General features: G+C 69.1%; 61 protein-coding genes (1 of these 61 running past the window's edge). 18 read left to right on the top strand and 43 right to left on the bottom strand.

Going from position 1 to position 53417, the window contains the following annotated elements; genetic code table 11:
- Positions 1–412 carry the 3' portion of a peptide-methionine (S)-S-oxide reductase MsrA gene (msrA, locus tag A2790_RS14395; RefSeq protein ID WP_293392984.1) on the top strand. The gene continues 101 nt to the left of window position 1, outside the view, so 412 of the gene's 513 nt are visible here — the last part of the coding sequence; its start codon lies beyond the left edge, outside the window; its stop codon occupies positions 410–412.
- A gap of 2 nt (positions 413–414) precedes the next feature.
- Here msrA and A2790_RS14390 read toward each other — a convergent pair whose 3' ends face one another.
- Together A2790_RS14390 and A2790_RS14385 are read right to left on the bottom strand one after the other, a co-directional pair.
- Positions 415–1188, bottom strand: a complete 774-nt coding sequence (locus A2790_RS14390; protein ID WP_293392981.1) for an SDR family NAD(P)-dependent oxidoreductase — start codon at positions 1186–1188, stop codon at positions 415–417.
- A 248-nt stretch (positions 1189–1436) separates the two neighbouring features.
- On the bottom strand, positions 1437–2207 hold the full coding sequence (locus A2790_RS14385) for an alpha/beta hydrolase (protein ID WP_293392978.1): 771 nt from the start codon (positions 2205–2207) through the stop codon (positions 1437–1439).
- A gap of 526 nt (positions 2208–2733) precedes the next feature.
- Between A2790_RS14385 and A2790_RS14380 the strand changes: the two genes are divergently transcribed.
- The gene (locus A2790_RS14380) at positions 2734–3495 is read left to right on the top strand and encodes a DUF2243 domain-containing protein (RefSeq protein ID WP_293392975.1); all 762 of its coding nucleotides are present in this window, start codon (positions 2734–2736) and stop codon (positions 3493–3495) included.
- Positions 3495–4172: a DsbA family protein gene (locus A2790_RS14375; RefSeq protein WP_293392973.1), complete on the top strand. Its 678-nt coding sequence runs from the start codon at positions 3495–3497 to the stop codon at positions 4170–4172. Before A2790_RS14380 ends, A2790_RS14375 begins: the two co-directional genes overlap by 1 nt.
- On the opposite strand, the gene A2790_RS14370 is transcribed toward A2790_RS14375, so the two are convergent.
- From A2790_RS14370 to A2790_RS14345, 6 genes are read right to left on the bottom strand one after another with little or no spacing between them, the layout of a single operon-like run.
- Entirely contained in the window at positions 4169–5035 is an 867-nt protein-coding gene (locus tag A2790_RS14370) for a methyltransferase domain-containing protein (protein WP_293392970.1), read from the bottom strand. The genes A2790_RS14375 and A2790_RS14370 overlap by 4 nt on opposite strands.
- Positions 5036–5093: 58 nt before the next feature.
- The gene (locus tag A2790_RS14365; RefSeq protein ID WP_293392967.1) at positions 5094–6350 is read right to left on the bottom strand and encodes an FAD/NAD(P)-binding oxidoreductase; all 1257 of its coding nucleotides are present in this window, start codon (positions 6348–6350) and stop codon (positions 5094–5096) included.
- Positions 6340–6810, bottom strand: coding sequence for a DUF6691 family protein (locus tag A2790_RS14360; RefSeq protein ID WP_293392964.1), 471 nt, complete (start codon positions 6808–6810; stop codon positions 6340–6342). The genes A2790_RS14365 and A2790_RS14360 overlap by 11 nt, the downstream gene beginning before the upstream one ends.
- A gap of 1 nt (position 6811) precedes the next feature.
- Positions 6812–7246: a YeeE/YedE thiosulfate transporter family protein gene (locus A2790_RS14355; protein ID WP_293392961.1), complete on the bottom strand. Its 435-nt coding sequence runs from the start codon at positions 7244–7246 to the stop codon at positions 6812–6814.
- A 5-nt stretch (positions 7247–7251) separates the two neighbouring features.
- On the bottom strand, positions 7252–7575 hold the full coding sequence (locus A2790_RS14350; protein ID WP_293392958.1) for a rhodanese-like domain-containing protein: 324 nt from the start codon (positions 7573–7575) through the stop codon (positions 7252–7254).
- Positions 7575–7937, bottom strand: a complete 363-nt coding sequence (locus A2790_RS14345) for a metalloregulator ArsR/SmtB family transcription factor (RefSeq protein ID WP_293392955.1) — start codon at positions 7935–7937, stop codon at positions 7575–7577. The genes A2790_RS14350 and A2790_RS14345 overlap by 1 nt, the downstream gene beginning before the upstream one ends.
- 75 nt (positions 7938–8012) lie before the next feature.
- Here A2790_RS14345 and A2790_RS14340 point away from each other — a divergent pair, with 75 nt between their 5' ends.
- The 6 genes from A2790_RS14340 to A2790_RS14315 are packed head-to-tail and all read left to right on the top strand — an operon-like array spanning position 8013 to position 13955.
- Entirely contained in the window at positions 8013–8924 is a 912-nt protein-coding gene (locus A2790_RS14340; protein ID WP_293392952.1) for an MBL fold metallo-hydrolase, read from the top strand.
- A 12-nt stretch (positions 8925–8936) separates the two neighbouring features.
- On the top strand, positions 8937–10697 hold the full coding sequence (sulP, locus tag A2790_RS14335) for a sulfate permease (protein ID WP_293392949.1): 1761 nt from the start codon (positions 8937–8939) through the stop codon (positions 10695–10697).
- A complete protein-coding gene (locus A2790_RS14330; protein WP_293392946.1) occupies positions 10694–11464 on the top strand; it encodes an MBL fold metallo-hydrolase in 771 nt (256 codons plus the stop codon). The genes sulP and A2790_RS14330 overlap by 4 nt, the downstream gene beginning before the upstream one ends.
- A gap of 42 nt (positions 11465–11506) precedes the next feature.
- Positions 11507–12037: a DsrE family protein gene (locus A2790_RS14325; RefSeq protein ID WP_293392943.1), complete on the top strand. Its 531-nt coding sequence runs from the start codon at positions 11507–11509 to the stop codon at positions 12035–12037.
- Positions 12037–13335, top strand: a complete 1299-nt coding sequence (locus tag A2790_RS14320; protein ID WP_293392940.1) for an alpha/beta fold hydrolase — start codon at positions 12037–12039, stop codon at positions 13333–13335. The genes A2790_RS14325 and A2790_RS14320 overlap by 1 nt, the downstream gene beginning before the upstream one ends.
- The gene (locus A2790_RS14315) at positions 13332–13955 is read left to right on the top strand and encodes a class I SAM-dependent methyltransferase (protein ID WP_293392937.1); all 624 of its coding nucleotides are present in this window, start codon (positions 13332–13334) and stop codon (positions 13953–13955) included. Before A2790_RS14320 ends, A2790_RS14315 begins: the two co-directional genes overlap by 4 nt.
- Before the next feature lie 55 nt (positions 13956–14010).
- Here A2790_RS14315 and A2790_RS14310 read toward each other — a convergent pair whose 3' ends face one another.
- Complete coding sequence (locus A2790_RS14310; RefSeq protein ID WP_293392934.1) at positions 14011–15321, bottom strand: sensor histidine kinase; 1311 nt, start codon at positions 15319–15321, stop codon at positions 14011–14013.
- 17 nt (positions 15322–15338) lie between these two features.
- Positions 15339–16004 (bottom strand): response regulator transcription factor, encoded by a 666-nt coding sequence (locus tag A2790_RS14305; RefSeq protein WP_293392931.1) that lies wholly within the window; start codon positions 16002–16004, stop codon positions 15339–15341.
- Between the two features lie 100 nt (positions 16005–16104).
- Here A2790_RS14305 and dsbD point away from each other — a divergent pair, with 100 nt between their 5' ends.
- The 6 genes from dsbD to A2790_RS14275 all read left to right on the top strand — a co-directional run bounded on the left by dsbD (position 16105) and on the right by A2790_RS14275 (position 21291).
- On the top strand, positions 16105–17937 hold the full coding sequence (gene dsbD, locus A2790_RS14300; RefSeq protein ID WP_293392928.1) for a protein-disulfide reductase DsbD: 1833 nt from the start codon (positions 16105–16107) through the stop codon (positions 17935–17937).
- Positions 17934–18731, top strand: a complete 798-nt coding sequence (locus A2790_RS14295; protein ID WP_293392926.1) for a TlpA disulfide reductase family protein — start codon at positions 17934–17936, stop codon at positions 18729–18731. Before dsbD ends, A2790_RS14295 begins: the two co-directional genes overlap by 4 nt.
- Positions 18732–18754: 23 nt before the next feature.
- Entirely contained in the window at positions 18755–19390 is a 636-nt protein-coding gene (locus A2790_RS14290) for a DsbA family protein (protein ID WP_293392924.1), read from the top strand.
- Positions 19387–20220 carry a methyltransferase domain-containing protein gene (locus A2790_RS14285; RefSeq protein WP_293392921.1) on the top strand — a complete coding sequence of 278 codons (834 nt, stop codon included), beginning with the start codon at positions 19387–19389 and terminating at the stop codon, positions 20218–20220. The genes A2790_RS14290 and A2790_RS14285 overlap by 4 nt, the downstream gene beginning before the upstream one ends.
- Positions 20217–20603 (top strand): DUF302 domain-containing protein, encoded by a 387-nt coding sequence (locus tag A2790_RS14280; RefSeq protein WP_293392918.1) that lies wholly within the window; start codon positions 20217–20219, stop codon positions 20601–20603. The genes A2790_RS14285 and A2790_RS14280 overlap by 4 nt, the downstream gene beginning before the upstream one ends.
- A 67-nt stretch (positions 20604–20670) precedes the next feature.
- Positions 20671–21291, top strand: a complete 621-nt coding sequence (locus A2790_RS14275) for a class I SAM-dependent methyltransferase (RefSeq protein WP_293392915.1) — start codon at positions 20671–20673, stop codon at positions 21289–21291.
- 1 nt (position 21292) lies between these two features.
- Here the strand turns inward: A2790_RS14275 and A2790_RS14270 are convergent, their stop codons facing one another.
- The 28 genes from A2790_RS14270 to A2790_RS14135 all read right to left on the bottom strand — a co-directional run bounded on the left by A2790_RS14270 (position 21293) and on the right by A2790_RS14135 (position 46976).
- Positions 21293–22744, bottom strand: a complete 1452-nt coding sequence (locus A2790_RS14270; protein WP_293392913.1) for an efflux transporter outer membrane subunit — start codon at positions 22742–22744, stop codon at positions 21293–21295.
- A gap of 10 nt (positions 22745–22754) precedes the next feature.
- Complete coding sequence (locus A2790_RS14265) at positions 22755–23846, bottom strand: efflux RND transporter periplasmic adaptor subunit (RefSeq protein WP_293392910.1); 1092 nt, start codon at positions 23844–23846, stop codon at positions 22755–22757.
- A 55-nt stretch (positions 23847–23901) separates the two neighbouring features.
- The gene (locus A2790_RS14260) at positions 23902–27090 is read right to left on the bottom strand and encodes an efflux RND transporter permease subunit (protein WP_293392907.1); all 3189 of its coding nucleotides are present in this window, start codon (positions 27088–27090) and stop codon (positions 23902–23904) included.
- Positions 27091–27594: 504 nt separating this feature from the next.
- Positions 27595–27825 (bottom strand): DUF2274 domain-containing protein, encoded by a 231-nt coding sequence (locus A2790_RS14255; RefSeq protein ID WP_293392904.1) that lies wholly within the window; start codon positions 27823–27825, stop codon positions 27595–27597.
- A gap of 11 nt (positions 27826–27836) precedes the next feature.
- Positions 27837–28982 carry a TrbI/VirB10 family protein gene (locus A2790_RS14250; RefSeq protein WP_293392901.1) on the bottom strand — a complete coding sequence of 382 codons (1146 nt, stop codon included), beginning with the start codon at positions 28980–28982 and terminating at the stop codon, positions 27837–27839.
- Positions 28983–28984: 2 nt separating this feature from the next.
- Positions 28985–29965: a P-type conjugative transfer protein TrbG gene (gene trbG, locus A2790_RS14245; RefSeq protein WP_293392898.1), complete on the bottom strand. Its 981-nt coding sequence runs from the start codon at positions 29963–29965 to the stop codon at positions 28985–28987.
- On the bottom strand, positions 29965–30651 hold the full coding sequence (gene trbF / locus A2790_RS14240; RefSeq protein WP_293392895.1) for a conjugal transfer protein TrbF: 687 nt from the start codon (positions 30649–30651) through the stop codon (positions 29965–29967). The genes trbG and trbF overlap by 1 nt, the downstream gene beginning before the upstream one ends.
- A complete protein-coding gene (gene trbL, locus A2790_RS14235) occupies positions 30648–31814 on the bottom strand; it encodes a P-type conjugative transfer protein TrbL (protein WP_293392892.1) in 1167 nt (388 codons plus the stop codon). Before trbL ends, trbF begins: the two co-directional genes overlap by 4 nt.
- The gene (gene trbK-alt, locus A2790_RS14230; RefSeq protein WP_293392889.1) at positions 31811–32050 is read right to left on the bottom strand and encodes a putative entry exclusion protein TrbK-alt; all 240 of its coding nucleotides are present in this window, start codon (positions 32048–32050) and stop codon (positions 31811–31813) included. Before trbK-alt ends, trbL begins: the two co-directional genes overlap by 4 nt.
- Complete coding sequence (gene trbJ, locus A2790_RS14225) at positions 32047–32781, bottom strand: P-type conjugative transfer protein TrbJ (RefSeq protein WP_293392886.1); 735 nt, start codon at positions 32779–32781, stop codon at positions 32047–32049. The genes trbK-alt and trbJ overlap by 4 nt, the downstream gene beginning before the upstream one ends.
- On the bottom strand, positions 32778–35228 hold the full coding sequence (trbE, locus tag A2790_RS14220) for a conjugal transfer protein TrbE (RefSeq protein WP_293392882.1): 2451 nt from the start codon (positions 35226–35228) through the stop codon (positions 32778–32780). Before trbE ends, trbJ begins: the two co-directional genes overlap by 4 nt.
- A gap of 4 nt (positions 35229–35232) precedes the next feature.
- Positions 35233–35502, bottom strand: coding sequence for a VirB3 family type IV secretion system protein (locus A2790_RS14215; protein WP_012522068.1), 270 nt, complete (start codon positions 35500–35502; stop codon positions 35233–35235).
- Positions 35502–35822 carry a TrbC/VirB2 family protein gene (locus A2790_RS14210; RefSeq protein ID WP_293392876.1) on the bottom strand — a complete coding sequence of 107 codons (321 nt, stop codon included), beginning with the start codon at positions 35820–35822 and terminating at the stop codon, positions 35502–35504. Before A2790_RS14210 ends, A2790_RS14215 begins: the two co-directional genes overlap by 1 nt.
- Positions 35819–36754 (bottom strand): P-type conjugative transfer ATPase TrbB, encoded by a 936-nt coding sequence (gene trbB, locus A2790_RS14205; protein ID WP_257819194.1) that lies wholly within the window; start codon positions 36752–36754, stop codon positions 35819–35821. Before trbB ends, A2790_RS14210 begins: the two co-directional genes overlap by 4 nt.
- Positions 36755–36942: 188 nt before the next feature.
- Positions 36943–37467: a hypothetical protein gene (locus tag A2790_RS14200; protein WP_293392874.1), complete on the bottom strand. Its 525-nt coding sequence runs from the start codon at positions 37465–37467 to the stop codon at positions 36943–36945.
- Positions 37468–37502: 35 nt separating this feature from the next.
- Positions 37503–37916 (bottom strand): CopG family transcriptional regulator, encoded by a 414-nt coding sequence (locus tag A2790_RS14195; protein WP_257817754.1) that lies wholly within the window; start codon positions 37914–37916, stop codon positions 37503–37505.
- A 2-nt stretch (positions 37917–37918) separates the two neighbouring features.
- A complete protein-coding gene (locus A2790_RS14190; protein ID WP_293392868.1) occupies positions 37919–39895 on the bottom strand; it encodes a conjugal transfer protein TraG in 1977 nt (658 codons plus the stop codon).
- Positions 39896–39908: 13 nt separating this feature from the next.
- Complete coding sequence (locus A2790_RS14185; protein WP_293392865.1) at positions 39909–41627, bottom strand: DUF3363 domain-containing protein; 1719 nt, start codon at positions 41625–41627, stop codon at positions 39909–39911.
- Between the two features lie 235 nt (positions 41628–41862).
- Positions 41863–42483 carry a lytic transglycosylase domain-containing protein gene (locus A2790_RS14180; RefSeq protein WP_363081038.1) on the bottom strand — a complete coding sequence of 207 codons (621 nt, stop codon included), beginning with the start codon at positions 42481–42483 and terminating at the stop codon, positions 41863–41865.
- Between the two features lie 199 nt (positions 42484–42682).
- The gene (locus A2790_RS14175) at positions 42683–43204 is read right to left on the bottom strand and encodes a S26 family signal peptidase (RefSeq protein ID WP_293392860.1); all 522 of its coding nucleotides are present in this window, start codon (positions 43202–43204) and stop codon (positions 42683–42685) included.
- Complete coding sequence (locus A2790_RS14170) at positions 43204–43710, bottom strand: DUF2840 domain-containing protein (protein WP_257817748.1); 507 nt, start codon at positions 43708–43710, stop codon at positions 43204–43206. Before A2790_RS14170 ends, A2790_RS14175 begins: the two co-directional genes overlap by 1 nt.
- 11 nt (positions 43711–43721) lie before the next feature.
- Entirely contained in the window at positions 43722–43994 is a 273-nt protein-coding gene (locus tag A2790_RS14165) for a helix-turn-helix domain-containing protein (RefSeq protein WP_293393293.1), read from the bottom strand.
- A gap of 121 nt (positions 43995–44115) precedes the next feature.
- Positions 44116–44664, bottom strand: a complete 549-nt coding sequence (locus A2790_RS14160; protein WP_257817746.1) for a DUF2285 domain-containing protein — start codon at positions 44662–44664, stop codon at positions 44116–44118.
- The gene (locus A2790_RS14155; protein WP_257817744.1) at positions 44648–44896 is read right to left on the bottom strand and encodes a DUF6499 domain-containing protein; all 249 of its coding nucleotides are present in this window, start codon (positions 44894–44896) and stop codon (positions 44648–44650) included. The genes A2790_RS14160 and A2790_RS14155 overlap by 17 nt, the downstream gene beginning before the upstream one ends.
- A gap of 96 nt (positions 44897–44992) precedes the next feature.
- Positions 44993–45256, bottom strand: a complete 264-nt coding sequence (locus tag A2790_RS14150; protein ID WP_293392856.1) for a DUF2285 domain-containing protein — start codon at positions 45254–45256, stop codon at positions 44993–44995.
- A gap of 54 nt (positions 45257–45310) precedes the next feature.
- Positions 45311–45520 carry a helix-turn-helix transcriptional regulator gene (locus A2790_RS14145; protein WP_257817742.1) on the bottom strand — a complete coding sequence of 70 codons (210 nt, stop codon included), beginning with the start codon at positions 45518–45520 and terminating at the stop codon, positions 45311–45313.
- Positions 45521–45682: 162 nt separating this feature from the next.
- Entirely contained in the window at positions 45683–46591 is a 909-nt protein-coding gene (locus A2790_RS14140; RefSeq protein ID WP_293392851.1) for a zincin-like metallopeptidase domain-containing protein, read from the bottom strand.
- A 73-nt stretch (positions 46592–46664) separates the two neighbouring features.
- Complete coding sequence (locus A2790_RS14135; protein WP_293392849.1) at positions 46665–46976, bottom strand: DUF736 domain-containing protein; 312 nt, start codon at positions 46974–46976, stop codon at positions 46665–46667.
- A 382-nt stretch (positions 46977–47358) separates the two neighbouring features.
- On the opposite strand from A2790_RS14135, the gene A2790_RS14130 reads away from it, so the two are divergent.
- Positions 47359–47742 carry a hypothetical protein gene (locus A2790_RS14130; protein WP_293392846.1) on the top strand — a complete coding sequence of 128 codons (384 nt, stop codon included), beginning with the start codon at positions 47359–47361 and terminating at the stop codon, positions 47740–47742.
- Between the two features lie 84 nt (positions 47743–47826).
- Positions 47827–48015 carry a hypothetical protein gene (locus A2790_RS14125; RefSeq protein ID WP_293392843.1) on the top strand — a complete coding sequence of 63 codons (189 nt, stop codon included), beginning with the start codon at positions 47827–47829 and terminating at the stop codon, positions 48013–48015.
- A 60-nt stretch (positions 48016–48075) separates the two neighbouring features.
- Here the strand turns inward: A2790_RS14125 and A2790_RS14120 are convergent, their stop codons facing one another.
- The 5 genes from A2790_RS14120 to A2790_RS14100 all read right to left on the bottom strand — a co-directional run bounded on the left by A2790_RS14120 (position 48076) and on the right by A2790_RS14100 (position 53096).
- On the bottom strand, positions 48076–50034 hold the full coding sequence (locus A2790_RS14120; RefSeq protein WP_293392840.1) for a ParB/RepB/Spo0J family partition protein: 1959 nt from the start codon (positions 50032–50034) through the stop codon (positions 48076–48078).
- A gap of 457 nt (positions 50035–50491) precedes the next feature.
- Positions 50492–51943 carry an IS1182 family transposase gene (locus A2790_RS14115; protein WP_231733458.1) on the bottom strand — a complete coding sequence of 484 codons (1452 nt, stop codon included), beginning with the start codon at positions 51941–51943 and terminating at the stop codon, positions 50492–50494.
- 118 nt (positions 51944–52061) lie between these two features.
- Positions 52062–52352 carry a hypothetical protein gene (locus A2790_RS14110; protein ID WP_197422718.1) on the bottom strand — a complete coding sequence of 97 codons (291 nt, stop codon included), beginning with the start codon at positions 52350–52352 and terminating at the stop codon, positions 52062–52064.
- 82 nt (positions 52353–52434) lie between these two features.
- Positions 52435–52686: a GDCCVxC domain-containing (seleno)protein gene (locus A2790_RS14105; protein ID WP_068878768.1), complete on the bottom strand. Its 252-nt coding sequence runs from the start codon at positions 52684–52686 to the stop codon at positions 52435–52437.
- The gene (locus tag A2790_RS14100; protein ID WP_068878769.1) at positions 52683–53096 is read right to left on the bottom strand and encodes an MFS transporter permease; all 414 of its coding nucleotides are present in this window, start codon (positions 53094–53096) and stop codon (positions 52683–52685) included. The genes A2790_RS14105 and A2790_RS14100 overlap by 4 nt, the downstream gene beginning before the upstream one ends.
- 84 nt (positions 53097–53180) lie before the next feature.
- On the opposite strand from A2790_RS14100, the gene A2790_RS14095 reads away from it, so the two are divergent.
- A partial coding sequence (locus A2790_RS14095; RefSeq protein WP_293392832.1) for a MerR family transcriptional regulator occupies positions 53181–53417 on the top strand: 237 nt, incomplete at its 3' end.

Below are 53417 nucleotides of genomic sequence, written 5' to 3'. Positions count from 1 at the left end.
CTATTCCGGCGGCGACGTGCCGAACGCCACCTACCGCAATCACGGGACCCACGCCGAGGCCATCGAGATCGTCTTCGATCCCGCGGTGATCTCGTTCCGGCAGCTGCTGGAGTTCTTCTTCCAGATCCACGATCCGACGACCCTGAACCGCCAGGGCAACGATCTCGGCACGAGCTACCGCTCGGCGATCTTCTACACCAGCGAGGAGCAGAAGCGGGTCGCGCTCGACACCATCGCCGACGTGGACGCCTCCGGCCTCTGGCCCGGCAAGGTGGTGACCGAAGTGACCGCCGCCGGCCCGTTCTGGGAAGCCGAACCCGAGCACCAGGACTATCTGGAGCGGATCCCCAACGGCTACACTTGCCACTTCATCCGCCCGAACTGGAAACTGCCGGTCCGGGCGACCGCCTAGGCTCAGCGCCCGCCCTGCCCGTCATCGACGCGGATGACCGTGCCGGTGACGGCCTCGGACGCCGGGCCGACCAGGTACAGCAGCGTCGAATCGAGCTGGGCCGGATCGCCCAGCCGCTTGCGCGGGAAGTGCTGGGTCATGTCGCCGACCCGGGACAGCATGCCGTCCATCATCTCGGAGGCGAAGGCGCCCGGCGCGATGGCGTTCACGTTGATGTTGTAGCGCGACCACTCCACCGCCAGCACCTCGGCCGACCGGGCGACCGCGGCCTTGCTCACGGAATAGAGCGCCGCGCCGCCGCCGGCGTAGCTGAACGCGGCCACGGAGGCGATGTTGACGATCCGGCCGGGCTTTTCGGCCGCGATCAGCCGGCGGGCGACCTCGCACGCCAGGATGAAGGGCGCCCGGACGTTGACGTCCAGCACCCGATCGATCAGCTCCAGCGACATCTTGTGCGCCCGCTGGGCGTCTGGAATGCCGGCGTTGTTGACCAGGATGGTGACCGTGCCGAGCTCGGCCTCCGCCTTGGCCACCGCGGCGACGAGCTGGTCCGCGTCCGTGGCGTCCATCTCGATCGGCAGCGCGGTCCCGCCCGCGGCGCGGATCTCCGCGGCCAGAGCCTCCAGCTTGTCGATCCGGCGCGCCGCGATGGCGACCTTGGCCCCCTGGCTGGCCAGCACCCGGGCGAACCGGTGGCCCAGACCGGACGAAGCCCCGGTGACCAGCGCCACCTGGCCGGTCAGGTCGGTGGAGGCGTTCGGCAGCGGAAATGACATCGGCGGATCCTTCGCAAGCGCCCGACGGGCGAAGCGTGATGGTCGCCCGGCCTGACGCGGCGTGAGTCCAGGCCAGTAGGCGACAGTTGAAACCTGTTCCCACTCGTCACGTCCTGGGAAGTTCCGGCTCTGCAAGGCCGAGCACGCCGGTCGCGTCGGCGCGTCGGGGACGTTCCGAGCACCTGGCTTCCGGGGTGTCGGTCACCGGCCACCCCGGCGCCGAACGCGCGACTCGCTAACTGTAGGGCTCAGCCAGCGACGGGCCGGATCTGAACGGCCCGCTCGAGAACCTGACGGATGACGTCTGTGACGAGGTCCGGCTCGGTTATTTGTGGGAAATGGCCGCTCCGCGCCGCTGTAACCTGCCAGCCGTCGGGCGAAAGCTGAGCGAGGCCAGCCTGCCGTTCCGCCCGGCCTTCGCGGAAGGCGCGCGGGGTCGTCCAGCCTCGGCTCCTGGCGCCCGTGATCACCGCCACCGGGATCCTCAGGGATCGGATATCGGCCACTTCGTCTGCGATCGCCGCAGCGATCGCGGTCTCCGACAGTGGGTGAACGCGGCTAAGGTGGCCCAGGACCTGCTCCACCCGTACCATCCAGCGGGGCTTGTCGATGCTGCCCTGGCGTATGTCACCCGCTGTGGCGCCTTCGATCAGGACAAGACCTATGACCTGCGCGGGCGCATCGCTCGCCCACTTCAGGGCATGCAGCGCTCCGAACGAATGGCCCACGAGCACCAACGGCCCACCCACCCCGGCGTGCAGGAGGAGAGCCTGCGTGTCAGCTATCACCGCAGCTGAGGTCTGTGGCTGACGCGGTGGGTCGCTGCCCCCGACGCCGGGCCGGTTGTGGGCAAAGATCCGCGACATCCGGACCAAATCGGGGAAGATCCGCCACCAAGCTTCCACGGGCCCCCCGGCGCCGTTCAAAAGGACCAGGGTCGGCTCCCCGGCTCCTTCCAGAACGAACTCGAAGGTAACCCCGTTGAGTCGCGCCCTGCGGGTGGGGGGAAAGTCCTTCAACAAAGTCTTCTGGCCTGTTCTGCCTCGCTGTCAGCGCCTGGCATGGCTCCGACCGCAGCTTCCTCGACGGCGTGCGCTCCCGGTCGCGGGACCAGATGCCGGGATTCACTCCCACTCGATTATTGCCGGGACCCGTAAATCTTTGATCGGGCAGAGCATTTCGACTCACAGAGAAGTGAATACCGTCTTTGATACCGTCAGAATCTTTGGCTGGCGGATTGACGATGCAGAGTCACATCAGCAACCGGCTAGGGCGGCTCCCCTGCTCGTAAGCGCAGGCTAGCAGAGTCCCGTTCTCCAATCAGCCCCCGTCTCAGCAGGACCCCGAAAGGTCTGCAGCGGGTCCCAGTGACGCTGCGGCAGCCAGTTCGCGATCGAGCTACGCGGCGCAGAGCGGCCGCGCTTGCGACTGGCCCTCGATTGGCTCGGCCCATACCCCCTGCACCAGCCACGCTATCCCTGCCGAACAACGGCCAGGCGCGGAACCACAGCAACCTCCTACAGTTGAGCCGCAAGGAGGTGTGCCATGTTCAAATCACCCTGGACGCGCTGGGGCGCCGTTCTCGGCTTTGCGCTGGGTGGTTTCTTCGACGGCATTCTGCTTCACCAGATCCTGCAGTGGCACCATCTGTTGAGCCTTGTTCCTGGCATGGCCGACATGCGCCTGCAGGTGCTGTGGGACGGCTACTTCCACGCGCTCATGTACGTCATCGCGGCAGTCGGGCTGTTTGGCCTCTGGCGGGCGCACAAGAGCGGGCAGCAAGGGTGGGGGCGGTCGCTCTTCGGCGCAGTTCTTGTCGGCTTCGGTATCTGGCACATCGTCGACAGCGTGGCCTCGCACTGGGTGCTTGGCATCCACCGCATCAAGCTCGACAGTCCTAATCCGCTGATGTGGGACCTCATCTGGTTCACCGCGTTTGGCGTCGTACCGCTCGTCATCGGCTTCTTGATGCTGCGGGGCTTCCGGTCGGGCCGACCGAGAATTTCCGGCTCCGCGGCTGCTGTTCTCCTGCTGGGGCTCCTTACCGGAGCAGCCGGGGCCTGGTCGCTTAAGCCCCCGCGCGACCAGCCCTTCACCACTGTCGTGTTTGCGCCGGGAACGAACGAGGGCCGGGTCTGGTCTGCGCTTTCGGCGACAGACTCGCGCCTGGTCTGGGCCGACGCATCTATGGGCGTGATCGTTGTCGCCGCTCCGGCCGATCAGCGCTGGTCCTTCTATCGGCACGGAGCCTTGCTTGTGAGCGGCTCCGGCGTGCCCGCTGGCTGTTTCAATTGGAGCCGCGTCTAATGAGCGATGAGCCGAAAGAGCCCCTTGAGCTCACCTACTATTCCGACGTGCTGTGCGTCTTCGCCTACGCCAGCGAGGTGAAGCTCAAGGCCCTCCAGGAGGCCCACGGCAGGCACTTGAAGATCACGCGGCGCATCTGTGACAGCTTCGGCGACACGGCCAAGAAGATCGGTGAGGGCTGGCGGGAGAAAGGCGGCTGGGAGGGGTACGCCGACCATGTCTCGGAAATCGCCGACCGCTTCGACCACATCGCGCTCCATGGCGACGTGTGGCGCAAGGTGCGGCCTGCCAGCTCCTACAGCGCCCACCTGTTGCTCAAGGCGCTCGAGGTCGCCGGAGCCGACGAGCAACGGCTGGGGAACGCCGCCTGGGCATTGCGCGAGGCCTTCTTCGCCGGCGCGGCAGACATCGGCCGGTGGGATGTGCAGCGTGACGTGCTGAGGAACGCCGGCATTCAGCTCGACGCTGCGGAAGCGGCAATCGGCGACGGCCGCGCCTTCGCAGCGCTCGCCGCAGATCTTACGGCGGCCGAGGAACAGAAGATCGAGGGCAGCCCCTCGTTCGTGCTGCCCGATGACCGGCAGAAGCTCTACGGCGATGTCGGATTCCGCATCCTCGACACCAATGTCCGCGAACGGCTGCGGCGGCCGGAGGCCGGTGAACCGGCCTGGTGTTAGCCAGGCTCCCAAGCCGAAGCGCGGTTCGCCGTCACGATCCATGTCGCCGCCGGCAACAGAACACCGTCGCGTCTCACGTAAGGGGTGAGAGCTTCACGAACGACACGGGAAACGGTGCCGAGTTGTTGCGGCGTCTCGCGAAGCATCGCACCGAGCGGGCCCACCTTAAGCGCCATCCCCACGGCCTCGTCGAGGTCGCGGCCCAAGACGATATCCGTGTCGAACGGACTGATGCTGATGTTCGTGTAGCCCCCTTGGACAAGGATGGCTTCGATGCGCCGCGCGTCGGCAAAAGCGAACGGCCCCGGCGCGCTCGGATCGCCAGAAGCGGCGGGCGGGAGGTGCTGCAGCCCTGCGTTCCGCGGGACCGCCATCCAGGCGTTCTCAGCCAAGCTGCGCCAGCAGACAAAGCTCAGGCGCCCACGTAGCGCCAACCCTGAAGTCAGATTGCGGAAAGCTGCCGCCGGATCGGCGAAGAACATGACCCCGAAGCGCGAGTAGAGAGCGTCAAAGGCCTCGGTTTCAAAGCTGTAGCTTTGAGCATCAGCTTCGAGAAACTCGAGCTGCGACTCCATGCCCTCGGGCACCCGTCGCCGGGCCACATCGAGCATGGGCCGCGACACATCGATCCCGGTGACCTGCCCCGTTCCGCCGACGGCCCGCGCAAGGGCGAGGCTGGAGTGGCCGCAGCCGCAGCCGACATCCAGCACCCGATCGCCAGGTTGCAGCGCCAGGGCCTCCATCGCCGCATCCCCCAACGGCGCGAGCTGCCGGTCGAGTCGATCGTTCAGCGCGGCCCAAGTCTCCCCGGCTCCCGCGTTCCAGTAATCGATCTGCGCTTGGTTCGGTGCGTCGGAACTCATACCCGTCTTCGATTCAGTTGTGCTGGCTTTGACCACCTGAACCTCGCCGGCGTCACGCTCAAGCGGCGACGGGACGAGGCTTCGCCAGCCACTCACGCCCCTTCAGCATGAGATCAAAGTAGATCCAAGGCAGGAGCTTCGCCTTGAGAACCCAGGCGCTTCGACGGGACCGCGTGGGATCCCAGGGGAAGCTGGGCATCAAGCGACCGCCGTAGCCGAACTCCGCAAGGATCACCTTGCCGCGTTCCACCGTCAGAGGGCACGAGCCGTAGCCGTCGTAGGCCACAGGCAGCGGGCTGCCCTCCAGGTGCGCCAGGATATTGCGAGCCACGACCGGGGCCTGTTTGCGCACGGCCGCGGCCGTCTTGGCGTTGCTCGTGCCGGCGACATCGCCGACCGCGAATACGTCGCGATATCGAGGGTGTTGGAGAGTTTCCGGGTCGACGTCCACCCACCCCGCCGCGTCGGCCAACGGACTGGCGCGCACCACTTCGGGCGAACGTTGTGGAGGCACCACGTGCAGCAGATCAAAGCTCCGCTCCTCAAGCCGCGGTGGGCTGTCACCACTCCGAACCTCGAAGGTCGCGCGGCGACGCGGGCCGTCGACAGCCTTCAGCGTTGACTGAAAGTGGGTCTGGACGCCGTACCGTTCGATGTAGCGGTTGAGCGGCCCGACAAACTCCGGCACGCCGAAAAGCACCGGGCCCGCAGCGTGGAATTCCACCGCCAAATCGCCGAGCACGTCCACCCGTCGCCAATGATCACAGCTGAGGTACATCGCCTTTTGAGGCGCCCCGGCGCACTTGATCGGCATGGCCGGCTGAGTGAAGAGCGCCCGACCTCGCTTCAGGGCCTGCACCTGACGCCAGGTGTTGGGCGCCAGATCAAACCGGTAGTTCGAGGTCACGCCGTTATGGCCGAGCGTTTCCTTCAGGCCGGGGATTTGGTCCCAATCGAGCACCAACCCTGTCGCCACGACGAGCACGCGATAGCGCAGCGTTTCGCCATCCGTGGTCAGCACCTCGTTCTGGTCCGGCCGGAATTCCGCGGCGGCGCCCCGCAACCAGCGCACGCCGGCGGGGATGCAACTCGCCATCGGCCGGACGGTCCTGTCCGCTCGGAACGCGCCGCCACCCACCAGGGTCCAAGCCGGTTGATAGTAGTGGGTTTCGGACGGTTCCAGTATGGCGACGTCGAGCCGCTTGTTGCGCCGACGCAGGCTCGCAGCGGTGGCGGCGCCGGCCGCACCGCCGCCGACGATAAGAACATCGACGACATTTGAGACAGGCTGAGTGGGTTTGAACTTAGCGGGCACGGACTGGCGCCTTCTCTGAAACGGTTTGAGGTCCCCGTGAGACCAGCTTCGCAGCGGAGCTGGAGAGGAACAGGCCGAGGCCAAGGGCGGCGATGAAACCAACGAGTCCGATGCTGGGCGCTGTGAGGGAGGCGATGGCGGGGCCCGGGCAATAGCCGCCGAGCCCCCAGCCGATCCCGAACAGCGCCGAGCCGATCCACAATGGGCGCTCGAGGCGTCGGTTGGTCGGCAGCACGAAGCCCGGCTCGAGCAACGGACGGCTCCGCCGCCTGGCGAGCCAGAAGGCCATCGCCGACACGGGGATCGCCGATCCCATAACCAGCGCGAGGCTGGGATCCCAGTGGCGGGTCACGTCGAGGAAGTTGAGGACCTTGTGCGGGTTGGTCATCCCGGCGACGGCCAGGCCTGCGCCGAACAATAGGCCGGCGGCGAGCGCCGACAGGATCTTGGCGAGGTTCATGTCATCCCCCGAACAGGTGGCGTCCGACAGACGCGGTGAGGAAACCGAAGGCCATGAATACGCCGGTGGCGACGATCGACCGGGGCGACAGGCGCGAGACGCCGCAAACGCCGTGGCCGCTGGTGCAACCATTGGCCATGCCCGTGCCGAGCCCCACCGCGAGGCCGGCCACGATGAGCAATGGCAGGCTCGCCGGCGACGGCTGAATGAGCGATTGGCCACTCAGCTGGCTAGCGACGACAGGACCAAGCAGCAGACCGCCAAGGAAGGCGAAGCGCCAGGCGCGCTCGGACGTCGGCGTGGCCTTGCGGAAGGCGCCGGAGATCATGCCGCTGACGCCGGCGATGCGACCCAGCGTGTGGAACAGAACCAAAATTGCCGCGCCGATCAGCAAGCCGCCGACTAGCGCGGAGATGGGCGTGAATTCGGTTGGCATGGCTCCTACTCCGGATCAGTCACAGGCAGCCCTTGCGAGCGCCAGGCGTCGATGCCGCCCTCGAGCAGATAGGCCTCGCACCCGTTGACCTTGCTGGCCAGGGCGGCGGCGTTCAGGCCGGTGCGGCCACCACTCTTGCAGTGGAAGATCACCGGCTGCCCGGAAGGGGCGGGGATCTCGCAAGCCTGCAGCGCCGACAGGGGTGCATGAGCGGCGCCCGGGATGACACCCGATTGCCGCTCGGCGGCTTCCCGGATGTCGACGAGCAGCGCACCGTTTTCCAAAAGAGCGGCGGCGGCGGCGGGCGAAATGGTCTTCGGGGTGGTCATCAGGTTTGCTCCAGATCGCTGCCCAGCGTGGGGCAGAAGATGTCCTTGAGAACGGCGAGGAGCCGCGCGGCGCGGTCGTCGCACACGCGGTAGTGAAGGGTCTGGGACTCACGCCGGAAGGTGACGAGGCCGTCTTCCCGCAGGCGCGCCAGATGCTGCGACAGCGCCGACTGGCTGAGGGCGATCCGCTCGCCAAGCTCGGTCACCGTCATCTCGCCGAAAACCAAGAGGTGACACAGCACCAGCAGGCGATGCTCGTTGGCCAGCACCCGCAGGAACTGCGCCGCCTCCGCGGCATGAGCCTGAAAGTCGGCAACGGAGAGGCCGTCAAACGGTTGGGTGTTGGAGTCCGGCTGCATCATGCATCCCATATATCAGACTTGCCTAATTTAGGAAGTGCTCATATATGTGTCAACACGCATGACGAGGAGCCAGTCGTGACCTCCAATCTTCAGATCCGCGCCTTCTTCGACGAGGCGACCAAGACCGTCACCTACCTCGTGTGGGATCACACGAGCCGCGATGCAGCCGTCATTGACCCCGTCCTGGACTTCGATTTCGCCTCCGGCGAAGTCGACACCCGCTCTGTGGAGCAGGTGCTCGCCGCGGCTAGAGAGCTGCAGCTGAAGTTGTCTTGGGCGCTGGAAACCCACGCGCACGCCGACCACCTGAGTGGCGCGCCCTACATCAAGGCGAAGACCGGCGCCCGGATCGGCATCGGGGAGCATATCCGCGAGGTGCAGAAGATCTTTCGGCCGATCTTCAACGCCACCGACCTCAACCCCGATGGCGGCGACTTCGACCGGCTCTTCACCGATGGCGAACGGTTCCGCATCGGCGAGCTCGAGGTGGAAGTGCTTCACGTGCCCGGCCACACCCCCGCTGACGTGGCCTACCGGATCGGCGACGCCGTGTTCGTCGGCGACACCCTGTTCATGCCGGACTACGGCACCGCCCGGGCAGACTTTCCCGGTGGGGATGCCCGGCAGCTTTATCGCTCGATGCGGCGGCTGCTCGACCTGCCGCCTCAGACCCGACTGTTCATGTGCCACGACTACAAGGCGCCCGGCCGCGACACCTATGCGTGGGAGACCACCGTCCAGGCCCAGCGCGAGCAGAACGTGCACCTTAAGGACGGGGTCACCGAAGACGCCTACGTGGCCATGCGTGAGGCGCGCGACGCCACCCTCTCGGCCCCAGCGCTTCTGATGCCGTCAATCCAGGTCAACATCCGAGCTGGTCGGTTCCCGCCCGCGGAAGCCAATGGCGTCCACTACATGATGGTGCCGGTGAAGGTGAAGGACGCGAGCACGGCGCCAGCCGTACTTGGCGACACCGCGGCGCGATAGGTCGGATCGGCTGTGTCGCTCGCCCGCTACTTCCCGATCCTCGACTGGGGCCGGCGCTATGACCGGGCCACGGCCGCGAGCGACCTGCTGGCCGCCGTGATCGTCACGATCATGCTGATCCCCCAGTCGCTGGCCTATGCGATGTTGGCGGGCCTGCCGCCGCAGGTCGGGCTCTACGCCAGCATCGCACCGCTTCTCGCTTACGCAATCTTCGGGACCAGCCGGACCCTGGCGGTGGGCCCGGTGGCTGTCGTCTCGCTGATGACGGCCGCCGCTGCGGGCAACGTGGCGGCCCAGGGCACGCCAGAGTACCTGACGGCAGCGATCGTGCTGGCGCTGCTCTCCGGCGTCTTCCTGCTCCTGCTCGGCGTCTTCCGCCTCGGATTCCTGGCGAATTTCCTCAGCCACCCGGTGATCTCAGGGTTCATCACCGCCTCAGGACTGCTGATCGCCATCAGCCAGCTCAAGCATCTTCTGGGGGTGAACGCCGAAGGCGACACCGCCATTGAGCTGATCGGCGGTCTGGCGCGGCACGCCAGCCAGGTCAATCTTCCGACAGCCGTGATCGGTATCACGGGGCTGGCTTTTCTCTTCTGGGTTCGCAAGGGGCTGCAGCCGCTCCTCCAGCGCATCGGTTTGCCGGCGCGGGCCGCAGGCATGATCGCCAAGGCTGGCCCGGTGGTCGTGGTCGCCGCTTCCACCCTGGCGGTGTGGGCCCTCGGCCTGGAGCAGGCTGGCGTGCGCACTGTCGGCGAAATTCCAGGCGGCCTGCCGAGCCTGGCCCTGCCGGCCTTCAAGATCTCGGACTGGCTGGCGCTCGTGGGGCCGGCGGCGCTCCTGTCCATCGTCGGCTTCGTGGAGTCGGTGTCGGTCGCCCAGACGCTGGCGGCCAAGCGTCGGCAACGCATCGATCCCGACCAGGAACTGGTGGCGCTGGGGGCCTCGAACCTCGGCTCGGCGTTCTCAGGGGGTTTCCCGGTTACCGGCGGCTTCGCCCGCAGCGTCGTCAACTTCGACGCCGGGGCGGAGACGCCCGCCGCCGGCGCCTACACGGCCGTCGGCATTGCGGTGGCGACCCTGTTCCTCACGCCGCTGATCCGCGACCTGCCAACCGCCACCCTGGCGGCGACGATTATGGTGGCGGTGCTTTCACTGGTGGACCTCAAGGCGCTGTCGCGCACCTGGCGCTATTCGCGGGCCGACTTCGCCGCCATGGCCGCGACCATCCTGCTGACCCTGAGCATGGGCGTGGAGGCCGGGATCGTGGCCGGCGTCGGGTTGTCGCTGGCGCTCTATCTCTATCGGGGCTCCAAGCCGCACGTCGCGATCGTCGGCCAGGTCCCCGGCACCGAGCACTTCCGCAACGTCCTGCGCCACGAGGTGCAGACCGTCCCTGGCATTGTCACTCTTCGAGTCGACGAAAGCCTCTTCTTCGCCAACGCCCGCTACCTCGAGGATACCGTCTATGAGCTGGTCGCTGAGGACAAAGCCCTACGCCACCTGGTGCTGATGTGCTCGGCGGTCAACGAGGTCGACGCCAGCGCGCTCGAGAGCCTCGAGGCGATCAACGCGCGCCTGAAGGACGCCGGCGTCACCTTCCACCTCTCCGAGGTGAAGGGGCCGGTCATGGATCGGCTGCAGCGCTCGCACTTCCTCGAGGACCTCACCGGTGAGATCTACCTCTCGCAACACGAGGCGATCGCCCAGCTGAAGGCCCGACTGGAACACGAACGGCCCTTTGATCCCAAGGCGCACATGGGAGCCCACATATGATCTTCCGACAGCTCTACGAGCCGGAGTCCTCGACCTACACCTACCTGTTCGCAGACCCGCAGACCCGGGAGGCCGTGCTCCTTGATCCCGTTATCGAGACCGTCGAGCGCGATCTGGCGGTGCTGCAGGAGCTGGAGCTGACGCTCGCCTGCACCCTCGACACCCACATCCACGCCGACCACATCACCTCCGCCTGTCGCCTACGAAGCCTCACCGGCTGCCAGGTCGTCTATCCCGCGATAGACGCCCTGCCGTGCGCCGACATCGGGGTGGCCGAGGACCAGCCGTTGAGGGTCGGCGGACTGGTCTTCCAACCCCTTTTCACGCCCGGCCACACCGACACGCACCACAGCTACCTTGTGGAGGTCCCGGGGGTTCTGCGCGTGTTCACCGGGGACGCCCTGCTCATCGACGGCTGCGGACGGACCGACTTCCAGAACGGCGATGCGCCCACGCTCTATCGGTCTGTGACCGAGAAGATCTTCAGCCTTCCGGGCGATACCCTGGTCTATCCCGCCCACGACTATAACCACCGCCACGTTTCGTCCGTGGCGCAGGAGCGCGAGCGCAACCCGCGTCTCGGAGCAGGGCAGACATTGGACAGCTTCGTCCAGATCATGGCCGACCTGAACCTTCCCTACCCCAAGAAGATGGACATCGCCGTTCCGGCCAACCGCCTGTGCGGCGACTGCGGCGAGGCGACCGAGCGCGCCGTGCGTGAGATCGACAGCAAGTCCTTCCAGGGCGCGCCCATAAGCCGGCCTTAAGTTGGCGGGACTTCAGACCTGGGGGCGATCATGGGAGTTCGTATGAAACTGCTGACCCTGTCCTTGATGGCCGCGGCCCTCGCCAGTTCGGCTACCGCCCAGACGGCCCCCCTCGTCCCCGGCTTCGGAGCCGTGGCGCCGGTTATGGACGCCCACGAGCGGCCTGATCCCGGCCGTGAGTACAAGGTGGTCTTCGACGTCTCCAAGGGCGCCACGGAGAGAGATAAGCCGGCGGCCGGGCTCGAGCGGGTCGCGCGCTTCGTCAACATGCTCGGCGCCGGCGGTGTCCCGGCGGAAAAGCGGCGGATCGTGGCCGTCCTGCACGGCCCAGCCACTGAGGCGGTGATGACCGACGCGGCCTATGGCCTGCGCCATGGCGGCGCGAAAAACCCCAATGGCGCGTTGATCGCGGCCCTTGAGCGGGCCGGGGTCGACGTCCGCGTCTGCGGTCAGGCGCTGGCTGGCCAGAAGATCGCCCGTGACGACGTCTTGCCGGCGGTGCAGGTGGACCTGGCGGCCCTCATGACGGTCACTCACCTGCAGTTCGCCGGCTACGCCCTGGTGGTCAGCTGATGGCCAGCCAGACATCGCCCGGGTCACCGGCGAGCACTGAACGGTTCGATTTCGTAGGTTCGGCCGGTCGCAAGCTGTCGGGTCGCCTTGAGCGGGCCGCCGGCCGTCGCCGCGGCGCGGTGCTGTTCGCGCACTGCTTCACCTGCGGCAAGGCCGCGTTGCCGGCTGTTCGGATCTCCCGCGCCCTCGCGGGCCGGGGCTTCGACGTGCTGCGCTTCGATTTCGCAGGCATCGGCGAAAGCGAAGGCGACTTCGCCGAGACCACCTTCTGCAGCAACGTCGAGGATCTAGAGGCCGCAGCTCGCGCCATGAGCGAGGCAGGCATTGCTCCTGACGTCCTGGTTGGACACAGCCTCGGCGGCGCGGCGGTGATTGCCGCGGCCGCATCGCTCTCCTCCATTCGCGCGGTGGCGACCATCGGTGCGCCCGCGGACCTCGAGCATCTTCTAGGCCTGCTAGGCTCCGCGCTCCCCAGGATCGAAGCTGACGGTGCGGCCGAGGTCGACCTGGGCGGCGTCCGACCGGCGCGGGTTGGCCGACCCTTCGTCGAAGCACTGCGCAGCCACGATTTGGCTCAGGACGTACGCGCTCTTGGACGGCCTTACCTCGTGCTTCAGGCGCCGGAGGATCAGATCGTGACAGCCGAGAACGGCTTGCGGCTCTTCACCCTCGCGCAGGGCGCCAAGAGCTATGTGTCGCTGGACGGCGCCGATCACCTGCTGTCCGACCCCGCCCATGTCGCCTACGCCGCCGAGGTGCTCTGCGCCTGGTCAGGCCTCGAGGCGCCCGCCGCCCTCGCGCCGGAGCCGAAAACCGGCTGGGTGGACGTCTCCGAGACCGGCGCGGGCGGCTATCAGGTGGAAGTCGCCACGGCCGCTGGCCGCTTCCTTGCGGACGAGCCTGAAGATGTCGGCGGCTTGGGATCCGGCCCCACACCCTACGAGCTCATGTCAGCCGCGCTCGGCGCCTGCACCGCCATGACCTTGCGGATGTATGCCAGCCGCAAGGACATGGCCGTCGGCCCCGTCGCGGTGCAGGTGGCGCACGCCAAGACGGAGGGGCGCGACAGGTTCGAGCGAAGACTCCTCCTGCCACCGGACCTGCCAGAAGCTGAACGGCAAACCCTCAAGCAGATCGCCGAGAGGTGCCCGGTCCACCGCACCCTCACAGGCGGAGCCGAGGTCGCAACACGGCTGACCAGCCCCGCGCCCCAGAGCGGGCGCGCCGAGCACCTGCAGGCCGTGGCCGCCGCCTTGGAAGACGACTTCGCTCCGCCGGCGACGGGAGAGGTGCAATGACGTCACTCTATGACCGTTGGATCCTTCCTGGGCTGCTGAAGGCCGCCTGCAGCGCCCCGGCGATCGCCGCACAGAGGGCCAAGGTCGTGCCCCTCGCGGAAGGCCGCGTGCTGGAACTCGGCGTAGGCATGGGCCTGAACCTGGCGCACTACAAGGTAGCCAACGTCAGCGAAGTGATCGGCGTTGATCCATCGCCCGAGCTGCGCGCCCTAGCGATGTCCGCGCCGCGTTCGCCCGCCCTGTCCGTCCGGGTCGAGGACGGGAGCGCCGAGGCGCTGCCGCTCGACGACGCGAGCGTCGACACCGTTGTCTGCACCTTCACCCTCTGCTCGGTCTGTGCGCCGCCTGCCGCTCTGGCCGAAGCACGACGCGTCCTCAGGCCTGGCGGGCGCCTGCTGTTCTGCGAGCATGGCCTCTCCCCTGACCCGCGTCAGGCGGCGTGGCAGCGGCGGATCGAACCTTTGTGGAAGCGGCTCGCGGGCGGGTGTCACCTGACGCGACCGGTCAGCGGCCTGATTGCCGATGCCGGCTACACATTCGAGCGGCTTGAGCGGCGCTACCTTCCGAAAGTCCCTAGGATCGCCGGCTGGTGCGAATGGGGCTCAGCGAGGCCAGTCTGAGGAGAGGAGTGCGGTCGCTCTTCGGCTTGTGGCCGGCAACGCCCAACGCGGTCACCTAGCGGACCCGCGCGGGCGGGAATTCCACGATGGCCCTCAAGCCGGCTGCGGTTCCCGGCTCCACCGTCAGGACGAACCCGGATTGAACGGCGGCCAAATCGACGATCGACAGCCCAAGACCGCTGCCGACGTCGTTGTGCCCACGGCCCCGGAAGAAGCGCTCCCTCAGCCTTGGCAGTTCGTCGGCCCCTACCCCCGGCCCGTCATCCTCGATGATCAATCGGCAGGTCTGCGGGCCTCGCGCCAGACGCACCGTGACCTCGCGGGCGGCATATTGCAGAGCGTTCTCGAGCAGGTTCCGCAGCATGGCCCGCAGCAGCTCCGGGCTAACCTGAAGCTCGCTCTGGCTGGGCTCCAGGTTGATCTGCACTTTTCGGCTCTCCGCCAGCGGCGTGAGTTCCGCAGCCACCTGCTCGATCGCAGCGTCAAGCGGGAGCCACACGGCCGCAGGCGGGCTGGCGGCCTCGGCGTCCCGCCGCGCCATTTCCAGCAGCTGCCCCACGAGGCGGCCCGCGCGGTCAACGGAGAGAACGATTTGGTCCAGCGCCGCTTGACGGAGCTTCGGGTCCTCGGCCGCCAACGCGATCTGCGCCTGGGTCTTCAGCCCGGCAAGCGGCGTCTTGAGTTCGTGCGCCGCGCTCGCGGTCAGGTGCTGCTCGCGCACGCGCGCCGCCTGAAGTCGCGCAAAGAGAGAGTTGAGGGCGTCGATCATCGGACGCAGCTCGTCCGCTGCTCCGGTGTCGCGGAGTGAGGAAAGATCGGAGACCGGACGCGCGCTCAAGGTCTGGGCGATAGCGCGCAAAGGCGCGTGCCCCCGCTCGACCACGAGCCAGATCAGCGCCGCCAGGGCGAACACGCCGGCTGCGGCCGGTAGGAGCAGCCCCGTGATCACCTGGCGCACCAGGTTCTGGCGGACCTTCAGGTTGTCACCGACCATCACCTGCAGGCCGACGTCTGGGCGCGGAACGGTGTAGACGCGCCAAGTCTCCCCGTTGACCGAGGTTTCGGAGAAACCCTCCGTCACCTGGCTGAGCCTCTGCGGGGGCGCGCCGCTGGATCGCGCCACCAGCCGCCCCTCCAGCGACCAGATCTGGCAGGATAGCTGGTGGCTGAGTTCGTCGCCGGCCGCCGGAACGCGCACCTCGCCCCCCTGCACGGCGCCGCTCGCGGCCAGGGAGGAGACCATACGGGCCGCCTCGACGAGGCGAGCGTCGAGCACGCGCTCCACGTCGCGCTGGGTGCGGATGTAGATCCAGCCCGCAGCCACCGCCCAGACGAGGGTGGTGATCGCCAGGAGGGCGACGAACAACCGGGTGCGGAGTGACCTCATCGGGCGGGTGTCCCAAGACGATACCCGACTCCACGCAAGGTCTCGATGATCGTCCGTCCCAGTTTCGCGCGTAGCTTATGGATGTGCACCTCCACGGCGTTGCTCTCGACCTCCATGTCCCAGCCGTAGAGGCGATCCTCGAGCTGAACTCGCGACAGCACCGTCCCAGGCCGCTCCATCAGCGCGTGCAAAATGGCGAACTCCCGCCGCGAGACCGGCACGTCCACGCCCCGCAGGCTGACGCTGCGCTGCGCCGGGTCGAGCACCAGTCCATCCCACTCCAGCAGCGGACTGGTGCGGCCAGCCGCACGCCGCGAAACCGCGCGGATCCGGGCGGCGAGTTCGTCGAGGTCGAAAGGCTTGCCCAGGTAGTCGTCCGCGCCAGCGTCCAGACCCTCGATGCGGTCGGCGACGGTGTCCCGAGCCGTGAGCAGGATCACCGGCGGCGAAGGCGCGCAGGCGCGGATCTGCGGCAACAGGTCCAAGCCCGATCCGTCCGGAAGCATCCAGTCGAGCACGACCACGCTGAACGCCGCCGTTGCCAAGGCGGCGCGGGCCTCGTCCAGGTCCGCCGCGGACTCCGCCACGAAGCCGTGCAGTCCAAGACCGACCTGCAGCCCGTTTCGAAGCACCGGGTCATCTTCGACAATCAGAATCCGCATTGCGCCTCACTCAGGGTCGCCGCTCCGTGCCCCCGCTGACTTAAGCCTGCCTTAAGCTCGCGCCGCGACCTCCCCGTGTCCGTTCAGCGGCGAGGTCCTCGTGCAGCGTCTGTTCCTACTTGTCGCCCTGTTTTCCACCTTCCTGGCCGGGCCGCTCTGGGCGGCGCCGAGCCTGGACGATCGTTTCCAGCTGCGCGCGGACAGCCTCCCGAGCGGCGACGTTCGGCTGTCGTGGGCCATCGCCAAGGGCGCCTATCTGTACCGCGACCATGTCAAGGTGGCCGCCGGAGCGCCGCCGCGCGCGCTTCCGGCGACAACAAGCCCTGGGGAAATGAAAGAGGACCCGGGCTTCGGCCGCGTGGAGATCTGGCGATCCCAGGGCGAGGCGCTGGTCAAGGCCGCGGACCTCGCGGCCGCCGGCTCACCCCGCGAACTGAGCGTCACCTACCAGGGCTGCGAGGAGGACTCGATCTGCTATCCGCCGGTCACCCGCACCCTAGCTTTGCCGCTCACACCGGCGGCCAACGCGCCCCTCACCCCTTCTGCGAGCCTCGCTCCCGCGGCGGACGAACCGATCGCCTCGGCCCAGGCAGTCGCCTCGCCTCAGATCCGTGTGGCGGAGGACACGAGCGTGGTCTCGCGCCTCGCTGCGCGCGGCGGAGCGACTTGGGTGCTCCTCGCCTTCGCCGGCTTTGGCCTGCTGCTGGCGTTCACCCCGTGCGTCTTCCCAATGTATCCGATCCTCGCCGGTCTCCTGGCTCGGGACGGCGACCGGCTCTCGCCGCGTCGCGGCCTGGCGCTCTCAACCGCCTATGTGGCGGCCATGGCCGCGGCCTTCGCCGCGCTAGGGGCGGTGGCGGCCTGGTCGGGGTCCAATCTGCAGATGGTGCTGCAGTCCCCGTGGGCGATCGGGCTGCTCAGCGCCGTCTTCGTTCTGCTCGCCCTGTCCATGTTCGGGGCTTTCGAGCTCCAGCTTCCGCAGGCCTGGCTCAACCGGCTTTCCCGTCCTGTCGGCGACCGGCGACCGTCAGTCGGCTCGGCAGCGGCGCTCGGCTTCACCTCGGCGCTCATCGTCGGGCCCTGCGTCACCGCGCCCCTCGCGGGCGCGCTGCTCTATATCGCTCAGACGGGCGACCTGGCCCTTGGCGCCGGAGCGCTGTTCGCCCTGGGGCTCGGCAAGGGCGTGCCGCTGATCGCCATGGGTGTGCTTGGCCCGCGGGCCCTTCCGCGGGCCGGCGCGTGGATGGCGCGCATCAAGCAGCTGTTCGGAGCCATGTTCCTGGTGGCGGCGCTCTGGCTCGCCTCCCGCGTGCTGCCGGCCTCCGTCACCCTGGCCATGGCCGGCGTCCTGCTGCTCGGCTTGGCTGTGGCGCTCGGCGTCTTCGAACGTCAGGCCGAGGGCGCGGGCGTTGCCGCCCACGCGGCGAAGGCTGCCGCCCTCGTGGTCGGGCTGTGGGGAAGCCTGCTGCTGATCGGCGCGGCGTCCGGGGCGGAGAGCCCGTTGAAGCCGCTGGAGGCTTTGGCCGCTTCGCCCGCGGCGCCGTCGGAGGCGAGCGACGCGGCCGCGTTCGTCACGGCGCGCGGTCTCCCGGCGTTGGAACGCGAGGTCGCGGAGGCGGTCTCGGCGGGACAGCCCTCGCTGGTCTATTTCACGGCGGACTGGTGCCTGAGCTGCGACGTCATCGAGCGCCGCGTGTTCGACGACCCGGGCGTCCGCGCCGAACTCGCCGGCGTCCGGCTGATCAAGGCCGACGTCACCGCCAATGATGCAGCCGCCCAGGCCATGCTCCGCCGCTTCGCCGCCGCGGGTCCGCCGACCATGGTGTTCCTCGACCGCCGCGCTGCTGAAGCCGGCGATGCGCGGCAAGTGGGTGAGCTCAGCGCCCGCGACTTCCTAGAAAGCCTCGCCGCCGTGCAGGAGACCCGCTCATGAACGGCTTTGCCTTAGGCCCATTCCTGTTTTCCGCAGAGCGCCTCGCTGTGCTCCTTGGCGTGGTCATCGTGCTGGTCGGCGGGGAGATCCTGGCCCGGCGCGTCGATCCGCGGTTCGGCCGGTGGAGCTATCTGGCGCTTGGCGCAGGCATCGTCGGCGCACGGCTCGGCCACGTGCTGGAAAACGCCAGCGCCTTCGCGGCCGAGCCCTGGCGGGCGCTGGCCGTGTGGCAGGGCGGCTTCTCCCTGCCCTGGGCGGCGCTGCCGGTGGCGATCGTCACCATTCTGGTTTTGCCACGTCCGCGGCTGACAGCCTGGGGCGTCGCCACCCTGGCCGCTGGCCTGCTGGCGTGGAACACGGTCCACCAGCTGACTGTGAGCTCGCAGCCCCAGACGCCGCTGCCGGCCTTGAAGCTCGCGACCCTGGCGGGCCCGCCGCTTGCGCTTGCCGAGACGGGCGGTCGGCCCACCGTGATCAACGTCTGGGCCACCTGGTGTCCCCCCTGCCGGCGGGAGATGCCATTGTTGGCCAAGGCGGCTGAAGCCAATCCAACCGTCCGCTTCGTCTTCGCCAACCAGGCGGAAGACCCCGCCACAATCCGAACCTATCTCGCCCGGCAGGGCCTGAAGCTGCCGAACGTCGCCTTAGATGCTAGCCAGGCGATCCCGCGCCACTACGGGACGCTCGGAATTCCGATCACGCTTTTCGTCCGCGCCGATGGCCGGCTGGCGGCCTCCCACATGGGCGAAATCTCCCCCGAACAGCTGAACGCCAACCTCGCCCGGCTGCGGTGATCCGCACCCAAATGGAGTCCCTGATGAATCGATCTCTCGTCGCCAGCGCCATGGTCGCGCTGTCTCTGGGCGCGGCGCAGCCCGCCGCCGCCCAGGTTCAGGCCGTCACCCCCGCCGTCGCCAAGGCCGTCGTGGCCGCGCCGGGGACCAGCCTCGCCGGCGCGGCCCAAGGCGACGTGACCGTGGTCGAGTACCTCGATTACAACTGCCCCTACTGCCGCAAGATGCACGCTGAGATCCAAGGGCTGCTCAAGGCGGACCCGAAGGCGCGGGTGCTCTACAAACAGTGGCCGGTCTTCGGGCCCGTCTCGACCTACGCGGCCCGGGCCGTGCTGGCCGCCACCTGGCAGGGCAAGGACCTCGCCGCCCACGACGCCCTGATCACCTCTCCGTCTCGGTTGGACAGCCAGGACACCGTCCGCCGCCGGCTCGCCGCGGCGGGCGTCGACCTCGCACGCCTCGACCGTGACCTCATCGCGCACAAGGCGGAGATCGACGCCCTACTGGAGCGCAGCCAGGAGGAGGCGCAGCTGCTGGGGCTCAGAGGCACGCCAGCGCTGGTCATCGGCTCCACCCTCGTGCCCGGCGGCCTGCCCAGCGCCATGCTGCAGCGGCTCGTCGCTCAGGAACGAAACGAAAGCCAGGCGCCAAGCCGGTGAGCCGTGTCGTCGCCGTCGCCACCATGATGGTGGCCGCTTGGCTCGGCAGCTGCAGCAACGGGGCGCGTCCCCAGCCAGACGAGCGGGCCAGCGCTGATCCCCGTGGGGAAGGGACGCTGGCGGTCGTGCTTGGCGGATCCTGGCGCTCGGGCGCCGAGCGCGCGCAGGACGCCTGGCGGCGACCGGAGCAGACCCTGAAGTTCCTCGGGCTTGGCCCGAGGGAGACGGTGGTCGAAGTCTGGCCCGGCGCCGGCTGGTGCACACAGATCCTCGCTCCCTACCTCGCCCGTACAGGGGGTCGGTACTACGCGGCGCATCCTTCGGCCGGCACGATCGGGCCCGAAGGCAAGCAACTTGTCGCGCGCTTTCGGAGCGACGTCGCCGCGCGATCCGACCTCTATGGCCGCGTTCGCGAAGGCGACTTCGGAGACGGTGGCGGCCGGCTTGGGCTCGGGCCGGAGTCCGCCGATCTGGTGCTGTTTTCCGAACGCCTGCACTACTGGATGGCGGCCGGTTTGGCCGAGGCGGCGTTCGCTGAGGCCTATGAGGCCCTGAGGCCGGGCGGCCGGCTGGGGGTCATCCAGGATCGCGCCCCCGCTAGCGGCGCGCAGGATCCGATCGCCCGCGACGGCAGGGTGCAGCAGGCCTTCGTTGTCGCCCTGGCTGGCGAGGCTGGATTCGTGCTGGACGCGGCGCCGCTCATTCACCCGCGCTTTGGCCAGGCGGAAGACGGACAGGAGCGGATGGTGCTCCGGTTCCGGAAACCTATCGCTCGAGGTGCGGTTGTAAGCCCACAGCCGAACGTCGCTGCGCCGGGAGCTTCCCTATGAGCTACTACCACGCCAAAACCTTGGACCTACCCTTCGACGCGGCTCTGGCCGCCGCGCGCGCGGCGCTTGCGCAACAGGGCTTCGGCGTCATCACCGAGATCGACATCCGCCAAACGCTGCAAGCGAAGCTCGGCGAAAGCTTCCGCCCCTACACCATCCTGGGCGCCTGCAACCCGAGGCTGGCCTATGAAGCGCTTCAGCTCGAGGACAAGGTCGGAACCATGCTGCCGTGCAACGTTGTGGTCCAACAGCGGAGCGATGGGAGCACGGAAGTCGCCGCCATAGATCCCGTGGCGTCCATGCAGGCCATCGACAACCCAGACCTCAAGGAAAAGGCCGGCGAGGTGGCCGCGAGGTTACGGGCGGCCATCGACGAGCTTTGATCTGTCGCCGAAGGCTCAAGCCTCTGCGCTCGTGGTACGCCTCCGCGGGGCTGTATGAGAAGGTTGGATGATGGATGATCCAGGGCTGCGCCGTTGGGACGAACGGTACGCGCAGCAGGGCTACCTGTTCGGAGAGCGGCCGAACGCCTTTCTCGCGCGCCAGAGGCATCGGCTGCAATCCCGCGTCCGCGCTCTGTCGGTGGCGGACGGAGAGGGACGGAACGGCGTATGGTTGGCGGAACAAGGTCTTGAAGTCGTCTCGATCGACGGATCGCCCGTCGCCCAGGACAAGGCGCGGCGACTCGCCGAGCGCTGCGGCGTCGAGATCACCTGTGAACTCGCTGACCTGACCACCTGGAGTTGGCCAGACCAGGCGTTCGACGTCGTCGCAGGGATCTTCATCCAGTTCGCCAGCCCGGACCTGCGCAGTCGGATATTCAAGGGCATGCAGCAAGCGCTGCGGCCAGGGGGGCTGCTCCTGCTGGAAGGCTACCGGCCGGAGCAGCTCGCATATGGCACCGGCGGGCCTACCACCCTCGAAAACCTCTACACAGAACGGATGCTCCGTGACGCCTTCGCGGACATGCAGATCCTTGAGCTTACATCCTATGACGCCCTGCTTTCAGAGGGATCAGGCCACGCGGGGATGTCCGCTCTCATCGACCTCGTGGCGCGGCGTCCGGGGTGAGCTACGTGGCCGGCTGACAGCCGGCCTGCAAGGGCGGGCAGCCAGCTTCAGGGTCATCCGGCGCCCCCAGCAGCGACCTGCCGCCGCTCCCCGTCCCACCGCCAAGGGCGCGAACCAAGGCGACAAACGACTGCAGCCTGGCCGTCAACGTGGCGAGCTCCGCACGCTGCGCTTCCAGAGCGGCGGTCTGCGCCGTCACCACTTCGAGGTAGTCAGAGGCCCCATCACGGTAGGCGCTGAGCGCCAGGGCCTGCGTCCTGGTCGCGGCCGCCGCGGCAAGCTGCAGCTCATCAGCCTCTTCGCTCAGGCGCTGCCGCGCGGCGAGCGCGTCCTCCACCTCGCGGAACGCTGTCAAAGCGGTCTCGCGGTACTTAGCGGAAGCCTCGGCGTGAAGCCCTCGACTTTGGCGAAGCTGCGCTTGACGGCGCCCCCCGTCGACAAGCGGCGCGACGACGGCGAGCGGACCGAGCGCCCAGACACTCGCCGGGGACGACGCAAGATGACGGCTCACGGACTGAACCCCCACCGAGGTCTCGATGGAGAGGCTCGGGAAGTAGGCTGCGCGCGCGACGCCGATCCGCGCATTGGCCGCGGCCACGCGACGCGCGGCCGCCGCCACATCCGGCCGACGTTCGAGCAGCTCCGACGGAAGGCTCGGCGGCGCCTCCGGGGTCGTCGGGAGTGTCCTGTTCAGGGGCAAGGTGAAGGTCGTCGGCGTTTCCCCGACCAGGGTTGCGACCTGGTTCTCGAGCTGGGCGCGGCGGCGCTGCAGGCTGTGGCGCAGCGCACGGGCCCGGGTAAGTTGCACCTCCGAGCGGCCCGTCTCCAGTCCGGACGCGGCGCCGCTCTCCTGCCGGGTGACAGTCAGCTGGTGGGCTCGCTCGTAAGCGCACACAGCTTCGTCGATCAACGCCGCCTCGGCGTCCAACCCTCGGAGCCGCAGGTACGTATCCGCCAGTGCCGCCTGAAGGCTGAGCCGGGTGTTCGCCAGGTCGGCGGCGCTGGCGGCGGACTCCGCATCCCGGGCCGCCGCCTCGTTGCGGAGGCGCCCCCAAAGGTCGAGCTCGTAGCGCAGCAATCCCCCCAGGACCGCGACGCCCGACTCGTCACCGCCCGAGTCGTCGCCCGCGGCGGATGCCCTGCGGCGGGTGAGGCTTGCGCTCGCCGAGCCGACCGGACTCCGGGCGCCCGCGGCGGCCTCCGACGCCGCCTGCGCCTGCTCAAACCGCGCAACCGCTGCGGCGACGGTGGGACTGGCGCGGTCCAGGCGCCGCATAAGGTCATCCAGCACCGGATCGTCGAAGGCAGTCCACCATTCGCCGCGCGGGCCATGATCGGCCGGTGAAGCCAGATTCCAGTCGGCTGCGCCTTTGTAACTCGGCGCGGGCGAGACGACGGGCAGCTCCAGGCGGGGCGCCAGCGAGCAGCCGGCAAGTCCGAGAAGCGCCAGCACAGATACGGTTCTAGCGACGCGCATGTGCCGCGTCCTTCCGGTCCTCAAGGACGCGGACCTTGTCACCGGCCCTCAGGGCATCGGGTGGGGCGCTGATCACGGTCGCGCCAGCCGCCAGCCCTGCCGCGACCTCGACCGTTCGACCATCGTCTCGCCCCAGCTTCACCGGCGTCAGGGCGACCGTGCCGGTTGCCGCCACCGTGGCGACCCTCGGCCCCTCCGGACCAAGGATCAGCGCACTGGCTGGAATCACCACGCCGCCGCGGGCCAGCGCGGGGAGCGCGACCTCGGCATAGGCCCCAGGCTTCAGCCTGCCAGACGCATTGTCACTCTGAAGCTCGACGAGCATGGTCCCGGATCGACGATCAACGGCTTCGGCGGAGCGCGTCACGATCGCAGGGAGGGCGGCGTCAGGGTACTCCGGCAGCCGCAATTCAGCCGCCAACCCCGGCCGGATGCCCGCCGACTCCGCCTGGGGCACGCGCACGAAGATGCGCATCCGCCGGGTATCGGCGAGGGTGAACAAGGCTGGGGTCGCAGAGCCGGCGCTCACCAGCGCGCCGATCTCGGCGGAACGACTCGTGATCACCCCATCGAAGGGCGCCTTGATCAGGGTGAAGCCCTTGAGCGCTTCCAGCCGCTGAACGTTGGCTTGCTCCGACTTCAGAACCGCACTCTGAGCCGCCAGGGCTCCTGCCTTCTCGTCCGCCGCTTGGCGGGAGACCGCATCCTTCTCAAGCAGGCGGTTCCATCGGTCGGCCGTCGTGGCCGCGAGCCTCTGCTCGGCGACGGCCGTCTGCAGCTGCGCTCGCGCCTGGGCGAGTTGCTCGTCGAGCTCCGGCGCTTCGATGACCGCCAGCGTCTGCCCGGCCGCCACGCGATCGCCGATGTTGACCAGCCAGCGTGCGACATAGCCGTTGGTGCGGGCGTGGATCGCCGCCGTGTTCCAGGCCTGGACCTCGGCCGGAAGCGCCAGCTTGCCGTCACCCCTGGCGGCCTTGGCCTGCACCACGCGGACGGTGGGCGTGGCGGCCTCTCCTGAGACCCGCGCGAGTTCAGCGTCGTTGGCGTTCCGGGCGGCCGCGCCAACGGCAAGGATCACGGCCGCGCCCAGCCCGGCGCCGACGCCGGCGTGTTTTAGGCTGAGCCTCCGCGGCTTAGGGGGCGTAGGCGACATGGCTTTCCTCTGCAGTTGACGGCCGGCGGACGTGGCGATGGACGAAGGAGAAGATGGCGGGCACGAGGAACAGGGTGGCGGCGGTCGCGACCACCAGTCCGCCGATGACGGCGCGGCCAAGGGGCGCGTTCTGCTCGCCGCCCTCCCCGATCCCAAGGGCCATGGGGGCCATGCCGATGATCATGGCGAGAGCTGTCATCAGCACTGGCCGGAATCGCGCCAGGCCAGCCTCGAGCGCCGCGCGGCTCGCGTCGCCCAGGATGGCCAACCGCTCGCGCGCGAAGCTCACCACCAGCACCGAGTTCGCGGTCGAGACCCCGAGGCACATGATGGCTCCGGTCAGGGCCGGCACCGACAGCGTCGTTCCGGTCGCGAAGAGCAGCCAAACGATCCCGGCAAGCGCGCCCGGAAGCGCCGAGACGATCACCAGCGGATCGGCCCAGCTTTGGAAGTTGACCACCAGAACCAGGTAGATCAGCACCACGGCGCCGATCAGCCCCAGGCCGAGCCCGAGGAAGGCGGTGTTCATCGTGGCGTATTGGCCGCGCAGGGTGACGGTCGAGCCCTTCGGCTGCTTGGCGTCGAGGCGTTCAATCGCGCGCTCCACATCCCGAGCCACGGCGCCGAGATCGCGGCCATGGGCGGTCGCGTAGATGTTGAGCGTCGGCTGGATGTCGTAGTGACTGATCACCGAGGCGGTGCTGCTCCGGCGAATCTCGCCAAGCGCGCCGAGTGTCTGGGGCGCTGCGCCGTTCGCTCCCGTGACTGGAAGCGCACGAAGCTCTTCCACTGAGCCCACCCGATGCTCCGGAGCCTGGGCCACGACCGGGTAGGAGACCCCGTTCTGCGGGTGAAGGAAGAACATGGGCGCGGTCTGCGAGGTGCCCGCCAAGGCGTTTGCGAGACTCACGGTGACATCGCGTTGCGTCAGCCCGACCTGCGCCATGCGGGTGCGGTCGACCTCAACATCGAGCTGCGGGTAGCGCGCAGATTGCTGCAGACGGGCGTCGGCCAGCCCGGGAATACGCCTCACTTCGCGCAGCAGCGCTTCGGCATAGGTGCGGTTGGCCTTCCGATCGCGGCCGCTGATCTGGATGTCGAGGGGGGCCGGCGACCCGAAGTTCAGAATCTGGCTGGTGATATCAGCGGGTAGAAACGCGAACTCCAGGCTGGGGAAATGCTTGGGCAGGTCCTGGCGCAGCCGCTCCACATGGCGTTCGGTCGGCGTGTGGCCGTGCTCGAGCGCGATGAGGATGTCGCCCTCGCCCGGACCCACCGTGCCGCTGTTGTTGTAGACGGTGTTCAGCGGCGCGCTCGACAGGCCGATGTTGTCGACCATGGATCGCAGCTCGTTGGCCGGGATCAAATTCCGGATGCGGGCCTGCACCCGCGCCATTTCAGCCGCGGTCTCCTCGACCCGTGTCCCCGCGGGCGCGCGGACGTGGAGGGCGATCTGGCCGGAGTCCACGCTCGGGAAGAAGTCGCGGCCCAGCCAGGGCGTGATCGCCAGGGACGCCACAGCCATCGCGAGGAAGCCTGGCACGAACCAGCGCCGCCCTCGCAGGGTCTGCTCGAGCAGCCCGCCGTAGCTGAGACGGAACGCTTCGAACCTGCGCTCGAACGCCTGCTGGAACCGCACCAGCGGATTGGCGGACCGCTGCGCATCCGGATGAGCTCCGCCCGCCTTGTGCGGCCGCAGGAGATACATCGCCATTGTCGGCACGAGCGTCCGCGAGAGGATGAAGGAGGCGATGAGCGCAAAGACGACCGCCAGCGCCATCGGGACGAACAGGTATCCCGAGACGCCCGGCAGGAAGAGCATCGGAACGAAGACGATGCAGATGCACAGGAGCGAGACGAAAGCCGGGGTCACGATCTGCGCCGCGCCGTCGAGAATGGCCTCCCGAACACCCTTCCCCTGTTCCAGGTGCCAGTTGATGTTCTCAATGGTGACTGTCGCGTCATCGACCAGGATGCCGATGGCGAGAGCCAAGCCGCCGAGCGTCATCACGTTCAGGGTCTGGCCTGCGCCTGAGAGCGCTGCGATCGCTGCGAGGACCGCAAGCGGGATCGACAACGCGATGATCGCCGTCGAGCGCCAGGACCCCAGGAACAGCAGGATCATCAGCGATGTGAGCGCCGCGGCAATGGCCCCTTCGACGACGACCGCCTCAAGCGCCCCCCGGACGAAGATCGATTGGTCCCCCAGCGGTGTGATCTTCAGCTCAGCCGGAAGCCCGGCCGCGATCTGGGGCAGCTTCTTCTTGATCCCATCGACGATCGACAACGTAGACGCCGAGCCGTTGCGCAGGATGGTGATGAGGGCGGAGCGCTGACCGTCGACGTGCACGACGTTCGTCTGCGGTGCGCTGCCGTCGCGCACATAGGCGACATCCCGAAGGTAGATGGTGGCGCCCTCGACCACCTTCACCGGAAGATCGTTCAGGGCGGCGATGGAGTTGGGCGCGTTGTTAAGCCGGACGTTGTACTGGTACTCGCCGATCTTGGCGAAGCCGGCGGGATTGATTTGGTTCTGCGCCGCAATCGCGGTCGAGACATCCTGGGCCGACAGGCCGCGCGCCCGCAGCGCTTGTGGGTCGAGATCGATCTGGATCTGCCGCTGGCGGCCCCCGGACGGGAACGGCGCGGCGGCCCCCGGTACGGTGATGAGCTGCGGCCGCACCTGATTGAGTCCGAGGTCGTAGAGCTGCTGCTCTGTCAGCCCCTCGCCAGACAGCGCGAGCTGCAGAATCGGCACCGTCGATGCGTCGTAGTTGACGATGAATGGCGGGCTGATGCCGGGCGGCATCTGCCTCAAGACGGTCTGCGAGATGGATGTCAGCTGCGCCGTCGCCGTGCGGATATCCACGCCGGGCTGGAAGAAGATCTTCACTACCCCAACCCCCGGCATAGACTGGCTCTCGACATGCTCGATGTCGCTGACCGTGGCCGAAAGCGCGCGCTCGAACGGCGTGATGATCCGGCCCGCCATCTCCTCTGGCGGCAGGCCCGCATAGGTCCAGGCCACCGCAATCACCGGCACGCGGATGCTCGGGAAGATGTCCACGGGTGTTCTGACGGCCGCGAGCGCCCCGCCAATGGCGATCAGCAGCGCCATCACCACGAACGTAAGGGGCCGGGTCAGCGCAATGCGGACGATCGCTAGCATGACCGGCCGCCGCCGACCGACGCCTGAAGGGGTGGATGCATCGATGTCTCCTGTCCTCGCGGGCTGGAGACGGCGGCCACCTTAAGCCACGCTTAAGTGCGGCAGCGCAGAGCATCGCTGACGCGCTGATAAATGGTGACGTTGTGCGCCGCCAGCGGCTTGGCCCAGGACAGGCAAGTCATCGGGCAGCGAGACTCGCGCCAGGCGCTCGTGCGCTGCTGGTCCATCACCCTCGGCGCCACCCCGCGAATCTGGCCCGGATCGACTGCTCAGCCGCCTGAACGGCGATGTAAATGTCCCGCACTATGGCCGAGCCGCGCCCCAGAACATGGTCGTCCCGTCCGGTCACTTCGCGTAGCGGCAGGGCTCGCGCGCGCTCTCAACGACCTTGAAGTGGCGCTGGTTTGATGCGTGAGCACGTTCCGCTAACCCGCGGAACTGCCCCGCACTTTCCCGCAGCGCGTGGTGACATGGGCCACGCCTCCCCTCGCCTCGCTTCGAGCCTCAGCGACTCGCGCTGTCGCCGGAGCGCTTCGTGCGGATGAAGGCGCGATCGGTGTTCATGAACCGGGACAGCATCGGCACGATCAGCTTCGCGGGTTCGAGCGCTCGGCCGCCTTGGGCCGCCAGCGCTTCGCCGTAGGCGACCAGGTCGCGGTGCACGGCTCCAGGCAGTTCGACGGTGAGCTTCACAGGGGTGTCGTCCTGCAGCTCGGCGAGTTTCAGCTTGGCCATATGCACACCTCTCAGCCTCTGTAGGGTTCAAGAATGAGGTCGCGGGTGACCATCACCCGCACCGGGGCTCCCGGTCGGATTGTCAGCGTCGGCGGGATGTTCAGACTGCGTCCGACTACCTGCTGCCCCACTTGGTTGAAGGAGCTCGCCGCGCCATCCCGCAGCGCCTGGACAATGTCATCGTCATCGTCCTCCTCACCGAGTTCTGCGCCGATACCGAGGATCGTGGAGAGCGCAGCGGCGCCGAACAGCGCGCCCCAGTGGCGGTCAACCCGATCCTGCAGACCTGCGTAGCCTTGGGCGTCACCTGCCGGCAGCTTTTCCAGCACGAGCGAGCGCCCGTTCGGAAGGATCAAACGCGTCCAGGCCAACAGCACCCGGCTCTGTCCAAAGGCGACCTGAGTATCGTAGGCGCCGATGAGCTTCGATCCTTGCGGGATCAATAGGAAGCGGCCGCTCACGCTGTCGTAGATGTTCTCGGTGACCTGGCCGACGATCTGCCCCGGCAGGTCCGATCGCACCCCGGTGAGAAGCGCGGCCGGGATCGTCGCGCCAGCCTGCAGCACGAATGGCGATGGTGGCGACGCGAGCCGGTCCGGGCTCGTCGTCCGTCGATCCACCGGACCATCAAGGATTGTGCCCCGTCCGGCCCGAGCTGACCCAGCGGCTTCAATAAGGCCCGTGACGCTTCCGGCCAACGAGGCGGCCTGGCCTTGCGCCTCGGTGGAAAAGAGCCGGCTAGTTTGCGCCGCGTCGCGCTCTTGCAGCAGGCGCTGCCGCCGCGTCTGCGCCTCCTGCTGGCCCGCGTCGGCGTCCTGGACCGGCGCCATCGGAGGCGGCGCGACCTCGGCCTCCAGCATCGGGCGTCCGAGATCTCCGGGCAGTGGCGGTCCGAGCCTCGGGGCGGCGCCGTAATCGCGCGGCAGCGCGTTGAGCCGCTCGGGTGGCTGGCCCCCGACGTTGTAGACCTCTGCGGGCGCGGGGCCGCCAGCGTGGGTGCTCATGGCGTAGGCCACAGCGCTCACCACGGCGACCGACGAGGTCGCCGTCAGGGCGATCAGAACCTTGCGCGACAGGCGGGCCACGCGAGGCCGGGCGGAGCGAAGCCGAAGCGCTTCGGCCCCCTCGTGGCCTGGAAGCTGAGAGGTCGTGGACATGGTCATCCTCCCGCACCGCGTTCGATGCGCACGCGCTTTTGGCCGCGACGATCGCCGAGCCTCAGCTCGGCCCGAGTGAACAGGCGATCGACCACCATCCGCTGGCCGCTCACCCGGTAGTTCACGAGGTCAGCCGCTTTCCCGTCGGCGCCGCTTACGAAGAGCGGCGGAAGCTCGCCTTGTGTCACCGAGAGGCCAAACTCGATGAAGGTCTGTCGGCCGTCATCGAACACGCGCACAGGACGCCAGGACGGACGGTCGCCGGAGATCTTGTAGTTGAAGTTGAGCTGCTCGATGGCGACGGTGGGCGCCGCGTAGCGCTCGACGCTCTCGGCCGCCGCTAGGGCCTCATCGGCGGGGTAGCGCCAAGCCACCGACGCCATGTAGGTCGCGGGCGTCGCGCGCAGCTCCAGGTGATAGGTCCTGCGATTGGTGTTGATCACCAGATTGGTTTGCAGATCGGCTCGGGTCGGCTTGACCAGGATGTGCACCCGCCGGCTTGGTCCCGAACCGCTTTCCGTGTCGCCGATGATCCAGCGCACGGTGTCGCCGGCGGCCACCGGCCCCGTTCCGGAAAGAGTTTCGCCCTCTTCGAGCGTGATGTCAGTGATGCGGCCAGGCGCGGTGTAGACCTGGAACAGAGCGCCGTCAGCGTAGGGGTAGATCTGCGCGGCGTTCGCATAGGCCGATCCGGTCGGCTGCACCCTGGCGGCGGCATTGGCCCTGGCCACCCGGGCGGCGGGATCGCTGCTCTCCGGCGCACGCCGGACAGGGCCTGCCCTGGGCCTTCGCGCGGGGCGCTCCGGCGGGTTCGGAACCGGCGTCGAAGCCACGACGATCGGGCGGCGTGGAACCGGCGCTGGCGCGAGCGCAGGCGCGGTGACAGCGACCGTAGACATGCGCTTGGATTGCTCGGCCTGCATCGTCGCGCAGCCGCTGAGGGCCGTCCCGGCCAGCATCAGGATCAGGGTCGAGGCTCGCATCAGCCCAGCTCCCGTGACCAGTTCAGGGCGTGGACGAAGACCCCCAAGGGGTTCTTGCGAAGCTGCTCCGTCGAGCGGGGCGGCTGCAGGACCACGGTGAGGATGGCGGTCCAGCGCTCGGTGGACGCCAACGCCCCGTCCACGTAGCGGCGCTCGACCCAGGCCACGCGGAAGCTATCCGGCGAAGCGCGGATGACGCTGGAGACATCGACGGCGACCTGGGTGTGGCCCACCTTGCTGAAGGGGTCGTTGGCGCGGGCGTATTCGTTGAGGGCCAGGGCGCCACGGTCGGTGGCGTAGTCATAGGCGCGCAGCCAGTTCTGCCGAACGACGACGGGATCCGCGGGGATCGAACGGACCTCCTCAATGAAGCGCGCCAAGTGCCAGGCGATCTGCGGGTCGGTCGGCTTGTACCCGGCTATTGCGGGCGCAACCGCCTGGGTCTGCCCGAGCCGATCGACTTCCACCACCCAGGGGGTCACCGAGCCCCGGGCGCCCTGCCAGACGAGGGCGCCGGAAAGTCCAGCGGACAGCAGCAGGCTGCCAAACGCCATCAGTCGCCAGTTGCGGGCCTGCACCCGGGCAGAGCCGATACGGTCGTCCCAAGCCTGCGCCGCGCGCTGGTAAGGCGTGTCGAGGGCGGGGGTCGCGCCATAGCGCACCCCGGGTCGAGTGAAGACGTTCATGACCGATCCTCTGCGAGCGAGACGGAGGTTCCGCCGCCGGGATGGTCGCCGGAACGAAGGGCGTGCGCGGCGGTCGCTGCGCCATGAGCGGCCTCCTGACGGCGCTGGTATTGGCGAGCCCACGCCGGCGCGCCGCCGCCGCTAGACCCACCACCCGAGGGGCCGCCGGGTCCGGAGGGCGGAGTGGGCCGCAAGCCGCTGTCGCCGGAGCCCGAGGGGCCGGAGCGGAAGCCACGCGCGGCAGCGATGGCGCCTCGCGCGCCCCCGACGCCGGCGCCGATCGCGGCGCGCGCGCCCATGGCGCCAGCAGCCGCCAGGCCACCGGCGGCAAGGCCAGTCCCGACGGCGGCCCCTGCCCCGAGCTGCGGCGCGCCCGACACCAGGCCGTTGGCGATGGCGGGCCCGAAGATGCCGAGGCCGAGGAGACAGAGCGACGCCAGCGCCAGCGAGAGCACCTCCTCGAGCGAAGGTTCTTGTCCGCCGAAGTCCTGGATGAACTCGCCGAACAGGGTGGAGCCGATGCCGACGATCACCGCGAGCACCAGGACCTTCACGCCGGAGGCGACGACATTCCCGAGGACGCGCTCGGCGAGAAAGGCCGTCCGACCGAAGAGGCCGAAGGGCACCAGGATGAAGCCCGCCAGCGTCGTCAGCTTGAACTCGATCAGGGTGACGAAGAGCTGCACCGCGAGGACGAAGAAGGCGACCAGCACGATCAGCCAGGCGACCATCAGCACCGCGATTTGAGGGAAGTTGTCGAAGAACTGCGGGAAGCCGCACATCTGCATGGCGGATTCCAGGATCGGCTTTCCCGCATCGATGCCTGATTGCGCCAGCTTGCCTGGCCGCAGGACGTCGGCGGCGGACATGCCGCTGCCCGCAGCCTTGAGGCCCAGACCCGAGAAGGACTGGAAGACGATTTTCGCCAGTCCGTTGAAGTTCGACAGCAGGAAGGCGAAGAAGCCGACGTAGAGCGTCTTCTTGATGAGCCGGGCGATCACGTCGTCGCCGGCCGACCAGGACCAGAACAGCGCCGCCAGGGTGACGTCGATCACCACCAGGGTGCTCGCGAGGAAGGCAACCTCTCCGCCGAGCAGGCCGAAGCCGGAGTCGATGTAGCGCGAGAAGACATCCAGGAAGCGGTCAGCGACGCCGGGGTTCATCTCGGCGGATCCTTGTCTTTGCCGAGGAAGCGGTCACGGCGCTCCTGGAGGACGGCCTTGCACGCAGCGTCGTCATTCGCCTTGAGGCCAAGGTCGCGGCACCTGTCGCGCTCCTGTGCCAACTCGGGGCCACTCATTGCCTTTGGAGCTTCGTTCGCGGCCGGAGAAGCGCGGTCGCAGCCGGCGGCGAGCAGGACGGCGACGGTGGAAGCAACGGACAGGATCAGGCGGGTCATCGGTACATCTCCACGGGATGGGCCTGATAACCCTGGCGCCGATCCAGGAACCGGCGAAACTGCTCTTGCGCCTGCGCCCGGCTCGCTGCCCGCTCGGCCTGCTCCAGCGCCGCGGCGCGGCCTTGGGCGGCCATCATCGCGGTGACGTCCGTCAGCTGCTGGCTCTGCAGGGCGAGGAGCTGGTTTCCGGCCTGGGTCGCCTGGAGGATGCCACCCGCGCCCTGGCTGGCGCCGACGAGGTTGGACAGCTCGGTGCGCGCGCTGGGCAGTCCGGCCACCACCCCGGCCTGCACCTGAAGGGCGTGCTGGAAAGCCGCCGCCGAGTTCAGCCAACGAGCGTTGGCCGAGGCGATCAGGTCGGCGTCGCGGCTTCCGGCGCTGACCGTGTAGTTCTTACCGAACTCTCGCTGGATCGCCTGGACGTCGTAGGCGACGCGCTGCGCCTGCTGCATCAGTCCGCTGATGCGCCCAAGATTGCCCTGCACCGTCTGGAGCGAGGAGTACGGCAGCTGGGCCAGATTGCGAGCCTGGTTCGTCAGGCTCAGGGCCTGGTTCTGCAGGCTGCGGACCTGATTGTTGATTTGCTCCAAGGCGCGCGCCGCCTGCATCACGTTCGAGGCGTAGTTGGTCGGGTCATAGACGGTGAGCTGCGCCCCCGCCGGGGTGGGCAAGGCCAGGACGAGACTTGTCGAGCACACGAGCGGGGCCAGCCAGGGCGTGCGGGTCTTCATCGGGCGATCTCCAGTTGAGGTGGCGCTTTGGCCTGCAGGCGGATCAGGTCCGCCGCCCACGGGAGGCTGCGGTGTTCGAGCCACGCGGCCGCGAACCCGCTGGGGCCGTGACGTTCGAGTAGCTCGGCGATCACCAGCTGGTCCGCCTTGGCGGAAGCGGCGCAGAAGGCGAGCGCCACCCGCCCTAGCCCGAGCTCGAAAAGCCGGTTCCCGCGACGGGACTGGCAGTAGTAGTCGCGCTTCGGTATCGCCCGACTGAGGATCTCCACCTGCCGCTCGTTGAGACCGAACCTCGCATAGGCGGCTGCGATCTGCGGCTCCTGCGCGCGGTCGTTCGGCAGGAAGATGCGAGTGGGGCAGCTTTCGATGATCGAGGCTGCGATCGCGCTCGTCTCAATGTCGGCGAGCGATTGGGTGGCGAACACCACCGAGGCGTTCTTCTTGCGCAGCGTCTTCAGCCATTCCCGCAGCTGGGCGCCGAAGGTGGCGTCGTCGAGGGCCAGCCAGCCTTCGTCGACCACCACCAGGGTCGGGCGCCCATCGAGCCGCGACTGGACCCGATGGAACAGGTAGGCGAGCACGGCCGGCGCCGCCGCCGAGCCCACTAGCCCCTCGGTCTCGAACGCCTGCACGGAGGCCGAACCCAGGCGCTCGCTCTCTGCGTCGAGGAGCCGACCCCACGGACCCGCGACGGTGTAGGGCTGAAGGGCACGTTTCAACGCGTTGGACTGCAGCAGGACCGACAGCCCGGTGAGGGTCCGCTCGGCCTCGGGGGCGGAGGCCAGCGATCGGAGCGCGGTCCAGAGATGCTCCTTCACCTCGGGCGTGACCGCGACCCCTTCTCGGGCCAGCACCCCAGCCAGCCACTCCGCAGCCCAGGCGCGTTCAGCCGAATCCTGGATGTGGCCCAGCGGCTGCAGCGCGACGGGCGGAGTCTCATCGTCCGCGAGCGCTCCGCCGAGATCGTGGAAGTCGCCGCCCATCGCCAGCGCCGCGGCCCGGATCGAGCCGCCGAAGTCGAAGGCGAAGACCTGGCCGGCGGGGTAGCGGCGGAACTGCAGGGCCATGAGCGCCAACAGCACGCTCTTCCCTGCCCCGGTCGGCCCCACCACCATGCTGTGGCCGACGTCCCCGACGTGGGTCGAGAACCTGAAGGGCGTCGAGCCTTCCGTCTGCGCGAAGAACAGCGGCGGTCCGTTCAGGTGCGCGTTCCGCTGCGGCCCCGCCCACACCGCCGAAAGCGGGATCATGTGCGCCAGGTTGAGGGTCGAGATCGGCGGCTGGCGCACATTGGCGTAGGCGTGGCCCGGAAGGCTGCCGAGCCAGGCTTCCACCGCGTTGATGGTCTCAACCATGCAGGTGAAGTCGCGAGCTTGGATCGCCTTCTCGACCAGCCGCAGCTTGGCGTCGGCTCGGCCCGCGTCCTCGTCCCAGACGCACGCCGTGGCGGTCACGAAGGCATGCCCGACAACGTCGGCGCCGAGGTCCTGCAGGGCCTCGTCGGCATCGAGCGCCTTGTTCTGAGCGTCCGTGTCGACCAGCGCCGCGGCCTCGTTGGTCAGCACCTCCTTCAGGATCGCCATGATCGACTTGCGCTTGGCGAACCATTGGCGGCGGATCCGGCCCAGCAGCTTGGCGGCGTCGACCTTGTCCAGGCAGATCGCGCGCGTGGACCAGCGGTAGGGAAACGCCAGGCGATTGAGCTCGTCGAGCAGCCCGGGCCATGTCGCAGCCGGGAAGCCGCTGATGGTCAGCACCCGCAGGTGCGCCGTTCCCAGCCGCGGTTCGAGGCCGCCGGTGAGCGGCTGGTCGGCAAGCAGCACATCCAGATGCATGGGCGTGTCCGGCACGCCGACGCGGTGGCGGTGGGTCGACACCGTCGAATGCAGGTAGGTCAGGGTCTCGGCGTCGGTGAGCCACGCCGCTTCGGGCACAAAGCCTTCGAGCAACGCCAGGACCCGATCCGTCCGGTCGACGAAGCCGGCCAGCGCCTCGCGCCAGTCGACGCCGCGGCGCTCTCGCCCCTCATACAGCCAGGACTCAGCCCGGGCGGTGTTCTCGGCGGGCGGCAGGAAGACGAAGGTCAGGAAGTACGCGCTGTCGAAGTGCGCCCCGTATTCCTCGAACTGAGCCCGGCGCTCCTCGTCCACCAGCGCCGACACCGGGTCGGGGAAGTCGCTGAGCGGGTAGGCATCGGCCGCATTGCGCTGGGCTTCCACGAACACGGCCCAGCCGGAACCGAGCCGCCGCAGCGCGTTGTTCAGCCGCGCCGCGGCGGAGACGAGCTCGGACGCCGTCGCCGAGTCCAGGTCCGGCCCGCGGAAGCGCGCGGTGCGCTGAAACCCGCCGTCCTTGTTGAGGACCACGCCCTGCTCGACCAGAGCCGCCCACGGCAGGAAGTCGGGCAGTTGGGCCGCACGTCGGCGGTATTCGCGAAGGTCGAACATCGCCTCAGATCCCCAGGTAAGGCGGGATGCGGACGTGCCGCCGCACCACCTCGACGAAGTGCGGGTCGCGCTTAGCGGCCCAGACGGCGAAGGCGTGGCCGATCAGCCAAAGCGCCAGGCCGGCGATCCACAGCCGCAGGCCCAGCCCGATGGCGGCCGCCAGGGTGCCGTTGACGATGGCGAAGGCGCGCGGCGCGCCGGCCAACAGCACCGGCTCGGTGAGGGCGCGGTGAACCGGGGCTTCGAAGCCAGGAGGCGTGGGCGTCTGCTGCATCAGACCAGCGCCCCGCCGCCGAACGAGAAGAAGGACAGGAAGAAGCTGGAGGCGGCGAAGGCGATCGAGAGGCCGAAGACGATCTGGATCAGCCGGCGAAAGCCCCCCGAGGTGTCGCCAAAGGCCAGGGTCAGGCCTGTGGTGATGATGATGATCACCGCGATGATCTTGGCCACGGGGCCCTCGATCGATTGCAGGATTTTCTGCAGCGGGGCTTCCCAGGGCATGGAGGAGCCGGCGGCGTAGGCCGGCCCGGCGAGCAGCCAGACGGTAGCGAGGGCGCTCGCACTCGCGAGCCGCTCGTGGATGCGGCGGATCATGGAAGCTCTCCTTGGGAAGCCGCGCTCACGTCGGCGATGCGGTACTCGCCGTCGGCGGCGAGGTCCGTCACGGCGCAGAGTTCGGTGAGGCGGCGATCCGCACCTCGCCCGTTCAGGACGCCGATCAGGTCGATGGTTTCGGCGATCAGGGCGCGGGGGACGACCGGCACCGCCTCCTGGACCAGCTGCTCGAGCCGCCGCAGCGCGCCCCGCGCCGTGCCGGCGTGGATGGTGCCGATGCCGCCCGGATGGCCGGTCCCCCACGCCTTGAGCAGGTCGAGCGCTTCCGCGCCACGCACCTCTCCGATTGGGATGCGGTCGGGGCGCAGCCGCAGGGACGACCGGACGAGGTCCGCCAGCGAGGCAACGCCATCCTTCGTCCGAAGCGCCACCAGGTTCGGCGCGGCGCACTGAAGCTCCCGAGTGTCTTCGATGAGCACCACGCGGTCGCTGGTCTTGGCGACCTCGGCCAACAGCGCGTTGGCCAGCGTGGTTTTCCCCGTGGAGGTCCCGCCGGCGACCAGGATGTTCCGCCGCTCGGCGACCGCGCGGCGGAGGACATCCGCCGCAGCCGCGCCCATGACGCCGGCGTCGACGTAGTCCTGCAGCGTGAACACCGCGACGGCCGGCTTGCGGATCGCGAACGTGGGGGCCGCCACGACCGGCGGGAGCAGTCCCTCGAACCGCTCGCCACTCTCCGGCAGCTCGGCGGAAACCCGCGGGGCGCCCGCATGCACTTCGGCGCCCACGTGATGGGCCACCAGGCGTACGATCCGCTCGCCGTCTTCGGGGGTCAGCTCGCAACCCGTGCGCTGGAGGCCGGCGCCCAGCCGGTCCAGCCAAAGCTGGCCGTCCGGATTGAGCATCACTTCGACGACTTCGGCGTCATCGAGCCAGCCAGCGATGCGCGGGCCGAGGGCTGTGCGCAGCATCCTGGCGCTGCGCACGAAGACCTCATTGCGGATCGGGGTGATCGACACCGGACGCTCCCGTTTTCGGCCGGCTGGCCGTAGAAAACGGGGTCACTAATGAGCGCCGGAGTGACCGGTCTTCAACAAGGGTTCTGTCGTAGTAGGGCTACAGCGCGTGATTGCTGACGGGCGGCGATCACGCCGCCCGATCAGGACAACAGGCTGCGCTCGTCGACCTCCGGAAGGGCCTGCAAAGCCGCTTCGATGAGCGCGGCAAGTGACGGCAGTTCGTCGAGGTGCGCGCGCAGTTCGGCATTGGTCATCACCATGCCCTCGTCACGCCCGCGCTTCGGCACGCGGCCGACCATGGGCGTACCGAACAACGCGTCGTCGGACTGCCGCATCCAGATCCAATGAGCCACACGGTTCCGGAACGGCTTCAACGCTTCGAGGCGCTTGCGGATCAGCGCGACTTTGGCGACGGCCTCGGAAGGCAGGGCCCGCCCTCCGTACCGTTGCTCATGCATCTCAGCGAGCGCCTGGAGGGCTGCGTTGCGGGCGTCGGCGCCGAGCCGTTTGGTGATGGCGAGCATCGGAAAATCCGGCGCACGGACGAGCCGGGCGAGCAAGGACTCCACCAAGAGGTCGATGATGGACCAGTCGACCACCGCCTCGCCCAGGAGGGCGTATTGCGTCGGCGTTGGTCGAGCGTACTCGGTCTCGCGAAACAGCATCTCGAATCACCTCCGAGCACAGCATCGCTTGATCTTCAGTCGGGCGCAGTCCGCTCCTCGGAGATCTCGCGGGTGAAGCTGACGCCTCGCGCGAGCCGGCGGCCCAGCGCCTCGACAAATCCCTCGTAGCGCTCCTTGCCCTTGGCCTGGGCCGCGGCCTGCGCCGCCTCCGGTACGGCGGGCGTGGTGGTGAGCCAGAAACGCACGAACAGCGCCATCATCTCGATCGAGATGCCGAGATTGCGTTCGAGCCGCTCCGTGGCCCGGTTCTGCTGGTCGAGCCGCCGCGTGATCGCCGCTTCCTGGCGCTCCGACGCATCCGGAGAGACGAAGGAAGCGATGGCCGCCTCCGCGACCAGCGACTTGGACTTACCTCGTCGGTCGGCGAGCGCTTCCAAGGCCTTCAAGGTGTCAGGCTCCAGATAGACCGACAGTCTCGCCTTCTGCATCGTCAGAGCTCCAGTCCATCGTCCGGATCGAGGGCGGCCTGGCGCGCGACTCGGCGAAAGCGGGTCTGCAAGGCCGCCTGCTCCGCGCCCTCGCCGTCATCGTCCGGCTCGTCTTCGAAGAAGCCGAACTCGCGCACGGGCGGCGGCGGCTCTGCGGCATCCTCGAACATCGGCTCGGGCTCGCGGCGGAGACCGCCCTCCTCCGCATCCCCTTCGCTAAAGGCGGACGGGGACCGGACCGGCGCGGCAGGCGCCGCGATCGTCTTGAGAGACGACCAGTCGTCCGGCGGCGATGCCGCCGGGCTGGACGTTGCGGCCTGGCCAACCCGCCGTCGCAAGCGGGCGTCCTCGAAGTAGCGAACCTTGTTGGCGCGGACCGGCGGCGATCCCGAGACCAGGACCAGCTCGTCGTCCGGCGGCAGCTGCATCACCTCGCCGGGGGTGAGCAGCGGCCGGGCCGTCTCCTGGCGGGAGACCATCAGGTGACCCAGCCAGGGCGAGAGCCGATGTCCGGCGTAGTTCTTCATCGCCCGCAGTTCGGTCGCGGTGCCCAGCGCATCCGACACCCGCTTGGCGGTCCGCTCGTCATTGGTCGCGAAGCAGACGCGGACGTGGCAGTTGTCGAGGATGGCGTTGTTCGGTCCGTAGGCCTTCTCGATCTGGTTCAGGGACTGGGCGATCAGGAAGGCCTTCAGGCCGTAGCCGGCCATGAAGGCGAGCGCGCTCTCGAAGAAGTCCAGCCGTCCAAGCGCCGGGAACTCGTCGAGCATCAGCAGCACGCGGTGCCGCGACGCCTTCGCGCTCAACTCCTCTGTGAGACGTCGGCCGATCTGGTTGAGGATCAGGCGCACCAAGGGCTTGGTTCGGCTGATGTCGGACGGCGGCACGACGAGGTAGAGGCTGACGGGCCGTGCGCCGTCGACCAAGTCAGCGATGCGCCAATCGCAGCGGCTGGTCACCTTGGCCACCACGGGATCCCGGTAGAGGCCGAGGAACGACATGGCGGTGGAGAGCACGCCGGAGCGCTCGTTCTCGCTCTTGTTCAGCAGCTCCCGGGCGGCGGACGCGACGACCGGATGCGGCCGGTCGCCCAGGTGCGGGGTCGCCATCATCGCCCGAAGCGTCGCCTCGATCGGCCGGCGCGGGTCGGACAGGAACTCGGCGACACCCGCCAGGGTCTTGTCGGGACCGGCGTAGAGCACGTGCAGGATCGCCCCGACCAGCAGGCTGTGGCTGGTCTTCTCCCAGTGGGAGCGCCGCTCCAGCGCCCCTTCCGGGTCCACCAGGATGTCGGCGACGTTCTGAACATCGCGAACCTCGGCGTCGCCGCGCCGGACCTCCAGCAGCGGATTGTAGGCGGCGCTCTCGGGGTTCGTGGGATCGAACAGCAGCACCCGCCCGACCCGCCCGCGGCAGGCCGAGGTCAGCTGCCAGTTCTCGCCCTTGATGTCGTGGACGATCACCGACCCTGGCCAAGTGAGCAGCGAAGGGACCACCAGGCCCACGCCCTTGCCGCTGCGGGTTGGCGCGAAGCAGAGCACGTGCTCTGGACCGTCGTGGCGCAGGTAGGCGCCGTCGAGCTGGCCCAGGACCACGCCGTCCTCGCCGAGCAAACCCGCGGCCGCCACCTCGCGAGGCTTGGCCCAGCGGGCGGAGCCGTAGGTGGTCACCGAACGTGACTCCCGCGCCCGCCAGATGGACAGGGCTAGGGCGACGACAATGGCGGCCCCGCCGCCGGTCACCGCAATCATCGCGCCTTCGAGGAAGATCTTCGGGGCGTAGGCGTCGAAGGCGAACCACCACCAGAAGAAGGCCGGCGGCGGATAGACCGGCCAACCGACAAGCTCGAACCAGGGCCGTCCGAGCTCCGGCTGAAACGCCAGCCGCCAGGCCGTCCATTGCGTCGCCGCCCAGACGCCGGCCAACGCAATGGCGAACACCGCCGCAAGCTGGCCCCACATCACCTTCGTGCCGTTCATGGCCGCGTCCTCCTCATCGGCCGAGCCCGCGCTTGGGGCTGAAGGACCAGGCGACGCCGGCGCCTGGCGTAAGCACGCCCTCGACGTGGCGCCCGAGGTGGCGTTCGAGATCGGGCCGCCAGGGCACGAGGGTGAAGCCCAGCCCGTTGTCGATCATCGCAAACCGGCCGGAGGCCAGGGTCAGGCGCTGCCGGTAGGTCCCCGCCACCGCGCCGTCGGCCCCGACCGCCTGCGCTTCCAGGCCGGTCTGGCCGGAGAGCCGCCGCGATGCCGCCGCAAGCTCCCGCTGGCGCAGCGTTTCGATGAGATCGCGGGCGAACACGGCGCGCCGTCCGCGCCGCTGCGCCAGCCCCTGCTGCGCCAAGTGGTCCGTGCGGGCATTCAGCGCCGCCCGCACCTCGTCCGCGAAGCCGCCTTCGCCGAGCCCGGCCGCATTGCGCCCGACCAGTTGCCGGTCGAGCCAGGTGGCGCCCTCGGCGCGGATCTGCTCGGCCAAGCCCAGGTCGGAGCGGACCTGCAGGACCAACCGGCTGCGCCGGCCTTCCCACGCCCGGCGGCGCACTTCGACAAGGCTGCCCAAGGCGGCGTCGCTGGCGTCATCCAGGTCGGCCAGCCGGACGTGGTGGGTGCGGCCGTCGAGACCTTCCAGGATCGCGTAGCCGCTGCCGCGCAGTTCATCGTCCAGGCCGCGCCCGGCGAGCCGCCCGAGCAACCCCTCCGGCGGTCCGCCATCGACCACGAACCGCGCCGGGTCCCGCTCCACGGCCTGATCGGCGAGCGCCCGGTGCATGCGGGCGATCACATCTTGCCGCTGACCCAACGCGCGCAGGGCCGCTTCGGCATCCGGCGCCAGGCGCCAGCGCCCCGGCGACAGTTCATCGGCGACACCGAGTCCCTTGAGCTTGCGCAACCGCGCGACGCGGGCCTGATGGAGGTCGTCCGGACGCGCGCCGGCGCCCCGGCGCAGGTCCACGACGCCCTGTTCGTCGGCCAGCCGGGCGAAGCCCCGGTCCAGGCTCGTCCAGCGATCCGCGCCGATCTGAAGGTCCATGCGCCGGCGCAGCTCCGCGTCCGTGCGCGGCCCGAGCTCCAAGGTGACCAGATGACCGGCGCGGGCCCGCAACCCCTCGCGGATGTAGTCGGGTGAAATCACCAGGTCCGCGCCCTCGTCGGTGCGGCCGCGGACGATCACATGCAGATGTGGGTGTCCGGTGTTCCAGTGGTCCACCGCCACCCAGTCGAGGCGGGTTCCGAGATCGGCCTGCGCCTGCTCCATCAGATCGCGCGTGAAGGCCTTCAGGTCCGACAGCTGCTCGGCGTCGTCCGGCGAGACGATGAAGCGGAAGTGGTGGCGGTCGCCCTCGCAGCGCTGGGCGAAGCCGCGCGCGTCCGCCGCGTCTGTGTCGGCATCGAACAGCCGGCCGTGGGCGCCGTCCTGGGTGACGCCTTCCCGCTGCAGGTAGTTGAGGTGGGTGGCGAGCGGCGCCCGGCCGCCGCCCTGCCGCACCACCCTCGCCTTGACGACGGCGCCGCGGCTCCGAGCCGCGGATCGGTGCGCCGCCAGGCTCGCCGCCCGGCCGCGCCCGAACGCGCCTGTCCGCGCGGTGGCGCGGTGCGCCAGCCCGCCCGCCCGTTCGGCCGCCGCGAGCGCCTGGCCCACGAAGGTCCGGGCGCCGCCAGATGGCCGCGAGCGGATGCGCCCGACGCGCAGTTGGAAGTCGTCCTCGGTCATGGACGCGTCCCGCCGCACGAGGTGCGATTTCGTGAGAAGCGACAAGCACTTGGCGCAAACCGCAGCCTAGGCCCAACTTGCGCACCTCGCGCGAGGCCGTTGAAGTTGCTGTGCTTTACCCCCTCCGACCGCGCCCGCACCTCGCGGCTTTTATCCTGCCATCGATCCATCCATCGGGGGCCCGCCGCCGAACCTGCGACAACCTGCGAGAACTTGCGATGCGGGCGGGCGGCCATCAGCGACCCTCCCCACGCGGTGTCAGCGCCGCGAAGATCGGAGACTGCGCCGGGCTGAACAGCGCCGGAGGCTCAGGCGAAGCGGTCCCGACCGCTGTTGCCTGGCGTGTGCTGACGGCGACGAAGAGCGTCGGCCGCGGCGCCGCGGCGGGCGGAAGGACCGCCGCCTGCGCGGGGGAAACCTCTGCGCCACCGACGGCCGGCGTGAGCTTGGCGACGTAGGCCCGCGTCTCCAGCGGGAGCGGCCGGCCCTCGATCAGGTGCTGCTGGTAGCGCGCGGGCCCCGCATTGTAGGCGGCCAGGAAGCCGCGCGCGCCGAAGCGGTCGTACATCTCCCGCAGGTAGGCCGCCCCGGCGAGGATGTTGTCGCGCGGGTGGAAGGGATCGGCGCCGAGGCCGTAGCGGCCGCGCAATTCCGCATAGGTCTGCGGCATCACCTGCATCAGCCCCATGGCGCCGGCATGGCTCACGGCGCGCGGCTGGAAGGCGCTTTCCACGCGCATCACCGCCCGGATCCAGGCCTCCGGAAGGCCGAAGCGCTGCGCCGCCTCGGCGATCGCGCCGCCGACCTCGATGCGCGGCGGGGGTGACTGGGCGGCGGCCTCCGCCGAGGGGAGCACCGCCAGCCAAAGCGCGCTCGTCCCTATCAGCCGCCAGCGTGCCACCGTGCTCCCGGCCGTCCAGGGCAAGGCGCTGGCGCGCCGGCCTGCCGGCCGCCCTGGACCGCCGCTCCGCCCGGCGGCCCTGCGGAAGCTGGTCGGGACGAAGGAGCGGCCGTCGTTTGTTCGATCGAACAAAGGAGCAGGGCTTGCTTGGCGTTCAGCGGCCATGTGGCGGATCCTGGATGAGCCAAAGAGGCTCGGCCCGGCCGACTACGGCGGCGTCCTCCAGGGCGCCGAAGTAGCGGCTGTCGAGCGAGCCAGCGGCGGGGTTGAGCAGGAAGAGGTCGTGCTCGGCGAGGACGAAGCAGCCGCGCCAAATCGGCAGCGCTCGCCCTGCCCGGTCGCGAGGTTCAGCGTGCCCCACGAGCCGTCCGTCCACCGTGATCGCGTCCCCCTGGCGGCAGACCCGGCTCGGCGCGCGCGCCGCGACCTTCTTGATCAGCAGCACGCCGCCCGGCAGGTAGCCGCGACGGTCCAGCCACCCGGCGAGCGGCTGGGGCGCCCGCAGGGCCGCCCAGTCGCCGACCGCGGGCGGACGATCCGCGTGCAGGCGATAGAGCCCTTCCGGCGCGCTGGCCGTGGCGTTCCACACCAGCTGCGGCGCGAGCGGAGCCGCCACCGGGACGCCAAGGGCGAGCACCCCGAGCAGGGTCCACGCGAGGGCGGCGCGGCGGTGCATCAGGCGTCCACCGCGTTACGCAGCCGCCAGGCCCGATGCCGCGCGAGTGTGTAAGGCTCGGGCGCCGCCCGCGCCTTGAGGCGATTGTGCACCTGCCGCCAGTAGTCCGGCGCCGCGGCCGTCGGTGCGACGCCCACCTGTTCGACGGCGTCGATGGCGGCCAGCGCCTTTTGCACGGTCGGCCAGCCGGACAGGCGCAGCAGCAGCTCGCCACCCGGCGTCACGCCGGCGACCGTGGAGCAGGGCCCGCCAGGGTCAACGGCTTGCAGGATGTCGAGCCTCGAGCTGACCGTGCCGCGCTCGTTGGCCTGCCAGCGGACAAAGGCGAAGACGTCGCCGGGTGCGAAGCCGACGAGGCGCCGGCGGCGGTCGAGGATGCGCTCCTCGCGCACCTGGCCGAAGCGGATCCAGCGCTCGATCCGCTTCTCGTACCAGACCAGCTCCACCCAGGTCAGGGCGTGATCCAGCGCTGGCGGGGCGCTGGCGGAGGTCAGCGCAGAGAGCATGGCAAACGCCCTCAGCGCTCGGCGAAGCTACGGTCGTCGGTGACCCGGCGCGCCGGATGGACGACATCCACCCCCGGATCGGCGGTGGAGGATTTGACGCCGCGGGCGGCCCAGGTCTGCAGGTCGCCGACCGAATAGACGACGCGTCCGCCGATCTTCATGTAGGTGGGCCCGGTGCCGTAGGTGCGGTGCTTCTCAAGCGTTCGGCCGGACAGGCCGAGGAAGCGGGCGGCTTCGGGGGTGCGCAGCAGGCGCGGCGGCAGGGCGGCGGTGGCTTCGGCCATCATCGGACACTCCAAGGGTTCTCCTGGATGCTGCGGCGGAGCGCAGCGGGGACCTGGACACCTTGTCGGAGTGCGAGCGCGCGGGGGGATGGCGAACTTGCGAATGGCGATTCCGCCACCCCTAGTCGTCGTGTTTGCTGCGCAGGAGCCGCTTGTAATCGCCGCCGACCAGGGCGGCCCCGGAGCGCACCAAACGGATGACGGCGTCACGCAACGGCGAGGTCCGCCAGTTCTCCCCCGCCACCCGAGAGGCGCCGAAGATCTGCTCGGCGATCTCTCGATAGCTGCCGCCGGCCAGATGCCCGTCGTGCGCGCGCAGGCTCTGCTGGAAGCGCTGGAGCTTGCGGTCAGGGCGTGCGGCAGGCGCAGACTGGCCGCCGCTCAGGTGGCGCCAGAGGTGCAAGGCCGCCGCCGTTCCGCAGGCCGCGTCCGCGCCGAACGGGACGACGCAGGCGACCGGCTGGCCGAGCGGCAGGGCGGCGGGCATCCAAAGCCGGTGCTCATGGCCCCGCGTCTTCAGGATCGCATGTACGCCGTCGGGACCGGCGCGCGCGACGAACCGTCCGGGCCAACTTTCCGGCTCGAACCGGATGCTGCGCTGACCGCCTTCGACCGCCGGCGCCGGCGTCAGGACGACCGTCCGGGGATAGGCGTCAGGCCGCCAGAACACCGGCTGCGCTGGGGCCGCGAGCGCCGGATCCGCGGCGAAAGCTCAGCCCCCAGAAGGCCAGGCGCGCGTCGCCGGCGCGCCCTGTCCCTCCGGAGGCCACCTCGGCTTTGATGCGTTGAAAGTCGGCCTGGTAGTCGTCGTTACGACGCAAGAATTCCCAGGCGAGGGCCGGCGCGGAAAGCTCGCGCAATCCGGCGTAGCGTTCTTCTGAACGCCAGTCCTCGTCACTCAAGGCGCTCTCCCGATACAGAGGAAGCGCCCCCACAGCCCCACCATTTATCCACACGCGCAGGTTGGACGTAAAGCGGAGTTGTTGCTTAACGCGAGCTCAGCTTGAGGTTGACCCCAGAAACTCGCGGTAGCCGCCGTCGCGCAGCCACCGCGCACGCGCCAGATGGCTCGCATGCATGACCTCCGCCCGCTTGGGTTCGGTGGCGGCGTCGACACCCAGCACGATCTTTGAGACCTCACGCCAGTCGGCCCCGGCGGCGTCGGCGTCCAGCAGGCGCAGATAGATCGGCGCGATCTCGCGATCATACGCAGTCAGCGGCACACCTTCGGGCGCCCGCTCGCGGAGCTCCGCCTGGGTCATGAGTTGACCCTACGCGTCGTGCGCCGCGGCCGACATATCCTAAGAGTTGAAGCGTCAGTCGCGGGCGAAAAATGCCCCCGGCTCGACCTCCAGAACCTCCGACAGCTTCTCCAGCATGTCGACGGTGGCGGCGTGCTCCTCGCGTTCGAGCAGGCCGACGTAGTTGCGATTGATGTCCGCACGGTCGGCGAGTTCCTCCTGCGATAGACCCTTGGCCTGGCGCAGACGGCGCAGATTCCTCGCTACGACTCCCCTCAACCGCATGAGGAGGAGACGGCGGCGCCGGCCGCACTTCAGCCACCCAGTATACTGGGGAATCGTTGTGCGAGTCGGCGGCGGAAACGTGGCGAGCCGTGTACGCGTCGGCCGCCGCACGGCGTGCAGTGCAAGAGCGCCCCGCGCCCGGCCGGCGCGGGGCGTGACGTCTCAGGCGGCGAGGCTCGCCGGCTGCTGCGCGTGCAGGAAGTCGGCGGCGCGCTGGGCGTAGGCGGCTGCGGTGAAGATGAACCGCTTGTCGCCCTGCAGAACGCTCAGCCAGCTGTCGATGTAGGCGGCGTGATCCACCCGGGGCTGCAACTCCAGGCCCAGGTCGGCGCAGAGAAAGGCGGCGCCGAGTTCGGCCACCAGCTCCTCGCGGGCATAGCCTTCGTCGCCCCAGCGCGCGCGGCCGAAGTCGCGATCGATGCGTGTCGGGTGACGCGTCCAGTGCGTGCACTCGTGCGCCAGGGTGGCGTAGTAGCTCTCCGGATCGACGAAGGTCTCGAAGGGCGGCAGCTGCACGTAATCGGGATGCAGGGCGTAGTAGGCGCTGTTGCCGCCGTGCCGGATCTCGGCGCCCGTAGCGGCGAAGAAGGCGTCGGCGTGGGCGATGCGGGCCTGCGGGTCCTGTTGCGGTTCGGCGACCGCATGGAAGTGCGCCGGCAAGCCTTCGATCTGCTCGACGTTGAACACCGTGTAGGCCTTCAGGAACGGGATCTCGCGCTCGACGTCGCGGCCGTCGTCCGCAGTTTCGGTGCGCTTCAGGCGATTGGCGTAGACGACCGTGGAGCCGTGCTCGCCCTTGCGGACATGGGCGCCGAGCTCCAAGGCCTGGCGGAAGGTCATCCAGATGGGCGCCGAGAAGCCCTTGGCGACGGCGTCGGCCCAGAGCAGCACGACGTTGATGCCGCTGTAGGGTTGGCCGGAGTGGCGGAGCGGCCGGGTGATGCGCCCGGCCAGGTGTTCGGCGGACCAGGGCTTGGTCCAGGGTCGAACGCCGCGCTGCAGGTCTTCGACAATTTGGGCGGTGACACGGCTGTAGAGGTCGGGGCGAGTGTGTTCGGGCGCGCGCGACATGGCGGGCTCCTTTGCGTTCGGATTGTTCAGGAAGGGGCGCCGCCCCGGCGGTGCGGGGCGGCGGCGCGGGAGCTCAGTCGGCGGCGCGGCTGCGCGACCAGATCAGGGCGTAGCCATCGTCGGCGTCGACCAGCGAGGCGTAGATCGGGGCCGGGAAGCTGGGGTCGTCGAGCTTGACGGAGAGGTAGTCCCGGTTCTCGCGGGAGGTCTTCTTCCAGGCCGCGCCGAACTCGGTCTGGCCGGCGAAGATGCGGAAGTCCGGGCCCTTCTCGTTGTCCGTCTCCGAGGCCCGGAACTGGGCGGCCTTGACGTTGAGGCTGAGGGTCTTGATGGCGCCGGCGTAGCTGCCGTCCGCCTGCTTATGGAAGGTGCCGATGGTGGCCATGGGAAATCTCCTGTCGTCTCCGGGCCGCGCCCATCGCGGCCTCGATGGCGATCCGGAGCCGAGGGGCGTCCCGGGCCGGCAGCCGCAGGCCCGAAGCGCAGCGTAGGACGGCGGCGCGCGACTTGTTTGCTTCGCGAGGAATGCCGGCGAGGCCGGCAGGGGAAAGAAGTCGCGCGCGGGCGTTGCCGGTCGGGCGGGGGCGAAGCCCCTCCCCCTCGGCCGTGATCAAGACATCGGAGGCCGCGTGGGCGGCGGCTTGGGGTCAGGAGCTGGTCGCCTGCGCCCCGCGACCTTCCCGACCCCGGCGGGTCTGGCTCCGGGCGCCGGAAGGGACTCCACAGACAGGCGATGTTCTGCCTATGTTCCCGCCTGGAGGACAGCCATGGGCGACATCTTCATCGGCGGCGTGCCATTCATGGCGCTCGGCCACCACGATGGCCGGTTCGTGCGAACCGCGGGCCTCTTCGCCTTCGCCCGGCGCCACCCCAGCGGCGGCTATGAGGTGCTGCACCTTGGCCTGTCGGCGGCGATCAACCGCGAGGCGGGTCCGGGTCATCCGCGCTGGGGCTGGGCCATGCGCGCGGGCATGGACAGCCTGCTGGTGCACCTGTTCGGAAAGCCTGCGGAGATCCCCGCCGGTGCGCCGGCCGACCTGGAAACGGTGACCTGGCACCCGGACGCCGAAGTGGCCCTCCTCGACGCCCAGGACGATAGCGCTGGCTACGACCCTGACCTCGCTTCCGCCCTGGCCTCGGGCCGGTCCTGACCTGCGACAACTTGGCCAGCTTGGCTGTATTGAACGCGAGCTTGGCCGTTCCCACGTTCACCTTAGGTTCTGATGGAGGCCAGCATGGCGAAGAACACAGGTGACGGGTATCGGCGGGGTGCGGTGACGGGGCGGACGCAGTTCCAGCGTCCGGACGGCCATTGGCAGAAGCGCGACGAGCGCACGGGGCAACTGATGTCCGTGAAGGATGACGGAACCCCGTTCAAGGGGGTCGCCAAGGAGCCGGACGGCCGCGACACCGACAACGCCTGACCGGGCACGACAAGGCCCACGCGGGCGAACCCGCGTGGGCCTCAAGGGTCGTATCGCCGGCTACTCGGCGGCCATGGGCACGGCCTCGGGCGCGGCTTCAAGCTGCGCCGTCCGCAGCAGGGGCGGCAGCCAGCCGGTCCCGGCGATCAGCGGCTCGGCGGCTTGGGCCATTTCGATCTTCTTGAGCCCGGAAATCCGCTCGGCGGCGTCTTCGCCCGCCGCTTCGCGCACCGCTTCGAGGATGCGCGGCTTGGTGATCCGCCCGAGATAGCTCGACACCGTGGGCGCCCAGGTGCGGGTCATGTCGAGCCCCGCCGCCTGCGCCAGCACCTCGGCGTGCGCCCAGGCGCCCGGCTTGCGGTCCATGGGGTTGCGCACGGCGTTGACGCCCAGGCTGACGCAGTGGGCCAGAAGGTCGAGCAGCTCGCCGCCGTCCAGGCCCGCCACAAAGCCCCAGGCCTCGGCGCTCTCGCGCGGAAAGCGCTGCGCCCATGCCTCATGTCGCTCTGCGATCCGTCGCCCGGCCGGGCTCTCGCTGACGCCCGGCGCATGGCCGTCGAGATAGGCCGACACCAGCTTCACCTCCACACAGGAGGATTGCTCGTACGGCGGGTAGAAGGTCTTGAGCGCCAGGGCATGGACCAGGGCGGTGAGCGCCAGCGTCGGATCGGACGCCAGAGCCTCGCGAAGGCCCACGGTCTTGTGCGCCGTGAGGTCCAGAACCAGCCGCTCGGAGAGCGGCGCCAAACCCTCGTCCTCGGGCTCGTCCTCCGAGGCTCCGGCATCCGGTCTTGGTTCGGCGGGGATCGCCCCCTCCCCGTCCGCCTCGGTTTCGGCGCTGGGCGCCGGCGCTTCGTCTTCGGGCCGGATCAGGCCGCGCTCGACGCGCACCTGACCGTCGTGGCCGAGAACCACAAAGACCCCGCCGCGCGCGACCTCGTCGGGATCGTAGGCGGTCCCGTCGCCGAAGGCGTCCAGCGCCGCATCGATCGCCTTGAAGCGCGCCTCCACCTCGGGCGGCAGGTCCTCCACCGCGTCCCATTGGCTGACCAGGGCGTCGTATTCCTCCGAGAGGGCCGCGATCTGCGCCGCCTCGTCCTCGGTCCGCTCCACCGGCCTCGGATAGACCCGCCGCCAGCCATGGCCGTGCGGGTAGTCCAGGCAGGCTGTGGCCCACTTCCAACCTTCCCGCTCGCGCACCTCGGTGGCGATGGCCTCCAGCTTCGCGCCCGCCAGCCGATCCAGCAGCGCGGCATCTTCCAGCCAGCCACCGCCGTCCTCGGTGAACAGATCGCGCAGGGTCTGGCCGCCCGCCTCGGCATAGGCGTCCACGCCGACGAACACCGCGCGCCGGTCGCTCGCCGGAACCTTGGCCTCGGTCATGGCCCGGCGGATCAGGGCCGCCGAGCGGTTCCAGGACAGCTGGTCGTAGACCTGCTCCTGGCGCTCGTGGTCCTCGCTGACCGCGAAGGCCATCAACTGGTCCAGCGTCAGGCCGTCCTCGCGGTAGATCGCCATCAGCTTGGGCGAGACCGCGCCCAGCCGCAGGCGCTGCCGCACCACCTGGGCCGACACCCCGAACCGGGCGCCGATGTCCTCGGCGCTCAAGCCGCGCTCGTCGCTGAGCCGTTTGAAGGCCTCGAACTGGTCGGCGGGGTGCATGTCGGTGCGGGTGACGTTCTCGTCGAGGCTGATCTCATGCGGGTCGTTGGCGGTGTCCACCACGCAGCGCACCGGCTCGGACTTGCGGATTTCCTTGCGCTTGGCGCGCAAGGCGAGCGCCAGCCGCCGCCCCTCCCCGATGGTCACCAGATAGAAGCCGGTGGGCTCCCCGTCCTCGCCGGTTTCCGGCTCCACCACAGGGGCCTGCAAGAGGCCCTTGGCGGCGATGGAGGCCGCCAGCGCTTCGATGGCCGCGTCGCCATGCGGGGTCTTCCGCGCGTTCTTCGGCGACTTCTTGAGCTTGTTGAGAGGAATGTCGAGCACCGTTCCGGACTCGATCAAGGTCTGGGCGTTCATGGGTTTGCTCCTTGGGGCAGGTTGCAGGCGCACGCCGCGCCTGCAGCCTTGCCCGTCGGCGAGACCGGGTGTGCAAGCGGCGGGGCGGCTTCGCGGGGAACCGGTTGCAGGGCCTGCCGGCCCTGCCCTCCTGCCGCCCGAGCGAGGGACCGAAGCTGGGCGGAAGCCGCTCCGAAGCGCGCCGAGGGCGGAGCCCTAAGCCGCGGCCGCCGTAGGCGGCCCAAGAGGAGTGAAGGCTGCAAGGAGCCTGCGCGCCGCCAGGCGCTGCACGGCGGGACGCGCCGTCGAGCGGCCGCCGGCGCGCAGAGCGCGCCCGAAGGGGCGGACCCGTAGGAGCCGCGGCAGCGGCGGGACCGCGCACGCCCGCCGGCCGCTCACCTTGAAGGGGGCGTTGCGGGGCAGGCTGTGCCAAAACTCGCCGGCCGCCCTGGCGTGGACGCCGCATCGAGCCGGCCGTTTAGGCCGACGGTGTCAGGCGCGCCGGACCGAAGACATTCACCGCGTGGATGATGTTGAAGGCCAGGATGGAGAGCGCTGCCTCTGCCTTTACTGCTCTGAGGCCGCGGGTAAGGAACCGACCACCTCCCGACATTCGCTTGATCGTGCCGAACGGGTGCTCAACCGTGCATCGGCGCGTCACCATCAGGCTTGGATTGGCGTAGATCCTCGCCTCCATGCGATCGAGCGCCGCCTGGTCGAACAGGCGATGGATCGTCCGTTGGGCGCCCGCTGTGCATCTCGGCTTCAGGCGGCAGTCCCTGCAGGCGGTCGTTCGATATCGGATGGCGCGATTGCGGGTGTGTTTGCCGGAGGGCTTCATCGTCTGACCCGCCGGGCAGCGGATGGTGTCTGACGCCTCATCAAATGCGAACTGGGTCGGCCGAAAGAAGTCGGTGTTCATCGCGCCGCGCTTGATCGGCGCCGCGACCTCGATTCGATCGTGCTCGCACGCCGCTATCGCCTGGGCGTTCGAGTAGCCGCCGTCCGCCAGAACAGTCAGGCGGTCGACCTGCAGCACTTCCATCGTCGCCAGCGACATTGGGTGCAGGAGTTGGCTGTCGTTCGCTTCGTTGGCGACGTCGTGGTGGACGATCAGACCGCTATCTACGTCCACGACGCTTTGCATGTTGTAGCAGGGCATCTTGGGTGAGTGGGCGTAGCCCATCGGCCTCGCGTCGGGCTCGCCGAAGACCAGCACCTTTTCGGCGCGTTCCACCAAGATTTCTTGCCGGCGCGCCAGCCGATCCTTCCGCCGGCTCAACGCGGCGATCGCGTCAGTGAAGGCCTGCCGGTGAACCGGTTGGTCGTCGAAGCCCTGGGTCACGGCTTCGTCCATGGCGTCGAGCCGGTCCAAGTAGTAGGCGATCTCCTTCTCGGTATGTGCGACGTCGCGAGCCAGCCGCTCGGCGCCGGCGATGTTCTTCGGGCTGGCGACGGCCCGCATCTTCGTCCCGTCCAGCGCCACCATCCGGCCGGTGATGAGCCCGCCGTCGAGGCAGAACTGGATGAATGCCGCGCTCGCCGCAACGATGGCCTCGGGGTTGTCGTGCCGGAAGGCGGCGATGGTGCGATAGTCCGGCGCGAGCTGCTTCATGAGCCACAGCGCTTCAAGGTCGCGGATGCAGGCCCGCTCGAGGTGCCTGGAAGAGCGAACCTGGTTGAGATAGCCCCAGACATACAGCCGAAGCATGTCCCCGGGATGGTAGCCGGGCCGGCCGGTCGCCGCCGCGACGGTGCGAGCAAAGCCGAGTTCTGCGAGGTCGAGACTACCAACGAACGCGTCGACAACTCGCACCAGGGATTCGGGAGCGACATAGTCATCGATGCAGGGAGGCAGCAGGCTTACCTGTGTCCGATCTGTTCCTTCCAAGAAGCTCACGAGAACCCTCACGGCAGTTTCGTAGCTCATTGATTCTACTGTGATTTGGTCGCCATTTCCACTTGGCAAGGCCGAGGTCCACTCGGCGGCAGGTTTCGACGCAGGGCGCCGACGGCGGGAGCGTAGCGGGTATTCAGCCGATTGGTCGCTATGGCCGCCCGAACTTGCCCCATAGACGCTCGCTGCCCCACCAGAGGACCACGAAGCCTATGAGGGTTGCGCCCCCGAGGAAGCTCCAACCGTGTGGGCCAAACGGTGCCGCGCCTGCGGCGTAGGCGACCACCAAGCCTGCCATCGCCAGGAGGTAGGGGCCCGTCACGCGGCAGTGGATGCGGCCGCACCGCCGGGCGTTCAGCAGACAGGCGAAGCCCATCCAGACCAGCATGCCCGCCCAGACGGCTGCGCGAAGCGTGGGCTCCAGCAGGAGGGCTGCGAGCATCGCTGCGCCGGGGAGCGCCCAGAGCGCGATGAAGGCGCGCGTGTCGCTGGCCCAATCTTTGGCACCGCCAACCGCGTCGCACTTACCCATCGCGGCCGCCGCTGCAGCAGGCGGCGGCCCCACCGCTGGCCCCTGCTTCTTGGATGGGCGGACAGGGCACGTCCGCGTAAGAGCAGAAGACGCAGCAGTCGCCCGGCTTGGGCTTGAGGACGACGCCGCAGCCCTGGCAGTCGTAGAAGTACTGGCAGGCGTCGGTCGGCATGGTCTCGGTCGCCTGGTGGCCGCAGTGCGGACAGGTGAGCGTAGAGCGGAGCTCAATCTGCACGTCGCTCATCCGCGGGCGCTCCGGATCAGCGCCAGGGCCCAGGGCTCGACGATAGGCTGCCAGATCAGAGCAAGCAGAACGAGGACGGTGGCCGCACCGAGCATGGCGATCCCCAGCCGTGATGGCGCAGCGCAGCTGCTATCGACCCGGCACGTCCGCGCCCGGCGCCAGGTGACGACCCAGCCCACGCTGATCAAGGCCAGCGCCCCGAGCGTAAACCAGGTGCGCTGACCGGCGACCCAGCCCAGACCGCCCAGCCCAAGGCCAGCCAGCGCCAACGACATCGGTAGGACGCAGCATGCGGCCCAGGCGAAGACCGCTCCGGCCGCAGCGGCGACCGCCGCCCAGTTCAAGGCGGTCTCGGCGGGCTTGCCGCCCTGTCCTTCCCGTCGGACTCGAAGCCCGCTGCTTGCCGTCACGCCGTCGTCTCCTGGTGCAATGACGACTAGGATGCCATCTGTAGCGACTACAGACTCAAGCCCTAATCGAAAGCCGCGCTCCCCATGGCCGACCAGGCGATCCAGATCGGCGAGCTCTCACGCCGCACGGGCTGCAACATCGAGACGATCCGCTACTACGAGCGGATCGGCCTGATGCCGGCCCCGCCCCGGCGCGGCCGCTATCGCAGCTACGGTGGCGACGACGTGGGCCGCCTGGGCTTCGTGCGTCGGGCGCGGGAGCTGGGCTTCACGCTGGACGAGGTTCGCGCGTTGCTGGCGCTCGCCGCCGGCGGCCAGGCG

The sequence above is a fragment of the Phenylobacterium sp. RIFCSPHIGHO2_01_FULL_69_31 genome (assembly GCF_001824475.1).
In the GTDB taxonomy this organism is placed as follows: Bacteria; Pseudomonadota; Alphaproteobacteria; order Caulobacterales; family Caulobacteraceae; genus Phenylobacterium.
This window is presented reverse-complemented; position numbering and strand designations above follow the sequence as displayed.

Excerpts from the sequence above, each read along its gene's own strand:
- A2790_RS14390 (WP_293392981.1), bottom strand. The coding sequence starts at position 1,188 with ATGTCATTTCCGCTGCCGAACGCCTCCACCGACCTGACCGGCCAGGTG.
- A2790_RS14380 (WP_293392975.1), top strand. The coding sequence starts at position 2,734 with ATGTTCAAATCACCCTGGACGCGCTGGGGCGCCGTTCTCGGCTTTGCG.
- A2790_RS14375 (WP_293392973.1), top strand. The coding sequence starts at position 3,495 with ATGAGCGATGAGCCGAAAGAGCCCCTTGAGCTCACCTACTATTCCGAC.
- A2790_RS14370 (WP_293392970.1), bottom strand. The coding sequence starts at position 5,035 with ATGAGTTCCGACGCACCGAACCAAGCGCAGATCGATTACTGGAACGCG.
- A2790_RS14360 (WP_293392964.1), bottom strand. The coding sequence starts at position 6,810 with ATGAACCTCGCCAAGATCCTGTCGGCGCTCGCCGCCGGCCTATTGTTC.
- A2790_RS14355 (WP_293392961.1), bottom strand. The coding sequence starts at position 7,246 with ATGCCAACCGAATTCACGCCCATCTCCGCGCTAGTCGGCGGCTTGCTG.
- A2790_RS14350 (WP_293392958.1), bottom strand. The coding sequence starts at position 7,575 with ATGACCACCCCGAAGACCATTTCGCCCGCCGCCGCCGCCGCTCTTTTG.
- A2790_RS14345 (WP_293392955.1), bottom strand. The coding sequence starts at position 7,937 with ATGATGCAGCCGGACTCCAACACCCAACCGTTTGACGGCCTCTCCGTT.
- A2790_RS14330 (WP_293392946.1), top strand. The coding sequence starts at position 10,694 with ATGATCTTCCGACAGCTCTACGAGCCGGAGTCCTCGACCTACACCTAC.
- A2790_RS14325 (WP_293392943.1), top strand. The coding sequence starts at position 11,507 with ATGAAACTGCTGACCCTGTCCTTGATGGCCGCGGCCCTCGCCAGTTCG.
- A2790_RS14320 (WP_293392940.1), top strand. The coding sequence starts at position 12,037 with ATGGCCAGCCAGACATCGCCCGGGTCACCGGCGAGCACTGAACGGTTC.
- A2790_RS14315 (WP_293392937.1), top strand. The coding sequence starts at position 13,332 with ATGACGTCACTCTATGACCGTTGGATCCTTCCTGGGCTGCTGAAGGCC.
- A2790_RS14305 (WP_293392931.1), bottom strand. The coding sequence starts at position 16,004 with ATGCGGATTCTGATTGTCGAAGATGACCCGGTGCTTCGAAACGGGCTG.
- A2790_RS14295 (WP_293392926.1), top strand. The coding sequence starts at position 17,934 with ATGAACGGCTTTGCCTTAGGCCCATTCCTGTTTTCCGCAGAGCGCCTC.
- A2790_RS14290 (WP_293392924.1), top strand. The coding sequence starts at position 18,755 with ATGAATCGATCTCTCGTCGCCAGCGCCATGGTCGCGCTGTCTCTGGGC.
- A2790_RS14280 (WP_293392918.1), top strand. The coding sequence starts at position 20,217 with ATGAGCTACTACCACGCCAAAACCTTGGACCTACCCTTCGACGCGGCT.
- A2790_RS14275 (WP_293392915.1), top strand. The coding sequence starts at position 20,671 with ATGATGGATGATCCAGGGCTGCGCCGTTGGGACGAACGGTACGCGCAG.
- A2790_RS14260 (WP_293392907.1), bottom strand. The coding sequence starts at position 27,090 with ATGCTAGCGATCGTCCGCATTGCGCTGACCCGGCCCCTTACGTTCGTG.
- A2790_RS14255 (WP_293392904.1), bottom strand. The coding sequence starts at position 27,825 with ATGGCCAAGCTGAAACTCGCCGAGCTGCAGGACGACACCCCTGTGAAG.
- A2790_RS14250 (WP_293392901.1), bottom strand. The coding sequence starts at position 28,982 with ATGTCCACGACCTCTCAGCTTCCAGGCCACGAGGGGGCCGAAGCGCTT.
- trbG (WP_293392898.1), bottom strand. The coding sequence starts at position 29,965 with ATGCGAGCCTCGACCCTGATCCTGATGCTGGCCGGGACGGCCCTCAGC.
- trbF (WP_293392895.1), bottom strand. The coding sequence starts at position 30,651 with ATGAACGTCTTCACTCGACCCGGGGTGCGCTATGGCGCGACCCCCGCC.
- trbL (WP_293392892.1), bottom strand. The coding sequence starts at position 31,814 with ATGAACCCCGGCGTCGCTGACCGCTTCCTGGATGTCTTCTCGCGCTAC.
- trbK-alt (WP_293392889.1), bottom strand. The coding sequence starts at position 32,050 with ATGACCCGCCTGATCCTGTCCGTTGCTTCCACCGTCGCCGTCCTGCTC.
- trbJ (WP_293392886.1), bottom strand. The coding sequence starts at position 32,781 with ATGAAGACCCGCACGCCCTGGCTGGCCCCGCTCGTGTGCTCGACAAGT.
- trbE (WP_293392882.1), bottom strand. The coding sequence starts at position 35,228 with ATGTTCGACCTTCGCGAATACCGCCGACGTGCGGCCCAACTGCCCGAC.
- A2790_RS14215 (WP_012522068.1), bottom strand. The coding sequence starts at position 35,502 with ATGCAGCAGACGCCCACGCCTCCTGGCTTCGAAGCCCCGGTTCACCGC.
- A2790_RS14210 (WP_293392876.1), bottom strand. The coding sequence starts at position 35,822 with ATGATCCGCCGCATCCACGAGCGGCTCGCGAGTGCGAGCGCCCTCGCT.
- trbB (WP_257819194.1), bottom strand. The coding sequence starts at position 36,754 with ATGCTGCGCACAGCCCTCGGCCCGCGCATCGCTGGCTGGCTCGATGAC.
- A2790_RS14200 (WP_293392874.1), bottom strand. The coding sequence starts at position 37,467 with ATGCTGTTTCGCGAGACCGAGTACGCTCGACCAACGCCGACGCAATAC.
- A2790_RS14195 (WP_257817754.1), bottom strand. The coding sequence starts at position 37,916 with ATGCAGAAGGCGAGACTGTCGGTCTATCTGGAGCCTGACACCTTGAAG.
- A2790_RS14190 (WP_293392868.1), bottom strand. The coding sequence starts at position 39,895 with ATGAACGGCACGAAGGTGATGTGGGGCCAGCTTGCGGCGGTGTTCGCC.
- A2790_RS14185 (WP_293392865.1), bottom strand. The coding sequence starts at position 41,627 with ATGACCGAGGACGACTTCCAACTGCGCGTCGGGCGCATCCGCTCGCGG.
- A2790_RS14175 (WP_293392860.1), bottom strand. The coding sequence starts at position 43,204 with ATGCACCGCCGCGCCGCCCTCGCGTGGACCCTGCTCGGGGTGCTCGCC.
- A2790_RS14170 (WP_257817748.1), bottom strand. The coding sequence starts at position 43,710 with ATGCTCTCTGCGCTGACCTCCGCCAGCGCCCCGCCAGCGCTGGATCAC.
- A2790_RS14165 (WP_293393293.1), bottom strand. The coding sequence starts at position 43,994 with ATGGCCGAAGCCACCGCCGCCCTGCCGCCGCGCCTGCTGCGCACCCCC.
- A2790_RS14150 (WP_293392856.1), bottom strand. The coding sequence starts at position 45,256 with ATGACCCAGGCGGAGCTCCGCGAGCGGGCGCCCGAAGGTGTGCCGCTG.
- A2790_RS14145 (WP_257817742.1), bottom strand. The coding sequence starts at position 45,520 with ATGCGGTTGAGGGGAGTCGTAGCGAGGAATCTGCGCCGTCTGCGCCAG.
- A2790_RS14140 (WP_293392851.1), bottom strand. The coding sequence starts at position 46,591 with ATGTCGCGCGCGCCCGAACACACTCGCCCCGACCTCTACAGCCGTGTC.
- A2790_RS14135 (WP_293392849.1), bottom strand. The coding sequence starts at position 46,976 with ATGGCCACCATCGGCACCTTCCATAAGCAGGCGGACGGCAGCTACGCC.
- A2790_RS14130 (WP_293392846.1), top strand. The coding sequence starts at position 47,359 with ATGGGCGACATCTTCATCGGCGGCGTGCCATTCATGGCGCTCGGCCAC.
- A2790_RS14125 (WP_293392843.1), top strand. The coding sequence starts at position 47,827 with ATGGCGAAGAACACAGGTGACGGGTATCGGCGGGGTGCGGTGACGGGG.
- A2790_RS14120 (WP_293392840.1), bottom strand. The coding sequence starts at position 50,034 with ATGAACGCCCAGACCTTGATCGAGTCCGGAACGGTGCTCGACATTCCT.
- A2790_RS14115 (WP_231733458.1), bottom strand. The coding sequence starts at position 51,943 with ATGAGCTACGAAACTGCCGTGAGGGTTCTCGTGAGCTTCTTGGAAGGA.
- A2790_RS14110 (WP_197422718.1), bottom strand. The coding sequence starts at position 52,352 with ATGCTCGCAGCCCTCCTGCTGGAGCCCACGCTTCGCGCAGCCGTCTGG.
- A2790_RS14105 (WP_068878768.1), bottom strand. The coding sequence starts at position 52,686 with ATGAGCGACGTGCAGATTGAGCTCCGCTCTACGCTCACCTGTCCGCAC.